This window comes from Actinocatenispora comari, from assembly GCF_017312725.1.
Taxonomy (GTDB): Bacteria; Actinomycetota; Actinomycetes; order Mycobacteriales; family Micromonosporaceae; genus Actinocatenispora; species Actinocatenispora comari.
The window spans coordinates 1-57365 of the sequence record NZ_BOPO01000019.1 but is presented as its reverse complement, the minus strand read 5'-3'; the positions used below and the strand labels follow the sequence as shown (position 1 = coordinate 57365).

Sequence of the window (57365 nt, the reverse complement as noted above, 5' to 3'; positions counted from 1 at the left end):
GCCACGCTAGCCGGCACTGCGGCCACCTTCCGGCCGCAATGCGATCGCACCGGCCGGCGACCGCCGTGGTGCGTCAGCTCTCCGGCTGCGCCGGCACTTCCCGGCGGCTGGAGCGGATCTCGTGGCCGACGCTGGTGATGCAGCGTCCGGACGCCAGGTCGAACTTCCAGCCGTGCATCTGGCAGGTCAGCACGCCGTCCTCGATCTTGCCGAACCGGGTCAGGTCGGCCTTGAGGTGCGGGCAGCGGCGCTGCACCACCCAGTCGCCCAGCACGATGTCCTCGGCGTCCGGCTTCTGCTCGGCGTACCAGCCCTCGGCGTAGTTGATCCGCTCCTCGGACAGGCACTTGAAGAACGCGTAGACGAACTCGTTGTACTGGCCGATCCGCGCCGCGGAGAACCGGCAGGACAGGAACAGGCTGTTCACCCAGTCGACCTCACCGGTGTACAGCAGGTGCTCGATCAGCCGGCGCTCGGTGCGGAAGCGGTACCGCACCTTCTCCCCCGCGTACGGCCGGACCTGGCGGTCCAGGAAGTCCACCACGATCGACTCGACCTGCTCGGCGTCGGTGTCGTCGTCGCCGTTCTTGCCGGTGACCAGGTCGAACCGGACCGGGCCGCCGATCCCCTTCGCCATCTGCTCGGCCTCGGAAAGGATCGGCTCGATCCGCTCCTTCATCGTCGCCAGCACGTCGATCTCCGGATGCGACCAGGACGCCTTCTCCGCCTCGATCACGATGCGCTGCCGCTCGCGATAGTCCCGGAGGTGCTGTTCCTTGTTGGCGAAGAACTCGGCGACGTCCGGCACCGGCTGCGTCACCTCGCAGCCGTCCGCGGTGATCTCGGCGACCGTGCCCGGCAGCGGGATCACCGCGTTGTCGTACCCCAGCTCGCGCAGATGGTCGACGAACACCTGCTGGTCGGGGAAGATGTTCCCCTCGTCCCCGAAGATGTCGTTGAACTGCCACAGCTCGTCGTCCAGGAAGCAGGGCGGGCCGGCGATCGGGAACACCCAGCTCGCGTTCAGATCGTCGATGTAGCGCACCGTCCGGTCGAACTGGCGGGCCCGCTTCTGCTTGCCGAACGCGGTCTTCGCCGCCTGCGGCAGCTCGTACACCATCGGGTACCAGATGGCGCCGGAGAACTGCAGCAGGTGCGCGTGCACGTGGCCCAGGTCGCGGAACACCGACAGGTCGGTCGGCCGCGCGTCGTTCTGGTTCAGCAGCCGGACCCCGTCGTACTCCACCCACAGCGACGAGTCGCCGATCGGGCCGTCGGTGGGCGAGGTCAGCGCCTGGATCATGACCTTCAGCCCGCCGTCGAGCTCGAGCACCTCGTCGCTGACGGTCTCGATGAAGTTGCGGAAGCCCAGCGCCTCCAGCTCGTCCCGCAGCTCGCTCGTCGGGTACGCCGGGAGCAGCACGGTGGTCTTCTTCGAGATGCGTTCCTTCAGGTTCTTCGCATCGAAGTGGTCCCGGTGCAGGTGCGAGACGTAGAGGTAGTCGGCCTGTCCCAACCGGTCCCAGTCGAGCCCGGAGTTGTCCGGGAACGGGAACCACGAGGCGAAGTAGGCCGGGTTGACCCACGGATCGGTCAGGATGCTGCCCGCGCCCGTCTCGATGAACATGCTGGCGTGACCGGTACCCGTCACTCGCACCGCTGCGGTCCTCCCCTTGCGTGCCTGCGTCCGCCCGCGACGGACCCCTCCCCCATCGGCGCCGCCACGGGTGCGGCACGACGAGTGCGGCACCCAGAGTAGTGCGCGCCGCCGCGTGCCGGGCGTGTGCCCACACCTCACTCGCTGCGGGGTCTGCCGGTTACCACACCGGCGGGCATGTCAAACTGACAGACGTTCATGCGCGTACAGGAGGCTGCCCCGTGTCCGGATCGTCCGAACAGATCACGTCGCCCGACCAGCGCAAGCCGCTCAACCGCAAGGCCGCCCGGGCCGGCGCGATCATTTGCGCGATCATCTGCCTGCTGATGACGATCGGCAACCACGAGGGCCACGTCGAGGACGTGTTCCTCGTCGTCACCGCCGCTCTGCTGGTGCTCGCCGTCGTGCTCGACTGGCTGCTGCGCAAGAACGGCCTGCGCCGCTGACCGCGACCTCGCCGAACCACACGAACGCCCGGGTGCCGCTCGCACCCGGGCGTTCGTCGTTTCGTACCGGCCGCGCGCGCCGCCCGCGACCCGACACCGCACGGCCCCGCACCGCACGACCCTGAACCGCACGGCCCCGCAGCGCGAACCCTCGCACCGCGTGGCCGGACACGGTGCGGTCCGGCATCGGGTGGCCCGACGCTTCCCCTCGCCGGGCCGGACCGACTCAGCGGGCGATGCCCCGCCGGGAGAACATGTCCCGCACGTCGCGCAGCGCGCCGTCGACCTCGGCCTCGAACAGCCCACCCTGCACCAGGCTGAACTGACCCGGATCCAGCTCGCTGTCCGAGACCTGCACGGTGGCCCGGCCCGACATCGTCGCCGCGATCGCGTCGAACAGCCGGTTCACCTGCTGTGGGTCGTAGCCGCTGCCGAACCGCCGCACCTGGAACGTGCGCCGGGCCTGCTCCAGCCGGTGCAGGTCGTCGGGGGTGAACGGCGAGTCCGCCGCCGGGATCTCGGTGGTCATGTCGACCTTGCCGTGCCGGCCCGGCTCGAAACCGGTCTCGAACCTGCCGGTCGGCGCCGGCTGCGGCGGCTGCTGCTCGTATCCGTGCCGGATCTCGCCGGTCGGCGGCTCGAACCGCGGCGGCTCCGGCTCGTATCCCCGCGGCTGGTCGAACGCGGGCGGCGGGTAGCCGGCCGGGTCGAACCCGCTGCCGGGCTGCGGTGGCGCCTCGTAGCCGCGATGGGTGTCGTAGCGCTGCTCGGGGGCGAACGACGGCGGCTCGGGCTCGAACCGCTCCGGCTCCGGCTCGTACCGGGACTCACGCCGACGGCCCTCCGCGGCCATCGGATAGTCGCCGGCCGGCTCGTAGTCCGAGCGCACCGGCGGCAGCTTCTGGGTGAAGTCCTCCGGCTGCGGCGCCGGCGGGCGCGGCATCGCCCGGCCGGCCGGGGCCGGCACCTCCGCCCGCCCGGCACCGGCCGGATCGGCGGGCGGCACCGAGGCGGCGGCGCGAGCCGGACGGACCATCGTCGGCTCGTCCTCGCGGACCGGGCGCGGCCGGTCGTCCCGGCCGCCGTACCCGTCCCGGCCGTACGGGTCGTGCTGCTGCGGGGCCGGGTCGTAGTCGCGCTGCGGCGGCGGCGCGTCGAAGTCCCGGCGCGGTGGCGGTGCGTCGTACCCGCCGTCGTAGCCGCCACCGTCGTAACCGCCACCGTCGTAGCCACCCGGGTCCTGCCGCGGTGCCGGCTCCCGGTAGGCGCCGAGGCTGTCGTCGCCCGGCGGCAGCGCGAACGCCGAGCCCGGACCGGCCAGCTGGGCCGGCTCCGCGGCCGGCATGCCGCCGCCCTCCTCCAGCGCGGTGAGCTGCCGCTCCACCCGGTCCAGGTGCATGTCGACCTGCCACTCGTCGTAGCCGCCGAACCGGACCCGGAACACGAAGTCGTGAACGTCGCGCGAGGTCACCGGCGACCCGAGGGGGCTGCCGGCCAGGGTGGCCTCAACGCGCTCGAGGAACTCGTCGACCTCGTCGACCTTGTATCCACGTCGCAACGCGCGCCGACGAAACCGTTGACCCTGTTGACTCACTCGCCCACCTCCGCAGCCGCAAGCTGTCCACACGCACCGTCGATCTCCCGCCCCCGGGTGTCACGCACCGTGGTCGGCACGCCGGCTGCCCGCAGCCGCCGGACGAACTCCCGCTCCACCGGCTTGGGACTGGCGTCCCATCGGCTTCCCGGGGTCGGGTTGAGCGGGATGAGGTTGACGTGCGCCAACCGATCCGACAGCAGCCGACCCAGCAGGTCGGCCCGCCACGGCTGATCGTTCACATCTCGAATCATTGCGTACTCGATCGACACCCGTCGTCCCGTTCGGGACGCATAGTCCCATGCCGAGTCCAGCACCTCGGCGACCTTCCAGCGGGTGTTGACCGGGACCAGCTCGTCACGCAGCTCATCGTCCGGGGCATGCAGCGACACCGCGAGCGTGACGTTCATCTCCTCCTCGATCAGCCGGCGGATCGCCGGCACCAACCCGACGGTCGACACCGTGACATGCCGCTGCGACAGGCCGAGCCCGGTGGGGGACGGCTCGGTGATCCGGCGCACCGCGGCGACCAACCGGGCGTAGTTCGCCAGGGGCTCGCCCATGCCCATGAACACGACCCGGGACAGCCGATGCGGCGCCCCGGTCAGCCCGCCGGCGGCGGCCAGCCGCGCGGCCGCGACGACCTGCTCGACGATCTCCCCGGTGGACAGGTTGCGGGTCAGCCCGCCCTGGCCGGTCGCACAGAACGGGCAGCCCATCCCGCAGCCGGCCTGCGAGGAGACGCACACCGTCACCCGATCCGGGTAGCCCATTGCGACGCTTTCCACCAGCGCGCCGTCGTGCAGCCGCCACAGCGTCTTGCGGGTGGCCCCGTCGTCCGCGGCCTGCTGCCGGACCGGTCGGGCCAGCACCGGCAGCAGCGCGGCGGCCAGCCGGTCACGGGAGGCGGCCGGGACGTCGGTCAGCGCCTCGGCGGCGTCGGCCGCCGCGGGGTCCAGCAGCCGGCCGAAATAGTGCTGGGACAGCTGGTTGGCGCGGAAGGCGGGCTCGCCAAGGGCGACCACGGCCTCCCGGCGGGCTGCCATGTCCAGGTCGGCCAGGTGCCTCGGGGTGGGGGGACGGCGTCGGGTCGTGGGCTCGGTGATCAACGGCAGAGCTGTCATGTCCTGGCCAGTGTCCCACGTCCACGCACGATTGCCCGCCCCGGCAGGTTGCACCCGATGCGCCCGTCACCCGGCCGGCGCGAGCACGCTCAGCAGCGCGAACGCCACGGGTACCGCGAACAGGATCGAATCGAGCCGATCCATCACGCCACCGTGCCCGGGCAGCAGGTTGCCCATGTCCTTGATGCCCAGGTCGCGCTTGATCATCGACTCGGTCAGGTCGCCGAGCACCGAGACCAAACTCACCGCGACGCCGAACACCGCACCGGCCCACAGCGGCTGGTGGAACACGAAGTACACCAGGATGGCGCCGGCGATCGCACATGTGAGCACGGAACCGGCGAAGCCCTCCCAGGACTTGCCGGGGCTGATCCGCGGTGCCATCTTGTGCCGGCCGAGCAGCACCCCGACCGCGTACCCGCCGGTGTCGCTGCAGACCACCATCGCCAGCGCCGCCACCACCCGCGCGGCGCCGTCCTCCGGTCGGGCCAGCAGCACCGCGAAGCCGGCCAGGAACGGCACGTACGCGGCGATCAGCGCACCGGCCGCCACGTCCCGGCGGTAGCCGGGCGGGCCGTCGGCGAGCCGCCAGATGAACACCGCCACCAGCGTGAAGACCAGGCCGATGGTCAGCGCCTCCAGGCCGCCGAACCAGGCCAGGCCCTGCATCGCCACCGCACCGGCGAGCAGCGGTACCAGCGGCGGGCGGGTGCGCTTGGCCGGCTCCGCGGCGCGACCGAACGCGCGCACCGTCTCCCAGGTACCGAGCACCACGCCGGCGGCCACGACGAGCAGGAACGCGGCCCGCTGCACGTACAGCGAGGCGAGCACGATCGCGCCGAGGCCGACGCCGACGCCGATCGCGGCGGGCAGGTTCCGGCCGGCCCGCGGCTTGTGCTCGTCGGCCGGAACGGGACCGCCGAACGGTGCCTCCGGGCCCGACCGGACGGGATCGGGCGGCACGTCGCGGTGCGTCGGATCGGCCGGCGTGACCGGCAGCTGACCGGTCGCCGCCCAGTCACCGTCCGCGGCGTCGGCGGCCCGGTCCGGCCGCGGACCCGCCTCGTACGCCGTCGCCGGGTCGACCGCGGGCCGCGCCGCGGTGACGTCCCAGCCGGGCTCGGCCGGGCCGTCCCAGCCCGGCGCGGCGGGTGCGGGCCGGTCGGCCGGGGTCGCCGGCGGCACCGATGCCGACCCGTCGGGGTCGTCGGCGTCCGCAGCGCGGTGCCGGCCGCGCGGCCGGGGCTGCTCGTACGAGGAGAACGGTCCGCTGCCTGCCATCAGACCTCGAGAAGCTCGTCTTCCTTGCGCTTCAGGATCTCGTCCACGCTCCCGGTGTACTTGTGCGTGACGTCGTCGAGGTCCTTCTCGGCGCGGCGGACCTCGTCCTCACCGGCCTCGCCGTCGCGCATGATGCGGTCCAGCTCCTCCTTGGCCTTGCGCCGGATGTTGCGCACGGCGACCTTCGCCTCCTCGCCCTTGCCGCGGGCGACCTTGACCATCTCCCGGCGCCGCTCCTCGGTCAGCGGAGGCAGGTTGATGCGCAGCTGGGTGCCCTCGTTGGCCGGGTTGACGCCCAGGTCCGAGTCGCGCACCGCGCGCTCCATCGCACCGATCTGGGACGCGTCGTACGGCTTGATGATCGCCATCCGCGCCTCCGGGACGGCGATGGAGGCGAGCTGCGGCAGCGGCGTCGGCGCGCCGTAGTAGTCCACCATGATCTTGGCGAACATCGCCGGGGTGGCCCGGCCGGTGCGCACCGTGGCGAAGTCTTCCTTGGCGTGCTCGATCGCCCGTTCCATCTTCTCCTCGGCTTCGAGGAGTGTGTCGTCGATCACCTTGTCGCCTCCTTAGGCGCGGTCTTGAAGGAGATTGTCGCCGACCGGCCGGGATGCGACACGGGCGGCCGACGGAGCGGTTCGGGTCACTTCGCCCGGGCGGGCGTGAGCAACGTACCGATCTTCTCGCCGAGAATCGCGTGCACCACGGTGTCCGCCCCCTCCGCGCCGAACACGAGCATGGTCAGGCCGTTCTGGTCGCACATCGCGAACGCGGCCGCGTCGGCGATGGTCAGGCCGCGCTGCAGCGCCTCGGCCAGGCTCATCGTGTCGACCTTGGTCGCGGTCGGATCCTTGCGCGGGTCGGCGGTGTAGACCCCGTCCACGCCGTTCTTGCTCATCAGCACGACGTCGGCCTTGATCTCCAGGGCGCGCTGCACGGCGACCGTGTCGGTGGTGAAGTACGGCATGCCGGCGCCGGCGCCGAAGATCACCACGCGGCCCTTCTCCAGGTGCCGGATGGCGCGCCGCGGGATGTAGGGCTCGGCGACCTGGCCCATCGTGATCGCGGTCTGCACCCGGGTCTCGACCCCGCGCTGCTCCAGGAAGTCCTGCAGCGCCAGGCAGTTCATCACGGTGCCCAGCATGCCCATGTAGTCGGCCCGGGCCCGGTCGATGCCGCGCTGGTTGAGCTCGGCACCGCGGAAGAAGTTGCCGCCGCCGACCACGACGGCCACCTGCACGCCCTGCTGCTGCACCGCGGCGATCTGGCGGGCCAGGTCGGCGACCACGTCCGGGTCGACGCCGACCTTGCCGCCGCCGAACACCTCGCCGGACAGCTTCAGCACGACCCGCCGGTACTTCCCGGACGGGGTCGGCGGAACCGCCGTGGCTTCCTCCGCGTCGCGTTGCGCCGCCGTGCTGCCTGCCGCCATGCTCTCGCCCTTCCCTGCCGCCCTCGATTGTCCGCGCTATGCACGGTACCGACCCGCCCGGTTTCCGCCGTGGTCGGCAGGCCGCCGGGCACGGCACCGAGCTCGGGCCGCCCGACCCGGTGCCGACCACACCACGCCGGACACGACCCGGCGCCCCCGCGGCGGTGTCCGCCGGATGGGGGCGCCGGTCGACGTACGCGCCTCGAGACCTGGGTCAGTCCTGGCCGACCTCGAACCGGGCGAACGCGGTCACCTGGACGCCGGCGGCCTCCAGGACCTGACGCACCGACTTCTTGTTCTCGGTCACCGACGCCTGCTCCAGCAGCACGTAGTCCTTGAAGTACGCGTTGACCCGGCCCTCGACGATCTTCGGCAGCGCCTGCTCCGGCTTGTTCTCCTCGCGGGCGGTCTGCTCGGCGACCCGACGCTCGTTCTCGACCACGTCGGCCGGCACCTCGTCGCGGGTCAGGTACTGCGGGCGCATCGCGGCGATCTGCATCGCGGCGCCGCGGACCGCGCCGGTGTCCTCGCCCGAGTACGAGACCATCACGCCGACGGCCGGCGGCAGGTCGGGGCTCTTGCGGTGCAGGTACACCGAGATCGGGTCGTCGAGCACGGCGAACCGCTTCACGACGAGCTTCTCGCCGATCTTCGCGGCCTCCTCGTCGACCGCCTTCGCGACGACGCGGCCGTCGGACAGCGTCGAGGCGAGCAGCGCGTCGAGGTCGGCCGGGCGGCTCGCGTCGACGTGCTCGACCAGCGACTGGGCGAACTCGATGAACGGGCCGGACTTGGCCACGAAGTCGGTCTCGCAGTTGAGCTCGAGCATCGCGTTGCCGGACTGGGCGACCAGGCCCTCGGCGGCGGTACGGCCGGCGCGCTTGCCGACGTCCTTGGCGCCCTTGATGCGCAGCAGCTCGGTGGCCTTCTCGAAGTCGCCCTCCGCCTCGGTGAGGGCCTTCTTGGAGTCCATCATGCCGGCGCCGGTGAGGTCGCGGAGCTTCTTGACGTCCGCGGCGGTGAAGTCAGCCATTGTTCTCTCTCTGGTTCAGCGGAAGTCCGAGTGGGAAAGTGCGGATGCCCGACGCGGGCCGGCGGCACGGTGACGCGCCGGCCGGCCACAACGTACGGGCACCGACACCGCGTTCGGTGCCGGTGCCCGGAAGTCGATCGTGCGCCACGTCGGGCGGCGGATCAGGAGTCGGCGCCGGCCTTGGCCTCGTCGCCGGGCTCGGCCGGCTTCTCGGCGGCGGGCTGCTCGGCGGCGGGCTGCTCAGCGGCGGCCTCGGTGGTCTGCCCGGCGGCCGGGTTCTCCAGCAGCTCGCGCTCCCACTCGGCCAGCGGCTCGGCGGAGGCGCCGGTCGCGGCCGGCTTCTCGGTGTCACCCAGGGCGGCACCGGCGCGGGCGATCTGGCCGTCGGCCGCCGCGGTGGCGATGACCTGGGTCAGCAGCGTGGCGGACCGGATCGCGTCGTCGTTGCCCGGAATCGGGTAGTCGACCTCGTCCGGGTCGCAGTTGGTGTCCAGGATCGCGATGACCGGGATGCCCAGCTTGCGGGCCTCGTCGACGGCGATGTGCTCCTTCTTGGTGTCCACCACCCAGATCGCCGACGGCACCTTCTGCATGTCGCGCAGACCGCCGAGGGTGCGCTCCAGCTTGGTCTTCTCCCGCTCGAGCGAGAGCCGCTCCTTCTTGGTCAGCCCCTGGTCGGCGCCGATCTGCTCGATCGACTCCAGCTCCTTCATCCGCTGCAGACGCTTGTGCACCGTGTTGAAGTTGGTGAGCATGCCGCCCAGCCAGCGGTGGTTGACGTACGGCATGCCGACGCGGGTCGCCTGCTCGGCGATCGCCTCCTGCGCCTGCTTCTTCGTCCCGACGAACAGCACGTTGCCCCCGTTGGCGACGGTGTTCTTGACGAACTCGTACGCCTTCTCGATGTAGTCGAGGGTCTGCCGCAGGTCGATGATGTAGATGCCGTTGCGGTCGGTGAAGATGTACCGCTTCATCTTCGGGTTCCACCGACGGGTCTGGTGCCCGAAGTGGACACCGCTCTCCAGGAGCTGTCGCATCGTGACGACGGCCACTGAGTTCTCCTCACATCGTGTGCGGGACGGGCCCGCACTCCCTGGTTGTCGCGGCGATCGGTGATCACCGCCCTGGTGCCCGATGTCCGCTCGGTACCCGTGGAAACGGGACCAGGGAGTCGGCGCCCACCGCGCATCGCTGCGACGGTGACGGGCACGCGAGGTCGACCGCGGCCGGCACCCGGGAGGATCACCCGGGCACGGCGATACGGTCGCCGAGGGTCAAGTGTACGCAGCTGGTCCGGCGCGCAGCGAGCGGCCGGACGGTCGGCCGTCCAGCCGGCGGTGGGCGGCCGGACCACCGGCCGCACAGCCGGCGGCGATCGGCCGGACCATCGGCCGCTCAGCCGGCCGCCATGGCACCGGCCAGTACCAGCACCACGCCGGCGAACAGCAGCGCGACGGGGCGGCGGGACAGCGCCGCGAGCCCCTCCCCCGGTCGTACCCCGAGGCGGCCGGAGAACAGCTGGTAGAACCCGGCGGCCAGCAGCGGCAGCCCGGGCAGCAGCAACAGCCCGGACACCACACCGCCGACGACCACGCCGTCGCTCATCAGCGAGCGCACCAGGACGACCGCGATCGGGATGTCGAACAGGATCGCCAGCGAACCGAACGCCCAGGCCAGCTGTGCGTGCGCCCGGTGCACGGTGCCCGCGCTCGTACCGCCGCCGGGGTAGACCGGCACCTGCTCGGTCAGCTGGGTCGGCTCGTGCAGCAGGTCCGACAGCGCCGCGTTCGGCTGCGGGACCGCCGCGGGCGGGGCGCTCTGCGGCTGGACGCCGGGCTGCGGTGGGACACCCGGCTGCTGGGGCGCGCCAGGCTGCTGGGGCACTCCGGACTGCTGGGGCGCGGCGGGCTGCTGCGGCGGTACCGGTGGGGCCGCCGGCGCCTGCTGGCCGAGCGCCTGTTGCTGGTGCGCGGACGACGGGCCCGCGGGGCCGGCCTGGTGCGCGGCCGGCTGATGCTGGGCCGGCTGGTGCTGGGAGGCGGGCTGCTGGCCGGCGGCCTGGCGGGGGGTCGTGGACGGCTGCTGCTGCGGCGCAGCCGGCGACACCGGCTGGTAGGCGGTCGTCGGCGACTCGACCGGCCGGGACGGCACCCCGTCCTCGTCGGTCAGGCGCAGGTCTTCCGGTCCGCCGGCGCGGCGGCCGGTCGGCTCCGCGCCGTCCGGTTGCGGGGTGTCCGGGTAGCGCGGGATCCGTTCGGCGTAGCGCCGTTCGCCGTCCCGGCCGGCCGAGTATCCCGGTGCGGCGCTCGGGTAGTCGACGTCGTGGTAGCCCTGGCCCGGGTAGCTCGAGGCACCCGCCTCGGCGGGGCCGCTGTCTCGGTGTGTAGCCACGACCGGGCACGCTAAGCCACCGACCCCCTGGGCCGAAAGACCGGTACACCACCGTGAGCGACCCCACAGAGTGGTTCGTTCCGACTTGTCACGATATCGACCCTCGTCTATTTGCTGGCAGGGTCGCGACGGCGAGGGCGGCGAGCTGGGCGAGCACCGCGAGTACCAGGGCGGGGCGGGCCGACGAGGTCGCGATCAGGCCTGCCGACGCGGCGCCCACGGCGTAGCCGGCCTGCTTGATGCTCACCCCGGCCGCGAAGACCTGGGTACGCAGTTCGGGCCCGGCGGCCCGGTGCCGGATCTCCAGCAGCGCGGACAGCTGCGGGCCGTCACCCACCCCGACCACCGCTGCACCGACCAGCGCGAACGGCCACGACGGCGCACACGCGAGGACCGCCAGGCCGGTACCCATCGTCGCGGTCGCCGCCACGACCTGGGCCGGCGCACCGATCCGTACCGGCCAGCGGGCCAGCGCGGCGGTCGACAGCAGCGCACCGCCCGCGGTCACCGACAGCAGCAGGGCGCCGGCGCCGGCCCGGCCGGTCAACGCCGCGCCGAGCACCGGCAACGCGACGGTCGCGGCCCCGATGCCCAGGTACGACAGGGCCGAGACCAGCGTCGCCGTACGCAGCGCCCGGTCGGCCAGCACCGCCCGGGCACCCCGCCGCAGCATCGTCCCGAGCGATGCACCCGGCGCCGCCCCGCGGACCGGCTCCGCCGTCACGGACCCGGCGTCCGGCGAAGCCGCCGTGGCGACAACGCCCTCCTGGGCCGGCACGGAGGCGGCACCCGGTTCGGCCCGCACCGGAGCCGCACCCGACCGGGCCGGCACCGACGCCGCGCCCGCAGCGAAGGCCGCAGCCGGCCCGACCGCCTCGGCCGCGGCCTTCGACTCAACCCCTGCGGAGGCGGCGCGCGACTCGGCCCCGGCGTAGCCGGCACCCGCGTCGGCCCGTGCGGAGGCGGAGGCGGGGTCCGGCCGGGCTGGCGAGGCACCGACGTCCGGCCTGGTCGGCGCGGTGGCCGTGTTCGGGTTGGCGCCCACAGTGGCCGTGTTCGGCCAGGCCGGCGCGGGCGTCGGTCCGGCGGGCGGCACGGTGGTCGGCCTCGGCGCGGCTGCCCGGTCGCTCGGCGCCGGCGGGCCCGACGGGAGGCCGAGGGCGAACGGGACCGCCGCGACCAGCAGCAGCGCGGCCGCCAGGACGGCGTGGGTCGGGTGCAGGGCGGCGGCCAGCACGCCGGCGAGGGCCGGACCCGCGAGCGCGGAGACCGCGAAGGACGCGGAGTCGGCGGCGTAGCCGCGCCGGATCGCGGCGGACGGGACGACCGTCGCCAGCCGCGAACTCCACCCCGCGCTGAGCGCCGGGCCGAACGCGCCGGCCGCGACGGCGACGAGTACCGCCGGCCACAGTGCCGCGCGGGCCAGCACGACGGTCAACAGTGCGAGTCCCAGGGCATAGCCGAGCAGGCAGCCGGCGAGGAAGCGGGGCGGGCGGCGGGCCCGGTCGAGCACCGCGCCGAGGACCGGGCCGCCGACCGCGGTGGCGGCGGTCAGCGCGCCGAGCACCAGCCCGGCGGACCGGGTGGAGCCGGTGGCGGCGAGACCGAGCAGGACCAGAGCGGGAGCGGACGCCTCGTCGCCGGCGCGGGCGGCGGTGGCGCCGGCGAGGTACCGGGCCAGCCCGTAACGGCTTCTCATTTGCAAGACGTTACACTGGCTGGCATGGACGGAGCTCAGTGGACCGCGGGGTCGGCACCGATCGAGGCGGCACAACGGGCGGTGGACCTCTTGATCGAGCTGCGGTCCACCGAGCCCGACCTCGCCGGCCGGCTCGCCGCGGTGCTCGCCGAGCACGGCGAGACGGGCATCGAGCTGCGCCCGGCCGAGCTCGACGCGCTGCGGGCCGCGGCCGAGCCGGTCGCCGCCGTGTTCGCCGCAGCCGACACGACCGCCGCGGCCGATGCGCTGAACGCCCTGTTCGCCCGGTACGCGAGGCCGCCCCGGCTGACCGCGCACGGCGGTACCGCCTGGCATCTGCACGTCGACGCGGACGACGACGGCCCCTGGGGCGAGTGGTTCGCCACCTCCTCCGGACTGGCCCTCGCGGTACTGCTCGCCGAGCGGCAGGCGCCGCCCGGCGGGGTGTGCGCGGCACCGGGCTGCGGCCGCCCGTTCGTCGCGCACGGCGCCGGCTCGCCCCGGCGGTACTGCTCCAGCAGGTGTGCCACCCGGGTCCGGGTCGCCCGGCACCGCTCCGGCGGCTGACGCACCACCCGCAGCGCCCGACATCGCCCCGCGGCTCACCCACCGAGGTCCGAGTCGCGCGACACGGCCGAGGCAGGCGCCGGACGACCATCGCCGGCCTCGTCGGCTGCGCACGGCAGCCGCGGAGCCGTCGGCCACGCTCTAGGGTGGCGCCATGACGAGCACAGGCACCGATCCGCTGGTGGCGCGGATGCACGAGTTCGGTACGACAGTCTTCGCCGAGATGTCGGCGCTCGCGGTACGCACCGGCGCGATCAACCTGGGGCAGGGGTTCCCGGACACCGACGGGCCGGCGGAGATGCTCGCGGCGGCGACCGCGGCGATCACCGGGGGGCACAACCAGTACCCGCCGGGGCCCGGGGTGCCGGAGTTGCGCGCCGCCGTCGCCGAGCAGCAGCAGCGGGACTGGCAGCTCGGGTACGACCCGGACGGCGAGATCGTGGTGACCGCCGGCGCCACCGAGGCGATCGCGGCGGCGATCCTCGGCCTGTGCGAGAACGGCGACGAGGTGGTCTGCTTCGAACCCTTCTACGACTCGTACGCGGCATCGATCGCGCTGGCGCACGCGGTCCGGCGGCCGGTCACGCTGCGGCCGGGACCGGCCGGCTACGCGTTCGACCCGGACGAGCTGCGCGCCGCGTTCGGCCCGCGCACCCGGCTGCTGCTGCTCAACTCGCCGCACAACCCGACGGGCAAGGTGTTCACCTCGGCCGAGCTTTCGCTGATCGCCCAGCTCTGCCAGGAACACGACGTGATCGCGGTGACCGACGAGGTGTACGAGCACCTGGTGTTCACCGACTCGGTCGCGCCGCACATCCCGCTCGCCGGGCTGCCCGGCATGCGGGAGCGCACCATCCGGATCTCGTCGGCCGGCAAGAGCTTCTCCTGCACCGGCTGGAAGGTCGGCTGGGCCAGCGGACCCGCCCGGCTGGTCTCGGCGGTACTGCGGGTCAAGCAGTTCCTGACGTTCGTCAACGCGGGGCCGCTGCAGCCGGCGGTCGCGGTCGCGCTGCGCCTGCCGGCCGAGTACCTGATCGGGGTGCGGGACCGGCTGCAGGCCGGGCGGGACCTGCTCGCCGCCGGCCTCGCCGAGGCGGGCTTCGGCGTGCACCCGTCGTCCGGAACGTACTTCCTGACCGCCGACATCGGCCCGCTGGGCGGCCGGGACGGGATCGAGTTCTGCCGGGCGCTGCCGGAACGGTGCGGCGTGGTGGCCGTACCGACCCAGGTGTTCTACGACAACCAGGAGGTCGGCCGCCAGGTCGTCCGGTTCGCCTGCTCCAAGCGCCCCGAGGTACTCGCCGAGGCGGCGAACCGGTTGCGCACCCTCGCCGGCTGAGGCGCCCTCCGGAACCGCGGCCGGCTCGTTCGACCGGCGCCGCTCCGATCGTGCCAGCCGGACCCGTCCGCCTGCCCGCAGGGCGGTGGAGCAGGTGCCCACGGGTCCTTCTCGGGCCACCGGCCGCGGGGTGAGCCTCTCCGCCCCCGACGAGCGGGAGAACCGAGGCCCGGCGTAGCCGCGTGGCTGGCCCGGCCGCCTGACGCAGGTCACCAGCCGAGCCGCTGCCTCAGACGGGTCACAGACGCAGCCGGATCGCCGGCCCAGCTGGGTCGCAGGCCCAGCTGGCACGCTGGCGCAGCCGGCACACTGGCGCAGCCAGGTCGCTGGCGCAGCCAGGTCGCTGGCGCAGCCGGCACGCTGGCGCAGCCAGGTGGCTGGCCGTGAAGGGCCTCCGGGACGCATTCGGGAAGCCGGTGCGCCGGCCCCCTGTCCGGGTCGTGAGGGTCTGTCCGGTGGTTGCGGGCCGACCTCGCGACCCGCGCCGCCTGTCCGGGGTCGTGAGGGTCTGTCCGGTGGTTGCGGCCGACCTCGCGACCCGCGCCGCACACGATGGCGCCGGCCGGCCCGGCACCAGAGCTGGCTCCGGCTTGCATGCGGACGAACGGGACTCGCTCGCCCGGCGGTGCGTCGATCACGGCGTAGCACACCGGCGCACGTTTTCCGGTCCGCTGTCCACAGGCGTCCTGGTTATCCACAGTTTGCGAGGTGGTGGTGGCAGCCGTTCCGTTTTGGGGCGACGCTGCCCGGGTGGGACGTATCAGCGGATCGACGCACCGAACCCGACACCCCAGCCTGCCGGCCGACGACCAGGATCCGGCCGGGCGCCCGACCACGCGGTCGCCGGCCGACCCGGGCGGCACCGGCGATCTCCGGTCGAGCGAGCCGCCCGACCGGACGCCACCGGACTGGGCGGATCTGGGCTGGGCCGCGGGCGACGACTGGATCGCCGCCCCGGACGCTCCACCCCGGCTGCAACTGGTCCCGGCGCCACCCGGCGAGCCGGCGGAAGCGATCCCGGTCCGGGTGGCCGGGGCGACCCGCGTCGGGAGGGTCCTGACCGTGCTGCGGGCGGCCTTCCCGCGTCGCCGCCGTACCTTGCCGGCGGACGGCCCAGGCGAGACCGGATCGACCACCGCGCGCTGGCTACACCTTGTGCCGTCCGGGACGTACCGACAACCGCATGATCCGGCGCCGGCGCGGCGGCCCGACGACGCCGGCGGCGTACGGGGCGGCGCTGAGACGGGGACGGGCAGCGTCGTGGTCCCCTTCGCCGCCCGGCGTCGTCGTCGGCGCGCGGTGTCCACAGCGGCGGCCGGCAGTATGCGGGTGGCCGGCGCAACGGAAACGACCGACGACCCACAGACGACGGGCACCGCGGAGGCAACAGGCGACCTGTGGCTGGCCGGTGACCTGCGTCCTGCTGGCTCCGAGCCGACGGCCGGCTCCGGACCGACAACTGGCGCTCCGCCGGTGCCTGATGCTCCGCCGGCGGCTGGCGCTCCGCCGGCGGCCGGTGATCCACGGACAACGGGCGCCTTGCCAGCGGTCGGTGAACTCCGGGCAGCCCGTGACCGGCGGGACGCCGGCGCTGCAGAGACGACCGGCGGTACGGGGACGGCTGGCGTCGACGAGTCGCCCGCGACGATGGTTCGGGTGCCGGCACGATCCGGACGGACCGGCGACGACGGGTACCAGGACGTGGGCGCCCGACCCGCACCGGTCGCGGGCGGGCCGGGTGGGCCGGTTCGTCCAGCCGCGGGCTTCGTCATCGACCTGCTGCGCCGGCGTGCTGGCCGATCGGGTCGGTCGAGCCGGGGCCGATGGATCGCCGCGGTGGTGGCGGTGGCAGCGCTGACGGTTTGCGGCGTGCTGGCAGCCCAGCAACCGGCCCGGGGCGGCCCCACCGGCCCGGCGCCGGCGCCCCGCGCCGGATACCAGTGGCCGCTGCCCGGCACCCCGGCGGTGGTGCGCGCGTTCGACCCGCCCCCGAAGCGCTGGCTGCCCGGCCACCGGGGTGTCGACCTGGCCGGCACCGCGGGGGTGCCGGTGCTCGCCGCCGGCCCGGGTGTCGTCGCGTTCGCCGGCCACGTCGCTGGTGTCGGCGTGATCAGCATCGACCACGCGGGCGGGCTCCGGACCACCTACCAGCCGGTGCGGCCGCTGGTACACGTCGGCGACCACGTCACCGCCGGCGAACGCATCGGCACCCTCGACGCCGGCCATCCGGGGTGCAGCCGGGCCGCGTGCCTGCACTGGGGGCTGCGCCGCGGCAAGCAGTACCTGGACCCGCTGGTCCTGCTCGGCTTCGGCCGGGTCCGGCTCCTGCCGCTGGCCACCGACCCCTCGACCTGAACCGCACCGGCGCCCCCAGCCACGCCGGCAACTCGGCGCCATCCCGGTTCGACCGGCCCGACTGGCCGTACCGGTCGGCGGCCTGCGGCCGGCAGTGGATCACCGACAGCGGCGACCGGCGAGCGCGGCACCGACGGTCGGTAGTCAGTAGCCGAGCGTCCCCGAAGGCCAGCGCACGGCGATCGACAGCCAGTGCCGTCGCGAGCCGTGTCGGTGCCGTCGGGGCCGCGATCGGGGTCGGGGGCCGGGCGTCGCGGGCGATCGGCGATCGATCACCGATGCTGTCGGAAGTCGACGGCGATGACGCCGAACGGCCGGCGGTTGGCGGGTTGGCTGGCAGCGCCGGCTGACGGGCGGTTGGCGGGTTGGCTGACGGCGTCGGCTGACGGGCGGCCGGTGGCCGTTACCGGGCTCGGAGCAGGGCGGGCAGGGTCCGTGCCAGCCCCTCGAAGTTGTCGGCGGTGTTGTAGACCTGGGCGCAGATCCGCAGCAGACCGATGCGACGCCACGCGCTGACCGCCACGTGGGTACGCAACCGTTCGGCGATCCCGTCGCGCAGCGCGCTCGCGGCCCCGGGTGTGGTGGCGACACCGGGTGGCAGCCGCACGACCCGCATGGCCAGTTCCGGCGCGGTGCGGACCGCCGGCGTTCCCAGGGCCTCGGTGAGCAGGCGCTGCCCGTACCGGGCGAGCCGGGCGTTGTGGTCTCGCACGACGTCCAGGCCCAGCGCGGTCATCGTGTGCAGGCCGGCCGGCGCGGCGAGCCATCCGGCGAGGTCCTGGGTGCCCTGGAACTCGACGTTGGCCGGGAAGCCGTTGTCGTACTCCCACGAGGCGGCGAGCGGCCGGATGCTGTCGCGGTGCGCCGGGGCGACGTACAACAGGCCGGTCCCGCGCGATGCGTACGCCCACTTGTGCAGGTTGCCGAACCAGGCGTCGACGCCCAGGGTCGACACGTCGACGTCGATCATTCCGGGTACGTGTGCCGCGTCGATAGCCACGAACACGCCGCGACGGTGCAGTTCCGCGGCGATCCTGCGCACCGGGAACAGCTTCGCGGTGGCGGAGCTGATCTGGTCGATGACGGCGACCCGGGTCCGGTCGGTGGTCGCCGCGAGGATCGCCGCGACCACCGCATCGTCGTCGTCCTCGAGCCCGACCCTGGCCTGCACGACGGCGGCGCCGGTCTCGGCGCACCGCCGGGCGGCCTCGATCCCGACCGCCCCGTACGCATGGTCGGTGAGCAGGATCTCGTCGCCCCGGCGCAGCGGTACCGAACCGAGCACGACGGCACAGGCCGCCGTCACGTTCGGCACCAGCGCGGTGCCGTCCGGATCGGCGCCGACGAACCGGGCGAGATGCCGGCGGGTGTGTTGGAGCCGTTGCACGATCCCGGGCGGTTTCAGGAACCGCATCGGGTCCGCTTCCTGTTCCTCCCGCAGCCGGGCCGCCGCCCGCTGGGTCGGGATCGGCGCCGCGCCGAACGAACCGTGGTTCAGATGGACGTACCCGGGGTCCAGGGTGAACAGCAGTCGAGCGCCCGGCAGGGGCTCGGGTGGCTTGTCGGTGGGCATGGCCACGGCAGTCGGCCTTTCACGCGCGGGGGTGTGCCTGTCGGTACGCGCGGCGGAGCCGTTCGACCGAGACATGGGTGTAGAGCTGTGTCGTCGCCAATGATGCATGACCCAGCAGCTCCTGCACCGAGCGAAGATCCGCTCCCCCGTCGAGCAGGTGGGTGGCGGCGGAGTGCCGCAGCGCGTGCGGCGCCACCGCCGGCACCCCTGCCTCGGCTGCGCGGGCGGCGACGATGCGGCGCACCGTACGGGGGTCGAGGCGGCCACCGCGCACCCCGAGCAGCAGGGCCGCGCCGCTGCGCGGTACGACCAGCCGCGGCCGGCCATGCCGCAGATACGCCCGGATCGCCTGCTCGGCGGGCACCCCGTACGGCACGGAACGCTGCTTGTCGCCCTTGCCGGTGACGCGGATCAACCGGCGCTCCTCGTCCACGTCGCCGAGGTCGAGGCCGCACAGCTCGGCGACCCGTACGGCCGTCGCGTACAGCAGCTCCAGCACCGCCGCGTCGCGCAGAGCCGCCGGATCAGGCGGTTGCGTACCGGCGGCCGGCGGTGCCGCATCGCCGTCCGAGGCACCGGTGACACTCGACACATCGGTGCCGCTGGCCGGCCGGCCGGCGCCGGGCGCCTCGACGAGGGCGGCGGCCTGATCGGCGGCGAGCACCGTGGGCAGCGTCCGCTCGGCCCGCGGCACTCCGAGCTGGCGCGCCTGATCGACCCGGACCAGGCCGGTCCGCTGCGCCCACCCGGAGAACGTCCGGGCGGCGGCGGCGCGGCGGGCCAGGGTGCTGCGGGCCGCGCCACTACCACGCTGGCGGGCAAGCCAGCTGCGCAGTACCGGCAGGGCCAGTGCGGCGTCGAGGGTGTCGGCGTGCATCCGCCCGGCATGGTCGAGCAGTTGGACGACATCGGCCAGGTACGCCCGGATCGTGTGCGTCGAGCGCGCCCGCTCATTCGACAGGTGTCGGGCGAACCCGTCGACCGCGTCGCGGAGGCCCTCCGGGAGCGCGTCGTAACGCGCCTCGGTGGAACTCCCGTTGCCGGCCATGCCTCGTACGGTGGGTGCGGCGGGAGCGACGGTCAAGCCGACGCGCCGCGGCCGTGCGCCGCACCCGGCCCGATCGGGCCTGCCGCACGCGGCCGGGTTGGTCAGCCCCGGATGCTCGGCCGCTCGCCGGGCGATCCGCTCGGCTTCTCCTCCGGCCGCAGGCGGTAGCCGCCGTCGGTCTCCTCGACGAAACCGAGCATCGACAGCAGCGGCACCGTCCGCCGGACCTGCTGCGCCGAGACGCCGGCGGCGACCGCGATCTCCTCCACGGTGGCGGCGCGGCGCAGCGGAACCGCGTCCAGCACGGTGGTGGAGACGGCGTCGAGGTCGTCACGGGCGGTACGCGCACCCTGCGGGATCGGCGCGAGGTCGTCGCCGATGCGGCCGACCTCCTCGATCACCTCCGCGGCCGTCGACACGAGCCTCGCCTCGTCCTGCCGGATCATCAGGTTGGTACCGACGCTCATCCCGGAGGTGATCGGACCGGGCACGGCCAGCACGATGCGCCCCAGTTCGCGGGCGCGGCGCGCGGTGTTCCGGGTGCCGCTGCGGGCGGAGGCCTCGACCACGACCGTCCCGCGGCAGAGGGCGGCGATCACCCGGTTGCGGATGAGGAACCTGTGACGCTGGGCGCCGGCACCCGGCGGCCACTCACTGAGCAGCAGGCCGTCCTGACCGATGCGTTCCAGCAGGCCGGCGTTGGCCATCGGGTAGCTGATGTCGAGCCCGCATGCCTGGACGGCGACGGTGAGCCCGCTCGCGGCGAGCGCGCCACGGTGAGCAGCCGCGTCCACGCCGTACGCCCCGCCGGAGACCACCGTCCAGCCGCGGTCGGCGAGCCCGAACGCGAGCTCCGCGGTGACGTGCGTGCCGTAGTCGGTGGCCGCACGGGCACCGACCACCGCGACCGCACGGTGTGCGGCCTCGTCGATGCGCCGCCCGCCACGCGCCCAGAACAGGATCGGCGGATCGGTGTGCGGGTCGGCCCGCGGATCGGCGTCGCGGCCGATCCGGACCAGATCCTCGACCTGCACCGGCCACTCGTCGTCCTCCGGAACGACCACCCGGCAGCCGAGTCGTTCGCCCTCGCGGGCCAGCTGCAGCGCGCGCTGCACCGGGTCACCGGCGGCAAGACGCGCGGCCGCGGCCGCACTGACCCGGCCCGGCACGGCGCCGGTGTAGAGCCGGCGCAGTACCTCGACCGGCCCGAGCTCGCGGACCAGAGCGCCGAGAGGCCGATGCCCCGGCTCGACCAACCAGCACAGGGCGACCCGGGCCAGGCGATGCTGTTGCCAGCCGATGGTCTCCGCGGCGCGGGCCAATCTGGCGCCTACCGGGTCGAGCCACGGCGTCCGCGTGCCGGTCGCCGGCAGGTGCAGCTGAACGGAGCGGTCCACCCCGCGAAAGCGGCCGGCGGCCAGCCCCGGCGCGACGTCCGGAGCACCGCCCCGCCCGGCAGCGCCATGCCCAGCGCCGCCGCCGCGAGCACTGTCGGCGCTGGCGCCGTCGCCGCGAGCACTGTCGGCGCTGGCGCCGTCGCACACGACCGGACCAGCTCCTGCCGGACCGATCCCGGTAAGAAGCGGGTCAGGGCCAAGCTGATCGGGGCCACGGGGGCCAGGGCCGGGAACCCGGCCGGGTGGCTGGTCGGAGCCCCGGTCGGAGGCCCGCTCGGGAGCCCGGTCGAAGGCCCGGTCGGGGGTCTGGTCGGCGGGCCGGTCGGATCGTTCGGTCATGTCCACCACCTCGGGTAGCCAGCTGGGTCTGGTCAGGGCGGACCGGCACCGCCGGCCTCGGGTGATCGCGTGCCGTCTCATGGCGTCGTCCTGGTGCGCAGCTCGATCGCCTCGGCCACGTCGCCGGCATCAGGGCGGGACCGGCCAGCCAGGTCGGCCACCGTCCACGCGATGCGCAGGACGCGGTCGTACCCGCGGGCCGACAGGGCGCCGCTGTCCACCAACCGTTCGGCGAGCGTGCTCACCGTGCGCGGCAGCCGCCACCGGCCGGAACGCAGCGTGCGGCCGGGAATGGTGGCGTTGAGCGGCCCGGCCGCGCCGGACCAGCGGGCCGCGGCGCTGTCTCGCGCCTGCCGGACGCGTGCCGCGACGGTGGCCGAGTCTTCCGGCACCTGACCCTCGATCAGCAGGTGCGCGGAGCGGACCGGGAGCAGATCGAGCTGCAGGTCGACGCGGTCCAGCAGGGGCCCGGACAGCCGGCCCAGGTAGCGGCGGCGCACCAACGGGCTGCACAGGCAGTCGCCGCCACGTTCGCCGCAGGGACAGGGGTTCGCGGCCAGTACGAGCTGGAACCGCGCCGGGAAGCAGGTGCTGCCGGCGGCGCGGGCGAGCCGGATCTCGCCGTTCTCCAGCGGCTCCCGCAGGGCGTTGAGCACCCCCGGCCGGTACTCCGGTGCCTCGTCGAGGAACAGCACGCCGTGATGCGCGAGGGAGATCGCGCCTGGTCGGGGCAGCCCGCTGCCACCGCCGACGATGGCGGCCGGCGTCGAGGTGTGGTGCGGAGCCTGGTACGGCGGTTGGCGCAGCAGCCCGGCGGCCCCGGCCAGCGCGCCGACCACCGAGTGCACCGCGGTGACCTCCAGCGCCTGCTCGTCGGACAGCGGCGGGAGCACACCCGGCAGCCGTTCGGCGAGCATCGTCTTGCCCGCACCGGGCGGCCCGAACAGCGCGACGTTGTGCCCGCCGGCCGCGGCGATCTCGATCGCGCGGCGGCCCCGTTCCTGGCCGACGACGTCGGCCAGGTCGGCGGTCGGGCTGCTCGGGACGGCGTCGTCGTCCGCCGCCGGGCCGGGCAGTTCCGCCTCCCCACGCAGGTGGGCGAGCAGCATCGAGAGCGTCTCGACGGTCTGCACGACGGTGTCCGGCACGAGCGCCGCCTCCCGGCCGTTGCCGGCCGGCACCAGCACCCGGTGCACCCCGGACCGTCCCGCGGCGAGCACCGCCGGCAGCACACCGCGCACCGGTCGCACCCGGCCGTCCAGGCCGAGCTCGCCGATCAGGGCGACGTCGTGGATGCGGTCGACCGGGACCGCCCCGGCAGCGCACAGCACCGCTGCGGCGACACCCAGATCGAACAGCGAGCCGTGCTTGGGCACCGACGCGGGCAGCAGGTTCACGGTGATGCGCCGGTTGGGCCACGGGAGCCCGGAGTTGATGACCGCCGCGCGGATGCGTTCCCGCGACTCGTTCACCGCGGCGTCCGGCAGGCCGGAGACGGTCATGCCGGGCAGCCCGGCGGACAGGTCGGCCTCGATCTCGATCAGCCGGCCGGCCAACCCGAGCAGGCCGACCGACAGCACTCGCGCGTATCCCATCGCCGGCGCCTCAGAACGCCGAGGTCAGGTGTTCGAGCCGGACGGCACCGCCGGGCGGGGCGAGCACGCTGATCACGTCGAAGCGCAGCGGGCCGCGGCGGGTGCCGGTGCTCTCCAGCCAGTCGAGCGCGAGGTGACGGATGCGACGTGCCTTCACCGCGCCCACCGCCGCCGCCGGCGGCCCGAACTGCTCCGATCGGCGCGTCTTCACCTCGCAGAACACCAGCGTCGCGGTGCGCGGGTCGAGGGCGACGAGGTCGAGCTCACCGCGGGCACAGCGCCAGTTGCGCGCCAGCACGGTCAGGCCGTGCGCGCCGAGGTGAGCGGCGGCCAGCCGTTCGCCGAACCGGCCGAGCGCCGTGCGCCGCTGGTACGGACTGGGCGGGTCGCCGAGCCGCCCCGAGCCTGCTGTGTTCATCGAGCACCTCCCGGATCACGGCAACCGTGCCGCGAACGGGACGCCCGATCGGGTACTCAGGGCAGATCTGTGGACACCGGGCACCCCTGTGGACAGAGGTGACGTCGGCCGGGAACCGTGCTATCCACCCGCACACACGAACGCACGGGCAGGCGTACGGGTGCTCAGGCGTCGGAGTCCGGGTCGGTACGTTCGTGCGGCGGCGCCGGCCGTCCGGGGCCGGGCGCCCCGCTGGCGTCGCCGCCGCGGGAGATGCGGCCACGGCCGGGCAGCGGCCGTTCGCCGGTGTCGATGTCGTCGCCGCCGGGACCGATGTCGGGGCGGTAGATGCCCTGGACCGGCCGCTGTCCCTCCGAGGTGCCGGGCATCGCCGGCGGGTTCGGTCCGGTGTCGGGAGGCATGTCCACCTCGCCCGGCGGGTCGCTGTCGTACGGCGTCTCGCGTGGTTCGTCCATGCCCTCGGGGTACCCGACGGCAGCCGGATCATCCCTGGCGACCGGGCCCGGTCCGAACGGCCGAAGCGGACCCGGCGCGAGGCGGGTCCGCTTCGGGGCGGCTCAGCCGGTGCGGGCGAGGGCGCCGATCAGGTGCCGAAGCTCGCGTCGTCCGGCAGCGAAATGTCCGGCTTATCGAGCTCTTCGATGTTGACGTCCTTGAACGTCATCACCCGCACGTGCTTGACGAACCGGGCCGGCCGGTACATGTCCCACACCCAGGCGTCGGTCATCTCCACCTCGAAGTAGACCTCGCCGTCGGTGTTGCGCACCGCCAGATCGACCGCATTGGCCAGGTAGAACCGGCGCTCGGTCTCCACGACATAGGAGAACTGGCGGACGATGTCGCGGTACTCGCGATAGAGCTGCAGCTCCATCTCCGTCTCGTACTTCTCGAGATCCTCGGCGCTCATCTCGTCGCGTCCTCCATGCCGATATTGTCGCCTACGCCGGCGAGCCGGTCGCCGCGGGGACGCGCCGACGCCCCGAGCAGATCATGCCTCGCCGGCATCTGCCAGCAAAAGCGTCGACGCCGGTAGGGCGGGTCGCAGCCGCCGGACCGCCGGGTCGGCCCGATCCGCCACGGCCGCGACGTTCACGTACGAGAAGCGGTGCTCGGGGCAGGGGCCGTGCTGTTCGAGGGCCGCCGAGTGCACCGGCGTGACGTAGCCCTTGTGCTCGGCGAAGCCGTACTGCGGCCACCGCTGCGCCAGCTCGGTCATCATCCGGTCCCTGGTCACCTTGGCCAGCACGCTGGCCGCCGCGACGCAGGCCGCGACCCGGTCGCCCTTCCAGACCGCGAGGCCGGGCACCCCGACCCCGTCGACCGGGAACCCGTCGGTGAGCACGTAGTCCGGCGCCGGCGCCAGCCGGGCGAACGCGCGCCGCATCCCGGCCACGTTGCACACGTGCAGGCCCCGGGTGTCCACCTCGGTCGGGCCGATCACCACGATCTCGTACGCGTCGGCCCGCGCCACGACCTCGTCGTAGACGCGTTCCCGGGCGGCGGCGGTGAGCAGCTTGGAGTCGGCGAGCCCCGGGATCTCGCCGCGCTTGCCGGCCGGCAGCACCGCCGCGGCGACCACCAGGGGACCGGCGCAGGCGCCCCGGCCCGCCTCGTCGGCGCCGGCGATGCGGGCGAAACCACGGCGGCGCAGCGCCTGTTCCAGCCCGTACATGCCGGATCCGCGACGGATCACGGTGCGCTGTGGCGCGAGCATCTGCCGGCAACCTCCGTGGAGCAGGGCGGACGAGCGCGCCACGCTACGCCACTCGTGGCCGTCGGCTCGTACCGGCCTCCCAGCCTACGGCGCGGCGCCGGCCGGGCGGCAGCGGCCACGGGTGCCTCGTCCTACGGCGCGGCGCGGCCCGGCGGATGGCCACGGAGGGTCCGTCACGGATCGGGCACCTTGTCGAAGGTGCGCGGTACGCCGAGGAAGCGCATCCGGCTGGGCGGCCAGTAGATCGCGAACGCGTCGCCGATCACCGAGCTGGCCGGGATGGTGGCCTCGACCGGGTCGCGGGTCCGCAGGTAGTGCTCCCGCGAGTCACCGGACTCCAGCCGGTGGTCGCCCATCACCCAGATCCGGCCGGTCGGTACCCGGACGTCGAACCTGCCGTCGGACGGCGGTTCCTGCGCACCGTTCGCGCCCCGGTACAGGTACGGGGTCTCGTCCAGGGCGTGCCCGTTGACGCTGATCCGACCGGCCCGGTCGCAGCAGGTGATGTGGTCTCCGCCGAGCGCGATGACCCGCTTGATGAAGTCCTTCTCGGCCGGGTCGGTGCGCCACGACACCGGCGAGCGGAAGACGATCACCTCACCGCGGTGCGGCGAGCGGAAGTCGTAGCTGATCTTGTTGACGAGCACCCGGTCGTTGATGTCGAGGGTGTGCTCCATCGACCCGGACGGGATCCAGAACGTCTGCAGGACGAACACCCGGATCGTGACCGCGACCAGCACCGCGATCACGATCAGCACCGGCAGCTCGCGCCAGAGCGAGCCGTGTTGCCGCGGCCGGGGCGCGTGCGCGGCCCGGTGCTGCTCGTGGGTTTCGGTCACTGCCGCAGCCTACGACGCCACGATCATCTTCGATGCCGAGACGGCGAGGAGGCGGGTACGACGACGCCGGGCGGCGGCCTGCTGGCTGCTGCCCGGCGTCCGAACGCGACGTCAGCTGGCGCTGGGCTCGCGCTTCTCCTTGATCTTCGCGGCCTTGCCGCGCAGGTTGCGCAGGTAGTAGAGCTTCGCGCGACGCACGGCGCCGCGGCTGACCAGCTCGATCCTGTCGATCACCGGGGTGTTCACCGGGAACGTGCGCTCGACCCCGACGCCGAAGCTGACCTTGCGGACGGTGAAGGTCTCACGCAGGCCGGCGCCCTGCCGGCGGATCACCACGCCCTGGAAGACCTGGACGCGGGACCGGGTGCCCTCAACGACCCGGACCGAGACCTTGACGGTGTCACCGGGGCGGAAGTCCGGAACGTCTACCCGCTGAGACTGGGCATCGAGAGTGTCCAGCGTGTTCATCGCGACTGCTTCCTCAAACTCAAGGGCGCGCGTGAGCGCCGGGTGGAAACTTCTTTGGGTTGCGGGCCGTACCAGAGTCGAAGAGGCGATCTGGCGCCTGCGGCAACCCCACTACTCTGCCACACTCTCCGACTCGGGTGGATATCCACCCTCGGCGAGCGCAAGCTGGTCCGTCGCGTCCAGCGTACCGGGTGGCAATGCGGCGAGCAGATCGGGGCGGCGCCTCGCGGTACGGACGAGGGCCTGATCACGCCGCCACCGGGCGATCCGGCCATGGTCACCGGAGCGCAGCACGTCCGGTACCGGCCGATCCCGCCAGACCGGCGGTTTGGTGTACATCGGTGCTTCCAGCAGGCCACCGGTGTGCGACTCCTCGGTCAACGACTCGGCGTTGCCGAGGACGCCGGGCAGCAGTCGGGTGACCGCCTCGACCACGGCGAGCACCGCGACCTCGCCGCCGAACAGCACCACGTCCCCGAGCGAGACCTCCGTCACCGGCATCCGGTCGGCGGCCTCGTCCAGCACCCGCTGGTCGATCCCCTCGTACCGGCCGCAGCCGAACAGCAGCCACGGCTCGGCGGCGAGGTCGGCGGCGAGCGCCTGGGTCAGCGGTACCCCGGCCGGGCTCGGCACCACCAGCCGCGGTGGCGTCGTGCCGACCGGTACCAGCTCGTCGAAGGCGAGGCCCCACGGCTCGGGCCGCATCACCATGCCCGGCCCGCCGCCGTACGGGGTGTCGTCGACGGTGCGGTGCACGTCGGCAGTCCACCGCCGCAGGTCGTGCACCGACACGTCGAGCAGCCCGCGCTCGCGGGCCCGGCCGATCAGCGACAGGGACAGCGGCGCGAGGTAGTCCGGGAAGATCGTCAGGACGTCGATACGCACGATTCAGCCTCATCCGACCGGGTGGTCGTCACAGGTCGAGCAGGCCTTCCGGCGGTGTCAGCACCACCTGGCGCTCGGCCAGCCGCACCTCGGGCACCAGCGCGGCCACGAACGGCACCAGCGCCTCGTGCCCGTCCGGCCGGCGCACCGCGAGCAGGTCGGAGGCGGGCAGGTGGTCGACGCGGACCACCTCGCCGAGCGTCTCCCCGTCGGTGTCGACGGCGGTCAGCCCGACCAACTGCTGGTCGTGGAACTCGTCCGGGTCCTCCGGGGCGACCAGCTCAGCGGCATCGACGGACAGCTCGGTGCCGCGCATGTCCTCGGCCTGGTTGCGGTCGGCGATCTCGGCGAACGCCACGATCAACCGGACCCGGCCGGCGGCCACCGTGCGGCCCCGGGCGTACTCCACGGTCAGCGGCCCGACGCCGACCGGCGCGGTGGACAGCACCGCGCCGGTGGCGAAACGGATCTCCGGGTCGTCGGTCCGCACGTCGACCAGGACCTCGCCCCGGACGCCGTGCGGACGGACGATGCGTCCGACGGTCAGCTGCACGTCAGTAACTGTCGATGATCTCGACTCGAATACCGCGTCCGCCCACCGACCCGACCACCTGGCGCAGTGCCTTGGCGGTACGGCCACCCCGGCCGATCACGGTGCCCAGGTCGTCCGGGTGGACCCGGACCTCGAGCCGCTTGCCGCGGCGCGAGTTGACCATGCGGACCCGCACGTCGTCGGGGTGTTCCACGATCCCGCGAACCAGATGGTCGAGGGCCGGGCGGAGCACCTCAGGATTCCGCGCCGGCATCGGCACCGGCCGCCTTCCCGTCGGTCGCCGCCGGCGCGCTGTCGGCCTTCTCGTCGGCCTTCTTGGCCGGCTCCTCGGCCTTCTTGGCCGGCTTCTTCTTCTCGGTCTTGGCCTCCGGCTTGCCCGGCGTGTCGACGCCGGCGGCCGCCTTGGCCTCCGCCTCGTACCGAGCCTGCCGGTCCTGCTTCGGGGCCGGCACCTTCAGCGGCTCCGGGGCCGGCTGGCCCTTGAACTTCTGCCAGTCACCGGTGCGGGACAGGATCGCCTGCACGGGCTCGCTCGGCTGCGCACCGACGGACAGCCAGTACTGCACCCGGTCGGAGTTGACCTCGATGTACGAGGGGTCCTCCTTCGGGTGGTACTTGCCGACCTCCTCGATGACGCGGCCGTCGCGCTTGGTGCGGGCGTCGGCCACCACGATGCGGTACTGCGGGTTGCGGATCTTCCCCAGCCGCTTGAGCCGGATGCGTACTGCCACGGTTGTGTTCGCTCCTGTGTCGGAAAGCCGCGCGGGTCACGAGGCGGCGACCACGTGGGGCATGGTCGACGACGACGGATCCGTGCTGGCATGTTGACTGGCGACGCACCGGGTAGAGGGCGCCGGACGCGCGCCGGTTCAGCGGTCCATTCTGCCAGACCCGTCCCGGCCTCGACGACACGCCCTCAATCGGGCACCGGCACCCCGTCCGGCCGCTCCCCCGGGCGCCCCGCGGCGCCGTCCGCGGGTGCCGGTACGGCACCGACGCGCAGGGCCGGCGGCCGTCGGGTCGTGGCGGGGTCCGGCCGCGCGGGCAGCGACCAGGACGGATCCGGACGAAAGTCGCACCAGGTACCGTCGAACGGGACGCCGGCCCGCTCGGCGACCGGCCGGACCCGCTCCCCCTCGGCCCGCACCAGCGCCGCCTCGGCCGCGTCGAAGAAGCCGGGGTCGCCGATCTTGGCGGCGAACGACTCCTCGTCCTTCCACTGCCAGGCGTGGTCCGGCGTCACCCAGCCGTCGAGCTCCTGGTCGACCACGTCGATACCGGCGCCGTCGGCCCACAGACGATGCCGCTCCAGGTTGACGTACCAGCCCTCGAAGCTGTCCGGCCCGCTCGGCCCGGCGTCGGCGAAGAACCACCACACCGAATGGTCGACGCCCGGCAGGTAGCGGCGGACGACCCCCGAACCGGTCCACTCCGCCGGCGTCAGTTCGCTCGGCCAGTCGGCCCGCGGCACGTCGCGCAGCGCCTGCCCGGACCGGCCGCGCCGGCGCAGCACCGGGGTGCCGCCGGCCACCCAGACGACCAGTTCGTCGGCGTCGTGCCGGAGCACCCGGGCCGGGATCACCTGGCACAGCGCGCCGCCGAAGTAGATCCGCTCGACCAGCACGTCGCCGGGATTCCGCATCTTCGTCATGCCGGCAGCCTGCCCGCCCGGCCGGGCCACGACCACCGCGGGATGGCGTCGCTCACATCCGACCCCGAGCGGCGAGCGCCGACCCACCCGCCGCACCGGGGGCGAGCGCCGACCCACCCGCCGCACCGGGACGGCCCCGCCCGCCGGTACCCCCGGACGGCCCGGCGCACCGGAACGGCCGGGTCACCGACCGGTGAGGGTCGGAGGGCGCCGCCAGCCCTCCGGTACCGGGCGGGCCGGTCGCGGCCACGACGGGTCCGGGACGAAGTCCCGCCAGCTGCCGTCGAACGGGCACGCGCCGGCCTCGACGAGCGCGCGGGCCGACTCCCCGGCCGCCCGGATCGCCGTCGCCTCGGCGGCCGACCAGTACCGCGGCTGGCCGGTCTTGGCGGCGAAGGAGTCCTCGTCCTTCCAGTGCCAGCGGCGATCGGGGTCGACCAGCCCGTCGAGTTCCTGGTCCAGCGAGTCGACGCCGGCGTGCTCACCGTCGTCCCACAGCGCGTGTCGTTCCAGGTTGACGTACCAGCCGGCGAAGCGGTCGGGGCGGATCGGGCCGCCGGCGCGCCACCGCCACCAGACTGCGTAGCCGGCATCCGGCGGCACCAGGATCAGCGTCGACTGCGGCAGGGGCAGCGGCACCGGGACCAGCGGCCAGCCGCCGGCGGGCCACTCGTCCGGCGGCACGTCGCGCGGGTGCCCGCGGTCCGGCAGCACCGCGAGCCAGCTCGGCGACCGGTACGCGAGCCAGAGCAGCACGCCGGCGTCGTCGTGCCGTACCACCTGCGCCGGTGCGACCTGCTGCAGCTCACCCCCGAAGTACGAGCGGTGGTACACGATCCGTCCCGCCGAGAACTCGTCTGCCACCCGGCCATCCTGCCAGCAGCGCGACGGGCGGGGGTCCCGGCCGGTTCAGCCCGCGGGGGTGGCGAGTGCCTGCTCGGCGTGGTGGCAGGCGACCCGGTGGCGTGCGAGGCCCGGGCCGGCGGCGTCCGAGCCGGCAGGGTCCGGGCCGCCAGGGTCGAAGCCCGCGGGCCGGTCCGAGCCGGTGCTCGGGGACGGGGGCGCCAGCTCGACCGGGACGGTACGCAGGTCGGGCCGGTCGGCGTCGCAGGGGCCGGCGGCGAGCGGGCAACGGGGGTGGAACCGGCAGCCGGGCGGGGGCGCGATCGGGCTCGGCGGTTCGCCCGCCGGCGGCCGGGCGGTACGGCGCCGCCCGATGACCGGCGCCGCCGCGAGCAACGCCTGGGTGTATGGGTGCGCCGGCGCGTCGTACACCGCGTCGGTGTCGCCGGACTCGGCGAGCCGCCCGAGGTACATCACCGCGACCCGGTCGCAGACGTGCCGGACCACCGACAGGTCGTGCGCGATGAACACCAGCGCGACCCCGGTGCGCTGCTGCAGGTCCCGCAGCAGGTTGACGACCTGCGCCTGGACGGACATGTCCAGCGCGGACACCGGCTCGTCGCAGACCAGTACCGAGGGTTCGAGGGCGAGCGCGCGGGCGATCCCGATGCGCTGCCGCTGGCCGCCGGAGAACTGGTGCGGGTAGCGGGACACCACGTCGGCCGGCAGCCCGACCAGCTCCAGCAGTTCGGCGACCCGGCCGGCACGGTCGGCCCGGCCGGTGGTGCGGTGCACGACGAGCGGTTCGGCCACGATGTCGCCGACGGTCAGCCGGGGGTCCAGCGACGTGTACGGGTCCTGGAACACCATCTGGATGCGCCGGCGCAGCTCCCGGCGTTGCCGGCCGCGCGCGGTGGCGAGGTTCCGGCCGGCCACGGTGATGCTGCCGGCGTCGGGTCGTTCCAGCCCGACGAGCATCCGGGCCAGCGTGGACTTGCCGCAGCCGGACTCGCCGACGATGCCGAGCGACTCGCCGGCGCCGACGGACAGGCTGACGCCGTCGACCGCGCTGACCCGGCCGCGGCCGAGCCCGGCGGAGAAGGTACGGCGCAGCTCGGTGGCCACGAGGATCCTGTCATCCGGCGGCATGCAGCACCTCCGTCGCGCGGTGGCAGGCGACCCGCCGACCGGCGTCCACAGTGGACAGTTCGGGTCGTTGGGTGGTACAGGCGTCGACGGCCCAGGAGCAGCGCGGATGGAACGAGCAGCCGGGCGGTCGCCGCGCCGGCCCCGGTGGCGTACCCGGGATGGCGTGGAGCCGGCCGCCGGCGGCGTCCGGCCGCGGTACCGAGCGCAGCAGCGCCTCGGTGTAGGGGTGCGCGGGGTGGCTGAGCAGTTCCTCGGTCGGGCCGGTCTCGACGATCCGGCCGGCGTACATCACCGCGATGTGGTCGGCGACCTCGCTGACCACGGCGAGGTCGTGGGTGATCAGCAGTACCGCCATGTCGCGCTCGGAGCGCAGCCGGTCGAGCAGGTCGAGGATCTGCGCCTGCACGGTGACGTCCAGCGCGGTGGTCGGTTCGTCGGCGATCAGCAGGTCGGGTTCCAGCGCGATCGCCATCGCGATCAGGATCCGCTGCCGCATCCCGCCGGAGAACTGGTGCGGGTAGGCACGAACGCGCTGCTCGGGCCCGGGGATCCCGACCGTACGCAGCAGCTCGACCGCCCTGCCCCGGGCGGCGCGGCGGGACAGGCCGCGATGCCGGCGGAACAGCTCGCCGAGCTGGTCACCGATGGTCAGCACCGGGTTGAGCGCGGACAGCGCGTCCTGGAACACCAGGCTGATCCGGCTGCCGCGCACGTCGCGGCGCTGCGCCTCGGTCAGCGCGGTGAGGTCGAGGTCGCCGAGCCGCAGCTCGCCGGCGCTGACCCGGGCGTCGGACAGGCCGAGGATCGCCCGGGCGGTGACCGACTTGCCCGAGCCGGACTCGCCGAGCAGCGCGACGAGCTGCCCGCGGTGCACGTCCAAATCGACGCCGCGGACGGCCGAGATCTCGCCGTCGGCGCCGAAGCTGACCGACAGGTCCTGGACCCGCAGGGTGGGTGCGGCCGCCACGGCCACCTCCGTTCGATCCGTCGGCGGGACTGCCGACACCGCCACGATGTGCCCGACAATGACTTCGAGCAATGATCTGTTGCCTGATTCTTGCCGACATCTTGACTTCTGCGCCGCAGATTGGCAACCCTTGAGTCGTCCGGACCGCTGACGGCACGCACGGCGGTACCGGCACGTACCGACCGCGAAGAAGGGAACGCCATGCTCGAACCGGCCGCCCGCTACACCGGCTACACCGCCTGGGACTACCTGGAGCCGGACGTCGACTACCGTGCGTTCCGGTACGCGAAGCAGATCGGCCGGGTGCCCGAGTACGCCGGGCTGTCGCTGTCCGACGACCAGGCGAAGCGGGCCGAACGACTGCTGCGCGACGAGATCGTCATCTCGCTGCACGACCACGTCCAGGTCTTCCCTGAGGACATGGGCGAGCTGCGCGAGCACATCCGCCAGGGCCGCGAACCCACCGGGTACGAGGGCCTCGCCCGCTCCGGCATGACCGCCGTGTTCGACAACGGCATGGACGGCACCTGCTGCATCTCCTCCGACGCCGGCTGGAAGTACCAGGACGTCCTGTTCGACCTCGGGGTACGGATGGCGGACCTGGCGCACCAGGACTTCGTGGTGAAGGCGGAGACCGTCGCCGACATCCGGAACGCGCACGCCACCGGCCGGGTGGCCCACGTGTTCGGGCTGGAGGCCGCCACCATGATCGAGAACGAGGTGGACCGGCTCGACGTGCTGTACGGCTTCGGCGTGCGCCAGATCGGCATCGCGTACTCGGAGGCCAACACGCTCGGGTCCGGCCTCAAGGAGCGCGGCGACGGCGGGCTGACGTTCTTCGGCGAGCGCGCGGTGAAGCGGATGAACAAGCTCGGCCTCGCGATCGACATCTCGCACTCCGGCGACCGGACCGCACTGGAGGTCATCCAGACCTCGACCAAGCCGGTGTTCATCACGCACTGCGGCTCGCGCGAGGTGTGGCCGACCAACCGGATGAAGCCGGACGCGCTGATCGCCGCCTGCGCCGAGCGCGGCGGGGTGCTCGGGCTGGAGGCCGCGCCGCACACCAGCCTGTCCGAGGCGCACCCGAAGCACTCGCTGGAGTCGGTGATGGACCACTTCACCCACCTGGTGGACGTGGTCGGCATCGACCACGTGGCGTTCGGGCCGGACACGCTGTTCGGCGACCACGTGGGGCTGCACGACGCGTTCGCGAAGAACCTGTCCATCGCGCAGGCGCACGGGCACGTCGACTACCCCAGGGTCGAGTACGTCGACGGGCTGGAGAACCCGGCCGAGTGCTTCACCAACATCATCGGCTGGCTGGTCGCGCACGACTACTCCGACGACGAGATCCGCAAGGTCGTCGGCGGCAACATCCTGCGCGTGCTCGACGAGGTCTGGGTCTGATGCGCCGCCGGTCGTTCGCGGCGCTCGCCGCCACCGCGGTCGGTGCGCCGGCGGTCGGTGGTGTGCTGGCCGGCTGCGCGCCGAGCCCGCGCCCGGGCTCGCGGGCGGCCGGCGCCACCCTGACCGTCGCGACCACCACCGACGTGGTCAACTTCAACCCGCTGGTCGGCAACAGCCGCACCGACTACTGGATCACCGACCTGATGTACCCGCGGTTGCTGACCATCGACGACGCCGGCAACAAGCAGCCGTGGCTCGCCGTGAAGTACGGCTACCACGACCCGAAGACCGGGTACTACCGGATCCGCGACGACGTGCGCTGGAGCGACGGGAAGCCGGTGACCGCCGCGGACGTGGCGTTCACCATCAACGCGATCAAGCGGGACAAGCCCGCCGGCAACACGACCTTCGGCCAGCTGACGAACGTGGCGAGGGCGAGCGCGGCCTCGGCCACCGAGGTCCTGCTGCACCTGTCCAAACCGGACCAGACCGTCCTGCGCGAGGTCGGGTTCTGGATGAACGTGGTACCGGCGCACGTGTTCGGCAAGGTCTCCAACGTGGCGACGTTCGCCAACACCGGCGACTGGGTCGGCTGCGGGCCGTACACGCTGGTGTCGGCGGCGAAGGGCCAGGCGTACACGCTGGAGCGCACCGAGCCGTACCCGTGGGCGCCGGGCGGGAAGCCGAGCCTGGCCCGGGTGGTGTTCCGGGTGTACCCGGACATCAACACCGAGATCCTGGCGCTGCGCAGCGGCGAGGTCGACCTGATCGCGAACACGCTGCCGCCGGCGCAGGTGGACGTGCTGCGGCACACCACCGGCATCACCGTGCGCAAGGTGCCGGGGCTGGGCTACGCGCACCTGGCGTACAACATGAAGCACAAGCCGCTGGACAAGCTCGCGGTACGGCAGGCGCTCGCGCACGCGGTCGACTACGCGGCGATCCGCCGGGTGGTGCTGCAGGGCCAGGCGGTGTCGACGCACTCCAGCCCGATCGCCCCGGTGCTGACCGCCTACGCGGACCCGAGCATGGCCGAGTACCGGCACGACCCGGCGCACGCGCGGCGGCTGCTGCGGCAGGCCGGGTACCGTCCGGACGCGCACGGGAGGTTCCCGCTGTCGCTGCGGATGATCTACTCGTTGCAGGACGCGGTCACCGCGCAGTGGGCCAGCATGGTCGCCTCCGACGCGGCGAAGGCCGGTATCACCATCACGTTGCAGGGCATGGACCGCAACACCTACCTGGCCAAGACCGACGCCGGCGACTACGACATCTACGCCGGCAACTTCGCCATCATGGACGACCCGGTCACCAACATGGCGCTGACCTACCTGCCCGGCGGCGCGATCAACTACAGCAAGGTCGACGACCCGGCGCTGTCGAAGCTGATCACCGACGCGCAGGTCGCCACCCCCGACGAACAGCGCGAGCTGGTCGCGAAGGCGGCGCACCTGGTCCGGGACAACGTGTACGACAACGTCGTCTACATGCAGAACTTCTACGTCGCGCACCGCACCGAGTGGACCGGGTTCGTCGCGAAGCCCAGCGAGCTGCTCACCGTGGTCGACCCGGCGTCGCTCGCCCGGGTCCGGACCCGCAGTTGATGAGGACGTGGCCATGACCACCGCACTGCGATTCGCCGGCCGCCGCGTGGCGCGCGGCCTGCTCACCCTCTGGTTCGCCGTCACCGCGACGTTCCTGCTGCTGCGGCTGCTGCCCGGCAACCCCGCGCTGGCGGTGGCGAACCCGAACATGACCAAGCACGATCAGGCGCTCCTGCTGCACCAGTACGGGCTGGACCAGCCGCTGATCGTGCAGTACGGCAAGTACCTGTGGCAGCTGCTGCACGGCAACCTGGGCATCTCGTTCACCCAACAGGTACCGGTGTCGTCGGTGTTGCTCGCCCGGCTGCCGTGGACGTTGCTGCTGACCGGCTCGGCCCTGCTGGTGACGATCGCGATCGGGGTACCGCTGGGCGTGCTCGCCGCGACCCGCCGCGGCACCGTGGTGGACCGGCTGGTGCAGCTGGGCGGGGTCGTCGGCCAGTCGCTGTTCGTCCCCAGCGTGGGCATCTTCCTGCTGTTCTTCTTCGGGCTGTGGCTGCGCTGGCTGCCGATCGGCGGCGCGTACTCGCCCGACGCGGCCGGCGCCGGCTGGTACGGCAACGTGCTCGCGCATCTGGTGCTGCCGTGCCTGTCGCTGATGCTGCTGCAGATCGGCTCGTACGTGCTGACGCTGCGGGCCAGCCTGATCGACGCGCTCGGCGAGGACTACTGCGAGCTGGCCCGCGCCAAGGGGCTGCCGAACCGCGCGGTGGTGTGGAAGCACGCGCTGCGCAACGCGCTGCTGCCGACGACCACGCTGGTCGGGCTGCAGCTCGGGTTCCTGGTCGGCGGCGCGGTGCTGACCGAGACGATCTTCGCCTACCCGGGCATCGGCCGCGGCATCTACGAGGCCGTCACCCAGCTCGACTACCCGGTGCTGCAGGGCGCGTTCGTACTGCTCGCCGCGACCGTGGTGGTGGCGAGCATGCTCACCGACCTGCTGTACGGGGTGCTGGATCCGAGAGTGAGGACCCGATGACTGCACAGGCGCGTACCGACGCCCCCGCGGTGCTGGAGCCGGTGGCGGTCGCGGAGAGTTCGGCCCGGCGCACCTGGCGGGCGTTTCGCCGCAACCCGCTCGGGCTGCCCGCGGTGGTCGTCGTCGCGGTACTGATCCTGGTCGGGCTCTGCGCCCCGCTGATCGCCGCCGAACCCACCGGGTACGGGCCGGACGTGTTGCAGGCGCCGTCCGCGGCGCACTGGTTCGGCACCGACAACCTGGGCCGGGACATCTTCGCCGAGGTGGTCTGGGGTACCCGGGCGAGCATGCTGGTGGCGGTCTGCTCGTCGGCGCTGGCGATCGCGCTCGGCGTGCTGGTCGCCGTGGTCGGGGCGTACTTCCGGCGGCTGGACACCGCGGTCGGCACGCTGGTCGACCTGATGCTGTCGCTGCCGGTACTGCCGCTGATGATCCTGATCGCGGCGCTGGCCGGGCCGAGCCTGCCGGTGACCGTCGCGGTGATCGCCGCGTTCAGCTGGCCGGAGGTGACCCGGGTGGTGCGCTCGGCAGCGCTGTCGGTGGTGGGCCTGCCGTACATGGACGCGGCGCGGGTGATCGGCGGCAGCCACCGCTGGATCATCCGCAAGCACCTGCTGCCGGCGACCGCGCCGGTGATCGTGGTGTCGGTGGTGCTGACGGCCTCGCGCGCGGTGCTGTCCGCCGCCGGGCTGGCGTTCCTCGGGCTGTCCGACGCGCAGTCCTGGTCCTGGGGCCGGATCCTGTACGAGGCGCAGCAGTCCGGCGCGATGTCCAGCGCCTGGTGGACCACGCTGTTCCCGTCGCTCGCGATCCTCGCCCTGGTGGTGTCCGCGACGCTGATGTCGATCGCCTACAACGACGCCCGCAACCCGCGCAACCAGGGCCGCTGAATGTCCACTGTGGAGGAATCTGGGATGGCTTCGCTGAGCCAACGGCTGCCGGCCGAGCACTACCGCACCGTGCAGTCCGCGGTACGCGACCGGCTGGCCGGCGCCGGCCTCGACGCGCTGTGCACCGAAAACCCGGACGACGTCGCCTACCTGACCGGGTTCTTCCACCACCCGGGCGAGCGGCCGGTCGCGGTGCTGCTGGACGCCGACCGCACCGTACTGGTGCTGCCGGAGCTGGAACGCGAGCACGCGCAGGCCCAGCGGGCGGTGGCGGAGCTCGTCGCGTTCCCCGAGTACCCGGGGCTGCGACCGCCGCTGTCGTACCTGCCGGGCACCGACCGGCGCGACCGCGTCGGCGTGCCGGGCAGCATGACGCTGGCCCGCCGGGACGCGCTGGCCGCCGCGTTGCCCGCGGCGAGACTGTCGGTGACGCCGCTGGTCGAGACGATGCGGCAGGTCAAGTACCCGGCCGAGATCGCGCTGCACGCCGAGGCGGCCCGGATCACCGACCGGATGCTCGCCGCCGGCCGCGAGCTGATCGAGCAGGCCGTCGCCGCCGGCGGGACACTGCCCAGCGAAGCCGAACTCGCCGCGCACGTCGGCGCGGTCGGCACCGGCATCATGTACGCCGAGCACACCGACGTGGTGGTGGTCGGGATGCTCGCCGGCGGCCTGGTGTACGCCGGCGCCAACTCCGCCCACCCGCACGGCCTGCCGTCCGGGTACCGGCTGCGCGACGGCGACACGTTCATGCTGTCGCTCGGCTGCGCCGTCGGCGGCCGGTACGTGGAGGGCGAGCGCACGTTCGTGCTCGGTGCGCCGACGGCCGACCAGCGCCGCTACCACGACGCGGTACGCGAGGCGCAGCAGGTCGGCGCCGACGCGATCCGGGCCGGCGCGGTGTGCAGCGAGGTCAACCGGCGGTGCCTGCAGGTGATCGTGGACGCCGGCCTCGGTGGGTACCTGCGGCACCGGCAGGGACACGGGATCGGCCTGGGCATGCACGAACCACCGTGGCTCGCCGACGGCGACGACACGGTGCTGGCCGCGAACATGATCGTGTCCAACGAGCCGGGCCTCTACGTGCCGGGCCACGCCGGGTACCGGATCTCCGACTCGATGCTCGTCACCGAGACCGGCGCGCGCCGGCTGACGAGTTACCCGCGCGACCTCGACGACCTCGTCATCTCCCTGTAGCGCAACGGAAAGGCAGCACCCATGCGGTTGACGATCAACGACAACGAGCTCGCCGTCGAGGTGTTCGGCGCCGACAACGCCCCGGTACTGATCGCCCACCACGGCGCGCCGGGGCTGGGGTCGCGGGCCGAACCGCGGGCCACGTTCGGGCCGTTCGCCGACACGTTCCGGGTGATCGTGTTCGACGCCCGCGGATCCGGCGAGTCCGGCGGCAACGAGCCGTACACGCACGAGCAGTGGGCGGCCGACGTCGAGGGGCTGCGGCAGTGGGCCGGCGTGGACCGGTTCGTGATGGCCGGCGGCTCCTACGGCGGGTTCATCTCGATGGAGTACGCGATCCGGCATCCCGACCGGGTGTCCGCGCTGGTGCTGCGCGACACCTCGCCCGACCACTCCAACGACGACGCGGCACGGCGCAACGCCGCCGCGTCCACCCGGGTGACCATCGACATGGCGAAGCTGGACCGGATCAACACCGGCCAGGTGCGCGACGACGACGACCTGCGCGACTGCTGGCGCGAGATCCTCCCGCTGTACGACCACGTGTACGACCCGGCCGCGGTCGAGGCGAAGGTGGCGGCGACGCCCTACCGGTACGCCACGCACAACTACGCCTTCGCGCACAACCAGCCGCACTACGACATCAAGGCGCAGTTGCCGAGCATCAGCTGCCCGACCCTGGTCACGGTGGGGCGGGACGACTGGATCACCCCGGTCGCGTGCAGTGAGACGATAGTGTCGCTGATTCCGGACTCCCGGCTCGTGGTGTTCGAGAAGTCCGGTCATTCACCGCAGATCGAGGAGGCCGACGAGTGGCGGCGGGTGGTGCGTGAGTTCCTGCACGAGGTCGGCGCCGATGCCCGCTGACCGGTCCCGGCACCATCGGCCGACGCGGCACCGGGTCGAGCCGGGCCCCCGCCGATGAACGCGCCGGCGCTGGACGAGCTGAGCCGGCAGATCGTCGTCGCGCTCCAGGACGACGGCCGGGCCAGCTGGACCGACATCGCCACCGCCTGCGGCAGCTCGCTGTCCGCGGTGTCCCGGCGCGGCCAGCAGCTGCTGCGCGACGGCATCGTCCGGGTCGCCGCCGTCCCGGACACCCAGCACGCCGGGCCGGCCGACCTGTTCGTCCTGCGCATCACCTGCTCCCCCGGCCGGCAGGCGCGGGTCTGCGCCGAGCTCGCCGGGCGCGCCGACGTGCGGTTCCTCGCCCTGGTCAGCGGCGCGTACGACATCATCGCCGAGATCAACGTGCCGCGCGCCGACTCGCTCGCCGCCCGGGTGGTCGAGGAGATCCAGACCATCGACGGCATCGCCCGGTGCGAGACCGACCTGCGGCTGCACACCTACAAGGTGGCGCACGACTGGTACCGCGGCGGCGACGTCGACGCCCGCCCGGAGCCGCACGAGTGCGCGCCGGAGCACTTCGACGCCACCGACCGCGCCATCATCGCCGAGCTGCGCGCGCATGCCCGGGACAGCTTCCGGACCGTCGCCGGGCGGTTGTCGATCAACGAGTCCACCGTGCGCCGGCGGTTCGAGGCGATGCGAGACCGGGGCTGCCTGACCGTCACCACGCTGGTGCCGTCGGCCGCGCTCGGCTTCGAGTCCGAGGTGCTGCTGGACGTCACGGTCGCGCCGGCCCGGCTGGACGAGGTGGCCCGCGAGCTCGCCACCCACCGCGGGGTGCGCTACGTGGCGGCGATGCTGTCGGCGAACTGCCTGATGTGCGAGCTGATCCTGCCCACCGAGCGCGACCTGTTCCGGTTCACCACCGACACGCTCGGCGCACTGTCCGGGGTGGAGGGTTGGCGGGCCAGCATGGAGCTGCTCACCATCCGCCGCGGCTTCGTGGAAACGCCGTGGTGGCGCGCCCAACTCCCCTGCCACCCGGAGGCCTGACCGCACCGGTCGGCCCCAGCGCCCGGCCCGCGCAGCGCTCGCGCGACGCCGGTCGTCGACGCGGCGTCGCGCGGGCGCCGGTCAGTACGAGCGGGCCACGTACGCGGTGAGGTCGGGCTCGTCCTCGCTGTCGGGCACCGAGCCGTCGGCCCGGACCAGGCAGCGCACCGTGACCGCCTGCTTGTTCAGCTCCGCCTCACCGGCGGTGCCCAGCGTCGACCACGGGATCCGGGCGAAGCCGGTCGCCGCCGCCTCCACCGCGTCGGCGGCGGTGGTCACGTCGACGGTACGCGCCTCCCGGAACGCGAGCGCCTGGTCGTACAGCGCCTGCTGGTCGGCGGCCAGCGCGGTCTGGATCTCGTCCACCGCCTTGTCCACCGGTACCGGCGTCTTGCCCCCGGTGGAGCGGCGGGCCAGCACCACGTTGCCGGCGGCGAGGTCGCGCGGGCCGACCTCGACCCGGATCGGGTACCCCTTCAGCTCGGCGTCGACGGCGCGCCGGCCGAACGGTGTGTCGGTACGGTCGTCGAAGCCGACCCGCACCCCAGCGTCGCGCAGCGCGTCGCGCAGCTTCGCCGCCGTCTCCGGCACCGCATCCCCGGACTTGACCACCATCACGTGCGCCTGGATCGGCGCCAGTCGCGGCGGCACCCGCAGCCCGCTGTCGTCACCGTGGCACATGATCAGCCCACCGACCATCCGGGTCGAGGTGCCCCAGGAGGTCGTCCAGGCGTGCTCGCGGGACCCGCTGTCGCCGGTGAACTCGATCCCGAACGCCTTGGCGAAGTTCTGCCCGAGCTCGTGCGAGGTACCCATCTGCAGGGCCTTGCCGTCCCGCATCATCGCTTCCAGCGTGTACGTCCCGGTCGCACCGGCGAACCGCTCCGCGGCGGTCTTGCGGCCCACGATCACCGGCATCGCCAGCACGTTGACCATCAGGTCCTGGTACGCCTCGTGCAGGATGCGCCGCGCGTACGCCCGGGCGTCGGCCTCACTGGCGTGCGCGGTGTGCCCCTCCTGCCACAGGAACTCGCTGGTGCGCAGGAACACCCGCGGGCGCAGCTCCCAGCGCACCACGTTCGCCCACTGGTTGAGCAGCAGCGGCAGGTCGCGGTAGGACTGCACCCACTTGGCCATGAACTCGCCGATGACCGTCTCGGACGTCGGCCGCACCACGATCGGCTCGTCCAGGTCCTTGCCGCCGGCGTGGGTGACCACCGCGAGCTCCGGCGAGAACCCCTCCACGTGCTGCGCCTCGCGCTTGAGGTAGCTCTCCGGAATGAACAGCGGGAAGTACGCGTTCTGAGCGCCGGCCAGCTTGATCCGGTCGTCCATCTCGGACTGCATCCGCTCCCAGATGGCGTACCCGGTCGGCCGGATCACCATGGTGCCGCGCACCGGGCCGTTGTCGGCCAGCTCGGCCTTGTTGATCACGTCCTGGTACCAGCGGGGAAAGTCCTCCGCCTGCGGGGTCAGCACTCGCGCCATGGTCCGACATCCTATTCGCCCAGCAAGCCCCACCCATCGGCGGAGTCCCACGCCAGCCGAGGCATGCCTCGGGCGAACGCCGCCGTACCCGACCGAACAGGCGACTCCGAACGAGTGGCACCGACCCCGGCCACGACCAGCGGCTCGGACTTCTCCGCGGGCGATGTCGGATCGGGGGCGGGTCGTTCGTGGAGTATGTGGACGCGGGCGCCGGGTCCGCTCCGGAGAGGGAATCGACATGCCGATGTACTGCATCTACTTCAACCAGCAGTGGGTGGGTGACCACCCCGAGGAGTGGTTCGAGGAGCGTGGGCCGCTCGCGAAGGCGGTGGTGGACGAGATCAAGGCCGCCGGTGTGTACGTGTTCGCCGGCGGGCTGGAGGAGGACCACGGCCAGGCGTTCAGCGCGGACGCGACCAGCGGCACGCTGACGTTCACCGACGGCCCGTACGTCGAGACCAAGGAGTTCCTCGGCGGGTTCACCGTGGTGGACGTGGCCGACGAGGAGGCCGCGAGACTGTGGGCCGGCAAGATCGCGGTGGCCTGCGGCTGGCCCCAGGAGGTCCGCCGGGTCGGTTGAACCGTGCGGTGCCGCCGCCTCATTGCTGCCGGGCGGCGGTCACCACGTACCGGTCTTGACGCTGCGGACGAAGGACTGCCAGGCGGCGCGATCGACCGCCAGGCGGCCACCCCTGGCGTCCTTGCTGTCCCGCACGTACCAGGTGTCACCGCTGGTAGCGATCTCGACGCACTGGCCGCCTTGATTGCCGCTGCGGCTGCTCTTCCACCAACGCAGGTGACAGATGTCGTTCACAGCTCTCCCAACCTTGCTGCGACTGCCGCACTCGACTCTTCGGGCGACAAGGCCAAACCGCGCAGCGCGTCGAATCTCAGCCGCAATTGTGTCACCAATTCGGGGGTGATCACGAGTCGCCCACCACCTGGACCCTCGACGTAAACGACGTGCTCCCTGTTGGGCAGGTCGATAACGGTGTATGAGCCGTCCATGGCGGCATGAACGCCAGCGGTGAAGGGCATGATCTGGAGGCGGATGTGTTGGCGTTGGGCCATTTTCAGCAAGTGTTGGAGCTGGGCGCGCATCACGTCGGGGGTGCCGACCGGGCGGCGGAGTACCCCCTCGTCCAGGACGGCCCAGAGCAGGGGCGGGGACGGGCGGTCCAGGATCTCCTGGCGTTCCAGCCGGGCGGCGAGCTGGCGGTCGGTCTCGTCGGGGCTGTTGGGCGGCCAGCTCGCGCCGATCACGGTACGGGCGTAGTCGGCCGTCTGCAGCAGCCCCGGCACCGCCTGCACCTCGAACTCGTGGATCGCGGTCGCGGTCGCCTCCATCTGCACGAACGGCCGAAACCACGACGGGTACGCCTCGCGGGTGAGCAGCGGCCACAGCCGCATCAGCGCACCACCGGTACCCAACACCTCGTCGCACCGTTTGGTGAAGTCCTTGTTGGGTGAGCGGCGGCCGGTCTCGATCATGCTGACCAGGCCGGACGAGCAGTACACCCGCTGCGCCAGCTCGTCCTGGGTCAGGCGCGCCTCGATCCGGTAGCGGCGCAGTTCGGCGGCGAACAGCGCCGGCACGGACGGGGCGTCCGGGCCGGTCAACAGCTCGCGCACGCCGGGCGGCACGTCCGTACCGGGGTCGTGCGGATGCTTACCGGGTTCGTTTCGGGCCGCATTCGGTTCGTGGGGATCCGCACTGGGTTCACCAGGAACCTGCCCGTTCGTACCGTTCACGGGTTGAGCCTAGATGCCTACCGTCCGTACCGAAAGACCGGCAGGGTCCTGGACATGACCACCACACCTCGCGGCGCCGACGCCGCCCTCCGCGACCGACTGACCGCTCTCGTGCCCGGACTGGACCTCACCGCGACGCCGCGGCGGTTCCTGCTGGTCGACTACACCGACGACAGCGACACCGGCTCGCCCGAGATCGCCGGGTGGGGACTGCGGGTCGCCGACTCGGCGCTGGTGGTCCACCGCGACCACACGGTCAGCCAGTTCCGGCCCGCCCGGCGCGCCTTCGAGCGGCTGGTCGACTGCCACGACGAACTCCTCTGGCTGGACGAGCCGGTCGACGGCGGCACGGTACCGAGCGCCGACGGCTCCTCCGCCGAACCGGAGGGGAAGGACGGCCGGGCCCCGGATCCGGACTGAGACCGGCACGAGTCACGCCGCCGTCGGCACGTCGCCGCCTCGTCTCGGCCGACCATGACCCCGATCACGACCCGCTTGCGTTAGTCGTACTAACGATATAGCTTCACTCCCGTCGGAAACGTTAGTCAAACGAACGTTAGAAGGCCGTACGGATTGGGAGGTCACGATGACGACCGCGAGCCACACCTTCGGTACCGCGTTGATCGGCCAGACCGAGAAGGCGCTCAACGCGATCCTGGACCGGCAGCTTGCCGGTACCGGTGTCAGCGAGCCGCAGTGGGTGACGCTGACGCTGGCCGTCGTCGGCGGCGGGGACCTCGACCGGGACGACCTCGTCGGCCGGGTCGGCGCCGCCACCCGGTTCAGCCGGGCGGCGGTACACCAGCGGATCGGCGAGCTGAGTGCCGGGGGCCTGCTGCGCGACGGCGGCGACGGTCGCATCCAGGTCACCGACGAGGGGCGGGCCCGCTGGACGCAGGTTCGCGCCGCGATCGGCCCGATCACCGAGCGGCTCTGGGGCGACCTGCCGGCCGAGGACCTGGCCGCCGCCGGGCGCGTCCTGGCCGTCGTGCTGGACCGCGCGCACGGCGAGCTGGCCGACGCCTGAGTCGCCCGCCAGGGCCGGCTGCCGGGCTTCCACGGGCCCGGCAGCCCCGGTCACTGCGGCAGGGCGCGGCCGCGACGCTCGTACAGCGCCAGGACCTGCTCGCGCGGGAGCACGCCGCAGCGGTCCGCCCAGCGCTGGTAGTCCGCCGCGAGGTCGGCGACCACGTCGGGGTGCTCGGCGGCGCGGTCGTGCAGCTCGGTGCGGTCGGCGTCGATGTCGTACAGCTCCCACTCCCCCGGGTACTTGCGCACCAGCTTCCAGCGGCCCCGGCGCACCGCCGCGTTGCCCTCGTGCTCCCAGTACAGCGTCCGCTCCGGCGGCTGCTCGCCCCGCCAGGTCGGCGCCATGCTGACGCCCTCCGGCGGCAGCACGTCGCGCCCGTCGTACTCGGCCGGGTAGCTCGCGCCGGTCAGCTCCAGCACCGTGGCCAGCACGTCCGGCAGCTGGTGCGGCGCGTGCACGATGCGCGGCTGCGTACCGAGCCCGGCCGGCCAGTGCGCGATCAGCGGGGTCGAGATGCCACCCTCGTGCACCCAGTGCTTGTACTCGCGGAACGGCGTGTTGGACAGGTTGGCCCACTCCCGGCCGTAGGTGGCGTAGGTGTCCTCGCCGCCGGGCGTGATCGCCGGCGTGTTGCCCGGCCGCACCGGCTCCCCGGCGCGGGTCGTCTCGTCGTACGCGACGAAGCCGGTGATGAACTCGCGGACCGTCTCGACCGGCATCTCCTCGGCGCAGCCGCCGTTGTCGGACAGGAACACGAACAGCGTGTCGTCCAGCCGGCCGGTCTGCTCCAGCGCGTCGAGGACCCGCCCGATGCCCTGGTCCATCCGGTCGATCTGCGCCGCGTACACCGCCATCCGGGCCGCCTGCCAGTCGTGGTCGGCGGTGTCGTCCCATGCCGGTACCGCCGGGTCCCGATCGCTGAGCGCCCAGCCGCGGTCGAGGATGCCGGACTCGGTGAGCCGCCGCATCCGCTTACCGCGCAGCACGTCCCAGCCCTCGTCGAACCGGCCCGCATAGCGCGCCACGTCCTCCGGGCGGGCGTGCAGCGGCCAGTGCGGCGCGGCGTAGGCGAGGTAGAGGAACAGCGGGTCGTCGGCCCGCTCGGCGTGGTGCCCCCGGACGAACCGCACGGCGTTGTCGCTGATCGCGTCGGTGTAGTAGAAGTCCGGATCGGCGGTCTCGGCCTCGATGCCGGTCTCGTTGCGGGTCAGCGTCCGGGTCGAGTAGTAGCTGCCGGCGCCCTCCAGCGTCCCGTAGAACTCGTCGAACCCGCGCCGGGTCGGCCACGCGTCGTTCGGCGTGTGCAGGTCCGAGGACAGGTGCCACTTGCCGCTCAGGTACGTACCGTAGCCGGCGGCCCGCAGCACCTCGGCGATCGTGACGCACCGGTCGTTCAACGTCCCCGGGTAGCCGTCGGGGGCGTCGTCGTAGTTGAGGATGCCGATGCCGGTCTGGTGCGGGTGCAGCCCGGTCACCAGCGACGCCCGGGACGGGCTGCACCGCGCCGTGTTGTAGAACTGCGACATCCGCACCCCGTGGGCGGCCAGCCGGTCCAGGTTCGGGGTGGCTACTTCGCCGCCGTAGCAACCGATGTCGGAGAATCCCATGTCGTCGGCGAGCACCAGGACAACGTCGGGTCGTGCGGGCATGTGAGGCCTTTCCTCGTACTCGTGGGGCGGTGCCGGGTGCGCTGGGCCGGCCCGGCGACGGGACCGGGTCGGCTCAGGACGCCGGGGTGACGTCCGGAACGGGCGCCGCGGACGGTTCGGCGTGCAGGTCGCGCCGGTGCGTCTCCGGGAGGAAGACCAGGGACACCACGCTGATCACCCCGACGACCAAGACGTAGGTCGCGACCGGCCAGGACTGGTGGCTGTAGTGCGCGACCAGCGCGGTGGCGACCGCCGGCGCGATCGCACCGGACGGCAGGACGCCGAGCTGGTAGACGATGGAGATGCCGCTGTAGCGAACCCGGGTCGGGTACAGCTCGGCGAACAGGGCACCCTCCGCGCCGAACATCGTGCACGCGGCGATGCCCCAGCCGATGACGAGCGCGAGCCAGATCAGTCCGGTACGACCGGTGTCGATCAGGCCGAACAGCGGGAACGCGGTCGCCGCGGCGATCGCCGCGCCGGCGATGAACACCGGCCGCCGGCCGATCCGGTCCGACAGCCGGCCGGCGACGAGGATCGCGAAGAACCCGACCACCGCGGCGATCAGCAACCCGTCCAGCGCCACCGACTTGTCCAGCTTCAGCACCACGGTGAGGTAGGTGATGATGAACGCGTTGTAGATGTTGAACGTCAGGCTCTCCGAGAAGCGGGCGCCGACCGCGAGCAGCGTCGTCTTCGGGTGCCGGCGGAACACGTCGGCCAGCGGCAACCGCACCTGCCGCTTGGCCCGGACGATCTCCGCGAACGCGGGCGGCTCGCTGACCCGCAGCCGGATGAACATCCCGATGCCCACCAGCAGCGCGCTGAGCAGGAACCCGATCCGCCAGCCCCAGGAGGCGAACGCGGCGGAGCCGAACCGGCCCAGCACGTTGACCACCAGCGTCGAGGCGAGCAGCCCGATCGGGACGCCGAGCTGCGGCCAGCTGGTGTACCAGCCGCGCCGGCCCGTCGGGGAGTGCTCGGCGGTCATCAGCATCGCGCCGCCCCACTCGCCGCCCAGGCCGATGCCCTGCAGCATCCGCAGCACCAGCAACAGGATCGGGGCCGCGACGCCGATCTGCCCGTACGTGGGGAGCAGGCCCATCAGGAAGGTCGCACCGCCCATGATCATCATCGTGATCACGAGCATCTGCTTGCGGCCGAGCCGGTCGCCGAAGTGACCGAAGACCAGCCCGCCGATCGGCCGGGTGACGAACCCGGCGGCGAACGTGGTGAAGGCGATCAGGGTGCTCAGCAGCTCGTTGCCGGTCGGGAAGAAAGCCTTGTTGAACACCAGCGTGGCCATCGTCGCGTACAGGAAGAAGTCGTACCACTCGACGACGGTGCCGATCAGGCTCGCCACGGCGATCTGCCGGATCGAGGTGGCGCCCGCCTCGTCTGCGCGTCCACGCATCGGTGGCTCTCCCTTCCGGGTGCGGCACCGGGCTGGCGCCAGGATGATCGGATGCGGTACTGTCCCGCTGAGCGGGACATCGAATCGTAGAACGGGACAACGTTCGGCACAGACTCGCGCGCGTGCCGACCCCACGTCAACCCCCTCGCCATGCCCGGCGCGGACGGAACCCACACGAAGGACGCCACGTGAGCGAGTCGCTACGCCGAGGCATCGAGCTGTTGGAGGCGCTGCGCACGGCGGAGACCGGCCTGGGGGTCCGGGAGCTCGCGGCCCGGGTCGAGCTGCCGAAGAGCACCGTCGCCCGGCTGCTGCGAACCCTCGACGAGTGCCGCCTGGCCAGCCAGGACCCGGTCACCCGCCGCTACCGGCTCGGTCCGCGCACCCTCGCGCTCGGCGCCGCGTACCAGGCCCGGCTCGACCTGCGGCTGATCGCGGTGGGGCCGATGCGACGGCTGCGCGACCTGACCGGCGAGTCGGTCGGGCTGAGCGTGGCACTCGGCGCCGAGCGGATGTTCATCGAGGAGGTGCAGAGCGTCTCCGAGCTGCGCACCACCTCCGAGCTGGGCCACCCGTACCCGATCTGGGCCGGCGCGCCGGGCCGGGTGCTCATCGCCGGGATGACCGCCGAGCGGCGCGACGCGGTACTCGCGGACGCCGGTGCGGATGCCTGGCGGGTCGCCACCCCGGCGGGCCGCGACGGGCTGCTCGCGCTGCTCGACGAGATCCGCACCGCCGGGTACGCCTCCGCGAGCAACGAGTCGGTTCCGGGCGTCAGCGCGGTCGCCGCCCCCGTACACGACCACGCCGGCGCCGTCGTCGCGGCGCTGTCGATCTCCGGCCCGAGCGGCCGGTTCACCGACGCCGCCCGGCACGAGGCGCTCACCGAACTGTTCGGCACCGCTCGTGCCATCACCGCCGCGCTCGGCGGCCCCCATCCCTGACCCGGTCGCCACCCGCCGACCGGTCCGCGCCCCGCCGGCTCGTTTACCCGCTGCCGCCCTGCCGGATCCAGGCGACGACGGGGCGAAGATCGACGGCACCGGTGGTGTCCACCCGCAGGACCGGGCCGAGGGCGAGCGGCCGCGCGGTACGCGCCCAGTACGCCCAGCGCTCGTCGCCGTGCGGCTCGCCGACGTGCACCGGGTGCCGCGGCGACCGGTCGAGCGCCCGGCGCCGGGCCAGCTCGACCGGGACGTCGCACCAGATCTCCAGCGGGCGGGTCACGCCGGCGCGGGACAGGCCGGCGGCGGCCAGGTCTCGTACGCCCAGCCAGGTGCTCTCCAGCACCGCACCGCCGTACGCGTCCGCGAGCAGCGCCCACATCGCCTCGGACGCGGCCGCGCCGAGCCGGCGCGCGGCCGGGCCGTCGGTGAGGTACGCCGGGTCGTCGAGGTGGTCGGCGAGCGTCTCCTTCAGCACGTCCTTGCCGTACAGCGGGAGCCGCAGCGCCTCGGCCAGCCGGCGGGCCAGGGTGGACTTGCCCGCCCCGGACAGCCCGTTGACCAGGATCACCGTGCGCTCCGGCATGCCTGCCACCCCCGTACGAGTGAGCGCGCTCCGCGCCGCGAGGGACGCCCGACCCGGCCGCCGCTGCGACGGTGTTGCCATGCATCGATCAGCCGGACCCGACGACGGCGGGCCCTCCGACACGATACCGACGGTCCCGCTCGATCCCCCGCACCCCAACGGATACCGGGCGAGCTGGCCGCGGCGGGCGGTGCTCGGCTGGGCGATCCTGTCCGGCGGGCTGGGCGTGGCCGGGCTGGTGACCGGCACCGCGCTGTTCGCCCGGGCCGCCGATCCGCTGCCGGTCGCCCTGAACTGGTACCCGATCGCGGTCGCCGCGGCGGCGGCGCTGACCGCGCTGACCGACCGCGGCGCGGCCACCGGACGTGCCGTCCGCCGGTGCTACGCGGTGTGCTGCGGGCTGTCCGTGGTCACCGCCTTCGGGCTGCTGATGGACGTGATCACGCTCGCGGTGGCGCAACGGGTGGACAGCGCACCCGCCGCGGTGGCGCACGCGGTCGGCATGGTCGGCGTGGCGGTGCTCGGCGCCGCCGCCCGTTCCGGCGCGCGGGTCGGGCCGGTCGGCGCGGAGCCCCCGCTGCCGGTCCGACTCGCCGCGTACGCCGGCGCCGCGGCCTTCCTGCCGTACGCGGTGATGAAGACGGTGTGGGCGCTCGGCGGGACGTTCGCCGGGATCAGCGGCGCGCGGATGCTCGCGATCGCTTCCCGCAACGGTGCGTCCGGCCTGTGGCTCACCCTGGAGTCGTACGGGCTGGACGCCACCGCACTGCTCGCCGCGCTCGGCGTACTGTTGCTGTTCGCGCTGGTCCGGCCGTGGGGCCGGGTGTTCCCCCGCTGGGTACCGCTGCTGCGCGGCCGGCGGGTGCCCCGACTCGTGCTGCTGGTGCCGGCGTTGCTCGGCACGGCCACCCTCGCACCGTACGGGGTGGTCGGGGTGGCCGACCTGACCCTCGCCACCGCGGGCGTCGTCCCGGTCGCCCGCGGTGAGCTGCCGACCGCCGCGGACGCGCTGCTGGTCAGCTGGATCGGCCTCGGCGCCTTCGCCGCCTACGGCGTGAGCCTCGCCGTCGCCGCCCGCTGGTACTGGCGTCGCACCCGCTGACCTCCCGGGCGTCGGCGCGGCCGGCGCCACGCTCGCCGCCCACCGGCCCGCGACGCAGTGCCGCACCGGCGGGCACCGCCCCGGAAACGGGCGGCGGTCAGGTCGCGGGTTCCAGCCGGACCACGATCGCCTTGGAGGTGGGCGTGTTCGAGCCCTTCGCGGTGGAGTCCAGCGGCACCAGCACGTTGGTCTCCGGGAAGTACGCGGCCGCGCAGCCGCGCGCGGTCGGGTACGCCACCACCCGGAAGCCCGGCGCCCGCCGGTCCACCCCGTCGGTCCACTCGCTGACGAGGTCCACCGTGGACGCGTCCGCGACGCCCAGCTCGGCCAGGTCGTCCGGGTGCACGAACACCACCCGGCGCCCGTCGTGGATGCCGCGGTAACGGTCGTCCCGCCCGTAGATCGTGGTGTTGTACTGGTCGTGGCTGCGCACCGTCTGCAGCAGCAACCGGCCCGCCGGTACCGTCGGGAAGCTGATCTCGTTGACGGTGAACCGGGCCTTCCCGCTCGGGGTGCCGAACGTGCGCGAGTCGCGCGGCGGGTGCGGCAGCACGAACCCGCCCGGCGCATCCAGCCGCGCCTCGTAGTCCTCGAAGCCCGGCACGATCGCCGCGATCGCCGCCCGGACGATCCGGTAGTCGTCGGTGAAGTCGCGCCACGGCAGCTCGTCGCCGAGCACCGCGCGGGCCAGCTGGCAGACGATCGCGACCTCGCTGCGCAGCTCGTCGGACGCCGGGGCCAGCCGTCCGGTCGAGGCGTGCACGCAGCTCATCGAGTCCTCCACGCTGACCCGCTGCCGGCCACCGATCTGGATGTCGCTGTCGGTGCGGCCCAGCGTCGGCAGGATCAGCGAGGTGGCGCCGGGCACCAGGTGCGAGCGGTTCAGCTTGGTCGACACGTGCACCGTCAGCGCGCAGTTGCGCAGCGCCTGCTCGGTCACCGCGGTGTCCGGGGTGGCCGCGGCGAAGTTGCCGCCCAGCGCCATGAACACGCTCGCCCTGCCGTCCCGCATCGCGCGGATCGCCTCGACCGTGTCGTACCCGACCCGCTGCGGCACCTCGATGCCGAACCGCTCCGTCAGCTTCGGCGCCCAGGGCGGCAGCTTCTCCCAGATGCCCATGGTGCGGTCACCCTGGACGTTGGAGTGGCCGCGCACCGGGCACAACCCGGCCCCCGGCTTGCCGATCATGCCGCGCAGCAGCTGCACGTTCACGATCTCGCGGATGGTGGCGACCGCCTCGGTGTGCTGGGTGATGCCCATCGCCCAGCACACGATGCTGCGCTCGGCGCTCGCCAGCGCGTCCGCGGCGCGCTCGATCTCGTCCCTGGTCAGCCCGGTCGCCTCGGTCACCGTGGCCCAGTCGACCTCGCGCCGGGCCGTCCGGTACTCCTCGAACCCCTCGGTGTACCGGTCGACGAAGTCGCGGTCCAGCACCTCGGCGCGGCCCGCGAGCAGGGACCCGAACGCGGCGAACAGCGCCAGGTCACCCCCCAGCTTGACCTGCAGGAACTGGTCGGCCAGCGGGGTACCGGAGCCGACGATGCCGCTGGGCCGCTGCGGATTGCGGAAGGTGATCAGGCCCGCCTCGGGCAGCGGGTTGATCGCGATGATCCGCGCGCCGTTGTGCTTCGCGTGCTCCAGCGCGGTCAGCATCCGCGGATGGTTGGTACCCGGGTTCTGGCCCACGATCACCAGCAGGTCGGCGTGCTCGACGTCGTCGATGCTCACCGACCCCTTGCCCACCCCGATCGTCTCGGTCAGCGCGGTACCGGAGGACTCGTGGCACATGTTCGAGCAGTCCGGCATGTTGTTGGTGCCGAACGCGCGGGCGAACAGCTGGTAGCAGAACGCCGCCTCGTTGCTGGTGCGCCCGGACGTGTAGAAGATCGCCTCGTCCGGGCTGGCGAGGTCGCGCAGGTGGTCGGCGATCAGCGCGTAGGCCGCGTCCCAGTCGATCGGCTCGTACGAGTCGGAGCCGGGCCGGCGCACCATCGGATGCGTGAGCCGGCCCTGCTGGCCGAGCCAGTGGTCGGAACGGGTGGCGAGCTGCGAGATCGGGTGCGCGGCGAAGAACTCCGGCCCCACCCGGCGCAGTGTCGCCTCCTCGGCGACCGCCTTCGCGCCGTTCTCGCAGAACTCGGCGGTGTGCTTGTGCCCCGGCTCGGGCCAGGCGCAACCCGGGCAGTCGAACCCGCCGTCCTGGTTGATCGCGAGCAGCGTGCGGGTGCTGCGGGCCACGCCCATCTGGCGCAGCGCCGCGGACAGCCCGTGCGCGATGCCGCCGACCCCGGCGGCGGCCCGCTTCGGCGGCGAGACGGCCAGGTGCTCGTCGCCGCGATCGGACCGTGGCGCCCTGCTCGCCATCGCAACCGCCTCCCTGCCGAACGTGTCCCCGTCCGTGCCACCGACCCTAGTCCTGGGATCGGCTGCCGTCAGGTAGGCGGTGCGTCAGCGGAGGATGCGGCCGCGCAGGACGATCCGGGACGGCTCGCGGACCACGGTCAGATCGGTGCGCGGATCCCGGTCGTACACCACGACGTCGGCGAGGCCGCCCTCGACCAGGCCGGGCACGCCGAGCCACTCCCGGGCCCGCCAGGAGGCGGCGGCCAGCACGTCGATCGGCGCCATCCCGGCCTGCTCGTGCAGCAGCAGCATCTCCTCGGCGGCGAGACCGTGGTCGATGCCGCCGCCGGCGTCGGTACCGACGTAGACCGGGACGCCGGCGTCCACCGCGGCGCCGACCAGCCGCGGGAAGTTCTGCTTGAGCCGCCGCATGTGGTCGGCGTAGCTGGGAAACTTCGGCTCGGCCTGCGCCGCGATGTCGTCGAACGTGGCGACGTTGATCATCGTGGGCACCAGCGCGGTGCCGCGCCGGGCCATCTCGTCCAGCAACCCCTCGGACAGCCCGGTACCGTGCTCGACCGAGTCGACGCCGCAGCGCACCAGGAACTCGACCGCCTGCTCGCTGAAGGTGTGCACCGCGACCCGGGCGCCGGCCGCGTGCGCCGCGTCGACCGCCGCCGCCACGCTCGCCTCATCGAAGGTCGGCCCGAGATCGCCCGCGCCGCGGTCGATCCAGTCGCCGACCAGCTTGATCCAGCCGCCGCCGAGCCGGGCCTGCTCGGCCGCCGCCGCGGGCAGCTCGGCCGCGGAGACCTCCTGCGCGACGCCCCGCAGGTACCGCTTCGGCGGCGCGAGGTGCCGGCCGGCCCGCACCAGCCGGGGCAGGTCGGGCTCGTCCTCCAGCTGCGGGTAGTGCAGCGGCGAGCCGGCGTCGCGCATCGCGAGCACTCCGGCGTCCCGGTCGATGCGGGCCAGCGCGCGGGCGGTGTCCAGGTCGGTCACCGGGATCGCGCCGCGGGCGATGCCCAGGTGGCAGTGCGCGTCCACCAGCCCCGGTATCAGGTAGCCGCCGGCCACCACCGTCTGCGCGTCTCGTACCGGTTGGAAGGTGACCCGGTCACCGACCAGCCACACGTCGCGGACCTGGTCGTCGGGCAGCAGCACACCCCGCAGATGAAGCGCCATGATCGAACCGTAGCGGCCCGCCCGGGCGGCGCCGAACCGGACCCGGCACCGTCACCCGCCCCGGCCGCGCTTCCGGCGCGACCCGCGGCTCGTACCGGCCCGGCGACCGGCACGGGCCGGCTACTTCTTGCCGAACTTGGACAGGTCGATCTTGGGCATCTGGAAGCCGGGCGGCAGGCCGTTGTCCTTGCCGTCGCCCGAACCGCCGGCGCCGGCACCGGGCAGGCCGCCGAGCCCGGGCGGCAGCGCCGGCATGCCACCCGACCGCGGCTGCCGGTTCTGCTGCTTGCCCTTCTTGCCCTTGCGCTTGTTCTTCGGCGACTTCGTCGCCTTGCGCCGGCCGGGCAGCCCCATCATGCCGCCCATCTGCTTCATCATCTTCTGCGCCTCGGTGAACCGCTCCAGCAGCTGGTTCACGTCGGTGACGGTGGTGCCGGAGCCGTTCGCGATGCGCACCCGGCGCGACCCGTTGATGATCTTCGGGGTACCGCGCTCGGCCGGCGTCATCGACCGGATGATCGCGGTGACCCGGTCGAGGTGCTTGTCGTCGATGTCGGCGATCTGGTCCTTGAGCTGACCGGCGCCGGGCATCATCGACAGCAGGTTGCCGATCGGGCCCATCCGGCGGATGGCGATCAGCTGCTCCAGGAAGTCGTCCAGGGTGAACTGCTCGCCGCCGACCAGCTTCGCGGTCATCCGCTCCTGCTGGTCGGCCTCGAAGACCTTCTCCGCCTGCTCGATCAGGGTGAGCACGTCGCCCATGCCGAGGATGCGGGAGGCCATCCGCTCCGGGTAGAAGACGTCGAAGTCTTCCAGCTTCTCGCCGGTGGAGGCGAACATGATCGGCTGGCCGGTGACCTGCCGGACCGACAGCGCCGCGCCACCGCGGGCATCACCGTCCAGCTTGGACAGTACGACGCCGGTGATGCCGACGCCGTCACGGAACGCCTCGGCGGTGGCCACCGCGTCCTGACCGATCATCGCGTCGATGACGAACAGGACCTCGTCCGGGTCGGTCACGTCGCGGATCGAGGCGGCCTGCGCCATCATCTCGGCGTCCACGCCGAGCCGGCCGGCGGTGTCGATGACGACCACGTCGCGCTGCACCCGCTTGGCGTGCTCGATCGAGTCCCGGGCGACCTGGATCGGGTCGCCGACGCCATTGCCGGGCTGCGGCGCGTACACCTCGACACCGGCGCGCTCGCCGACGATCTGCAGCTGGTTGACCGCGTTCGGCCGCTGCAGGTCGGCCGCGACCAGCAGCGGGGTGTGCCCCTGCTCGCGCAGCCAGCGGCCGAGCTTGCCGGCGAGCGTGGTCTTACCGGCGCCCTGCAGGCCGGCGAGCATGATCACCGTCGGCGGCTGCTTGGCGAAGTTGAGCCGCCGCTCCTCGCCGCCGAGGACGCCGACCAGCTCCTCGTGCACGATCTTGATGACCTGCTGGGCCGGGTTGAGCGCCTGGGACACCTCGGCGCCGCGGGCCCGCTCCTTGACCCGGGCGATGAACTCCTTGACGACCGGCAGCGCGACGTCGGCCTCCAGCAGCGCCAGCCGGATCTCGCGTGCGGTGGCGTCGATGTCGGCCTCGGACAGCCGGCCCTTGCCGCGCAACTGGGTGAAGATGCCGGAGAGTCGCTCGGTCAGCGAATCGAACACGTCGAAGGTCCTCTAACTGTGGTCGGCGGGCAGGTCCACCGGCAGGCGGGCCACGAGCATCGGTCTTCGAGCGTACCGGGCGGACCGGGCGAGCCGCTGGCGTGTGGTCGGCGCACCGGACCAGGTACCACAATCGGTGCGTTACGCCCGCTCGACGACGCCCTGGCGGCGCGGCCCCCCGCTTCGTTCAGGTGGGCCCACCGCTTCGCTCAGGTGGTCGCCGCGGCGGTCACGGCGGCGCCGATCCGTGCCCGGTCCACCGTGCCGACCAGGTAGAAGGTGTCCACCGCGACCGCACCGAGGGTACCGATCCGGGCGGCGCGGACCCGGCCGCCGGCCGCGGCGATGGCCCGCGCCAGCCGGTACAGCAGGCCGATCCGGTCGGCGGCCCGTACCTCCAGCACCACCGCGTCGGAGGCGGCGCCGTCGTGCCACAGCACCGCGGGCGTCACCGCCGGGCCGCCCCGGTCGTACCCGCGTTCTCGCGCGGCGAGCCGTTCGGCCACCGGCAGGTCGCCGCGCAGCGCCCGACGCAGTTCGGCGGCGAGCCGGCCCGGCTCGGGCGCGGCGCCGAAATCCGGATTTACCCGGCATTCCACCGCAACGGCCGCGGGGACGGCATCGACGGACGGGTCCGCGGGACGCAGCGCAGCGGGGCCGGTGCGGAGGTCCGCCGGTGGGAGCGCGGTGACGTCGGCGGACAGGACGGTGAGCCGGTGCGCGGCGAGACAGCCGGCGACCGCGGCGAGCAGGTCCGTTCCGGCCGGGGCGACCACCGACACCCGGTCCGGGTCGACCTCGACGGCCGGCAGCGGGCCGGCGGCCAGCTCGCGCACCCGGGACGACGGCTGACCCGGGGTCGGCAGCGCACCGGTGGCGAGCGCCGCCCGTACCCGCCGGACCAGCGTGTCGACCAGCCCGAGCCGCCAAGCCGACGCGGCGACCGGGCCGGCCGCGGTGGCGTCGGCGACGGTGAGCGCGGCGAGCAGGTCCAGGTGCGCCACCTCCCCGACCGTGTCCGCCACCGCCGCGATCGTCACCGGGTCGGACAGGTCGCGCCGGGTCGCCACCTCGGGCAGCAGCAGGTGCCACCGGACCAGCCGTACCAGCGTCGCCACGTCGCCGGGCGGCCAGCCCATCCGGGCGGCGATCCGTTCGGCGCGGGCGGCGCCGGCCACCGCGTGGTCGGTACTGCTGCCCTTGCCGACGTCGTGCAGCAGCGCGGCGGTCAGCAGCAGGTCGGGCCGGGCCACCGTGTGCGCCGCGGCCGTCGCGCACACCACGGTCTGCACCAGGTGCCGGTCGACGGTGTGCCGGTGCACCGGCGCCGGCTGCGGCAGGCTGCGCACCGCCGACCACTCCGGGATCCACCGGGCGACGAGCCCGTACCGGTCGGCCGCCTCCCAGGCCGGCACCAGCCCGGGGCCGGCGCCGAGCAGCCGCAGGAACGCCCGCCGCACCGGTTCCGGCCAGGGTTGCGGCGGCGCCGGGCAGGCGGTGGCGAGCCATTCCAGCGTCGCGGCGGCGACCGGCAGTCCGGCCCGCGCCGCCGCGCCGACCGCGCGCAACGGCAGCGCCGGATCCGGCCGGCCGGGCGCCAGCGCCGTCCGGGCCAGCACCACTTCGCCGTCCTGCTCGACCACCCCGTCGTCCAGCGGGCGACGACCGGGCCCGCCCACTCCCCCGGCACGGCGCCGACCGGCGTACGGGCGGGGCCGGGACCGGCGCACCGACCGCCAGGCGTCGTCCAGCGCGTACGCGATGGTCCGCGCGTCGTCCGCCACCCGCACCGCGAGCGCCGTGCCGTCCGCTGCCGCCGGTTCGGCACCGTCGGCCCCGCCCGGCAACCCGCGCCCGGGCGGCGCCGGGCCCGTGA

Annotated in this window: 54 protein-coding genes; 16 read left to right on the top strand and 38 right to left on the bottom strand. The window is 73.4% G+C overall.

The genetic code is table 11. The features are described from left to right. Nucleotides 1-73: 73 nt before the first annotated feature. Nucleotides 74-1657 (bottom strand): Rieske 2Fe-2S domain-containing protein, encoded by a 1584-nt coding sequence (locus NUM_RS06970; RefSeq protein ID WP_207123782.1) that lies wholly within the window; start codon nucleotides 1655-1657, stop codon nucleotides 74-76. A 221-nt stretch (nucleotides 1658-1878) separates the two neighbouring features. On the opposite strand from NUM_RS06970, the gene NUM_RS06965 reads away from it, so the two are divergent. After that, entirely contained in the window at nucleotides 1879-2103 is a 225-nt protein-coding gene (locus tag NUM_RS06965) for a DUF2631 domain-containing protein (protein WP_030446449.1), read from the top strand. A gap of 226 nt (nucleotides 2104-2329) precedes the next feature. On the opposite strand, the gene NUM_RS06960 is transcribed toward NUM_RS06965, so the two are convergent. The 9 genes from NUM_RS06960 to NUM_RS06920 all read right to left on the bottom strand — a co-directional run bounded on the left by NUM_RS06960 (nucleotide 2330) and on the right by NUM_RS06920 (nucleotide 12657). Then, nucleotides 2330-3697, bottom strand: coding sequence for a DivIVA domain-containing protein (locus NUM_RS06960; protein ID WP_207123779.1), 1368 nt, complete (start codon nucleotides 3695-3697; stop codon nucleotides 2330-2332). Further along, complete coding sequence (gene rlmN, locus NUM_RS06955) at nucleotides 3694-4821, bottom strand: dual-specificity RNA methyltransferase RlmN (RefSeq protein WP_207123777.1); 1128 nt, start codon at nucleotides 4819-4821, stop codon at nucleotides 3694-3696. The genes NUM_RS06960 and rlmN overlap by 4 nt, the downstream gene beginning before the upstream one ends. Nucleotides 4822-4887: 66 nt before the next feature. Next, nucleotides 4888-6102, bottom strand: a complete 1215-nt coding sequence (locus NUM_RS06950) for a phosphatidate cytidylyltransferase (RefSeq protein WP_207123774.1) — start codon at nucleotides 6100-6102, stop codon at nucleotides 4888-4890. Then, complete coding sequence (gene frr, locus NUM_RS06945) at nucleotides 6102-6659, bottom strand: ribosome recycling factor (protein ID WP_030446453.1); 558 nt, start codon at nucleotides 6657-6659, stop codon at nucleotides 6102-6104. Before frr ends, NUM_RS06950 begins: the two co-directional genes overlap by 1 nt. 86 nt (nucleotides 6660-6745) lie before the next feature. After that, nucleotides 6746-7534 (bottom strand): UMP kinase, encoded by a 789-nt coding sequence (pyrH, locus tag NUM_RS06940; RefSeq protein ID WP_207123772.1) that lies wholly within the window; start codon nucleotides 7532-7534, stop codon nucleotides 6746-6748. 214 nt (nucleotides 7535-7748) lie between these two features. Further along, complete coding sequence (tsf, locus tag NUM_RS06935; RefSeq protein WP_207123771.1) at nucleotides 7749-8567, bottom strand: translation elongation factor Ts; 819 nt, start codon at nucleotides 8565-8567, stop codon at nucleotides 7749-7751. Between the two features lie 161 nt (nucleotides 8568-8728). Then, nucleotides 8729-9619, bottom strand: a complete 891-nt coding sequence (gene rpsB, locus NUM_RS06930) for a 30S ribosomal protein S2 (RefSeq protein ID WP_207123770.1) — start codon at nucleotides 9617-9619, stop codon at nucleotides 8729-8731. A 343-nt stretch (nucleotides 9620-9962) separates the two neighbouring features. Beyond that, the gene (locus NUM_RS06925) at nucleotides 9963-10958 is read right to left on the bottom strand and encodes a hypothetical protein (protein WP_207123766.1); all 996 of its coding nucleotides are present in this window, start codon (nucleotides 10956-10958) and stop codon (nucleotides 9963-9965) included. 88 nt (nucleotides 10959-11046) lie between these two features. Next, entirely contained in the window at nucleotides 11047-12657 is a 1611-nt protein-coding gene (locus tag NUM_RS06920) for an MFS transporter (RefSeq protein WP_207123764.1), read from the bottom strand. Nucleotides 12658-12681: 24 nt separating this feature from the next. Here NUM_RS06920 and NUM_RS06915 point away from each other — a divergent pair, with 24 nt between their 5' ends. From NUM_RS06915 to NUM_RS06905, 3 genes are all read left to right on the top strand, one after another. Then, nucleotides 12682-13224 carry a CGNR zinc finger domain-containing protein gene (locus NUM_RS06915; RefSeq protein ID WP_207123761.1) on the top strand — a complete coding sequence of 181 codons (543 nt, stop codon included), beginning with the start codon at nucleotides 12682-12684 and terminating at the stop codon, nucleotides 13222-13224. Nucleotides 13225-13378: 154 nt separating this feature from the next. Further along, a complete protein-coding gene (locus NUM_RS06910; protein ID WP_207123759.1) occupies nucleotides 13379-14563 on the top strand; it encodes a pyridoxal phosphate-dependent aminotransferase in 1185 nt (394 codons plus the stop codon). Between the two features lie 1770 nt (nucleotides 14564-16333). Further along, a complete protein-coding gene (locus NUM_RS06905) occupies nucleotides 16334-16918 on the top strand; it encodes a murein hydrolase activator EnvC family protein (protein ID WP_370466937.1) in 585 nt (194 codons plus the stop codon). 403 nt (nucleotides 16919-17321) lie between these two features. Here the strand turns inward: NUM_RS06905 and NUM_RS06900 are convergent, their stop codons facing one another. The 18 genes from NUM_RS06900 to NUM_RS06815 all read right to left on the bottom strand — a co-directional run bounded on the left by NUM_RS06900 (nucleotide 17322) and on the right by NUM_RS06815 (nucleotide 32357). Beyond that, nucleotides 17322-18491 (bottom strand): aminotransferase class V-fold PLP-dependent enzyme, encoded by a 1170-nt coding sequence (locus NUM_RS06900; RefSeq protein WP_207123755.1) that lies wholly within the window; start codon nucleotides 18489-18491, stop codon nucleotides 17322-17324. A gap of 19 nt (nucleotides 18492-18510) precedes the next feature. Beyond that, nucleotides 18511-19539, bottom strand: a complete 1029-nt coding sequence (locus tag NUM_RS06895; protein ID WP_207123753.1) for a tyrosine recombinase XerC — start codon at nucleotides 19537-19539, stop codon at nucleotides 18511-18513. A 101-nt stretch (nucleotides 19540-19640) separates the two neighbouring features. Then, nucleotides 19641-20936, bottom strand: a complete 1296-nt coding sequence (gene dprA / locus NUM_RS06890; RefSeq protein ID WP_225918381.1) for a DNA-processing protein DprA — start codon at nucleotides 20934-20936, stop codon at nucleotides 19641-19643. Between the two features lie 416 nt (nucleotides 20937-21352). Beyond that, nucleotides 21353-22870, bottom strand: a complete 1518-nt coding sequence (locus NUM_RS06885) for a YifB family Mg chelatase-like AAA ATPase (RefSeq protein ID WP_207123749.1) — start codon at nucleotides 22868-22870, stop codon at nucleotides 21353-21355. Between the two features lie 10 nt (nucleotides 22871-22880). Then, on the bottom strand, nucleotides 22881-23288 hold the full coding sequence (locus NUM_RS06880) for a YraN family protein (protein WP_207123748.1): 408 nt from the start codon (nucleotides 23286-23288) through the stop codon (nucleotides 22881-22883). Between the two features lie 164 nt (nucleotides 23289-23452). Beyond that, nucleotides 23453-23743, bottom strand: coding sequence for a hypothetical protein (locus NUM_RS06875; protein WP_207123746.1), 291 nt, complete (start codon nucleotides 23741-23743; stop codon nucleotides 23453-23455). A 128-nt stretch (nucleotides 23744-23871) separates the two neighbouring features. Next, the gene (locus NUM_RS06870; RefSeq protein WP_030446468.1) at nucleotides 23872-24195 is read right to left on the bottom strand and encodes a DUF2469 domain-containing protein; all 324 of its coding nucleotides are present in this window, start codon (nucleotides 24193-24195) and stop codon (nucleotides 23872-23874) included. An 81-nt stretch (nucleotides 24196-24276) separates the two neighbouring features. After that, the gene (locus tag NUM_RS06865) at nucleotides 24277-25002 is read right to left on the bottom strand and encodes a ribonuclease HII (protein ID WP_207123744.1); all 726 of its coding nucleotides are present in this window, start codon (nucleotides 25000-25002) and stop codon (nucleotides 24277-24279) included. 173 nt (nucleotides 25003-25175) lie between these two features. Continuing rightward, nucleotides 25176-25841, bottom strand: coding sequence for a signal peptidase I (gene lepB / locus NUM_RS06860; RefSeq protein ID WP_207123742.1), 666 nt, complete (start codon nucleotides 25839-25841; stop codon nucleotides 25176-25178). Between the two features lie 111 nt (nucleotides 25842-25952). Beyond that, on the bottom strand, nucleotides 25953-26309 hold the full coding sequence (gene rplS / locus NUM_RS06855) for a 50S ribosomal protein L19 (RefSeq protein WP_207123740.1): 357 nt from the start codon (nucleotides 26307-26309) through the stop codon (nucleotides 25953-25955). Nucleotides 26310-26420: 111 nt separating this feature from the next. Then, complete coding sequence (gene trmD, locus NUM_RS06850) at nucleotides 26421-27194, bottom strand: tRNA (guanosine(37)-N1)-methyltransferase TrmD (RefSeq protein WP_207123738.1); 774 nt, start codon at nucleotides 27192-27194, stop codon at nucleotides 26421-26423. Nucleotides 27195-27222: 28 nt separating this feature from the next. After that, complete coding sequence (rimM, locus tag NUM_RS06845; protein ID WP_207123736.1) at nucleotides 27223-27747, bottom strand: ribosome maturation factor RimM; 525 nt, start codon at nucleotides 27745-27747, stop codon at nucleotides 27223-27225. Nucleotide 27748: 1 nt separating this feature from the next. After that, nucleotides 27749-28000 (bottom strand): RNA-binding protein, encoded by a 252-nt coding sequence (locus NUM_RS06840; protein WP_030446474.1) that lies wholly within the window; start codon nucleotides 27998-28000, stop codon nucleotides 27749-27751. After that, nucleotides 27981-28478 (bottom strand): 30S ribosomal protein S16, encoded by a 498-nt coding sequence (rpsP, locus tag NUM_RS06835; RefSeq protein ID WP_203961469.1) that lies wholly within the window; start codon nucleotides 28476-28478, stop codon nucleotides 27981-27983. Before rpsP ends, NUM_RS06840 begins: the two co-directional genes overlap by 20 nt. A gap of 185 nt (nucleotides 28479-28663) precedes the next feature. Continuing rightward, nucleotides 28664-29398 carry a ribonuclease FAU-1 family protein gene (locus NUM_RS06830; RefSeq protein ID WP_225918380.1) on the bottom strand — a complete coding sequence of 245 codons (735 nt, stop codon included), beginning with the start codon at nucleotides 29396-29398 and terminating at the stop codon, nucleotides 28664-28666. Between the two features lie 183 nt (nucleotides 29399-29581). Next, entirely contained in the window at nucleotides 29582-30262 is a 681-nt protein-coding gene (locus tag NUM_RS06825; protein ID WP_207123734.1) for a ribonuclease FAU-1 family protein, read from the bottom strand. Between the two features lie 45 nt (nucleotides 30263-30307). Continuing rightward, on the bottom strand, nucleotides 30308-31390 hold the full coding sequence (locus NUM_RS06820; protein WP_207123732.1) for an ABC transporter ATP-binding protein: 1083 nt from the start codon (nucleotides 31388-31390) through the stop codon (nucleotides 30308-30310). Next, nucleotides 31377-32357 carry an ABC transporter ATP-binding protein gene (locus NUM_RS06815; RefSeq protein ID WP_308440550.1) on the bottom strand — a complete coding sequence of 327 codons (981 nt, stop codon included), beginning with the start codon at nucleotides 32355-32357 and terminating at the stop codon, nucleotides 31377-31379. Before NUM_RS06815 ends, NUM_RS06820 begins: the two co-directional genes overlap by 14 nt. A gap of 201 nt (nucleotides 32358-32558) precedes the next feature. Between NUM_RS06815 and NUM_RS06810 the strand changes: the two genes are divergently transcribed. The 7 genes from NUM_RS06810 to NUM_RS06780 are packed head-to-tail and all read left to right on the top strand — an operon-like array spanning nucleotide 32559 to nucleotide 40339. Beyond that, nucleotides 32559-33767 carry a dipeptidase gene (locus NUM_RS06810; protein WP_207123730.1) on the top strand — a complete coding sequence of 403 codons (1209 nt, stop codon included), beginning with the start codon at nucleotides 32559-32561 and terminating at the stop codon, nucleotides 33765-33767. After that, a complete protein-coding gene (locus NUM_RS06805; RefSeq protein ID WP_207123729.1) occupies nucleotides 33767-35371 on the top strand; it encodes an ABC transporter substrate-binding protein in 1605 nt (534 codons plus the stop codon). Before NUM_RS06810 ends, NUM_RS06805 begins: the two co-directional genes overlap by 1 nt. Before the next feature lie 13 nt (nucleotides 35372-35384). Then, a complete protein-coding gene (locus tag NUM_RS06800) occupies nucleotides 35385-36350 on the top strand; it encodes an ABC transporter permease (protein WP_207123728.1) in 966 nt (321 codons plus the stop codon). After that, a complete protein-coding gene (locus NUM_RS06795) occupies nucleotides 36347-37240 on the top strand; it encodes an ABC transporter permease (protein ID WP_207123727.1) in 894 nt (297 codons plus the stop codon). Before NUM_RS06800 ends, NUM_RS06795 begins: the two co-directional genes overlap by 4 nt. A 24-nt stretch (nucleotides 37241-37264) precedes the next feature. Then, complete coding sequence (locus NUM_RS06790) at nucleotides 37265-38437, top strand: M24 family metallopeptidase (protein WP_207123726.1); 1173 nt, start codon at nucleotides 37265-37267, stop codon at nucleotides 38435-38437. 21 nt (nucleotides 38438-38458) lie between these two features. Beyond that, nucleotides 38459-39304: an alpha/beta fold hydrolase gene (locus NUM_RS06785; RefSeq protein ID WP_225918379.1), complete on the top strand. Its 846-nt coding sequence runs from the start codon at nucleotides 38459-38461 to the stop codon at nucleotides 39302-39304. A gap of 54 nt (nucleotides 39305-39358) precedes the next feature. After that, complete coding sequence (locus NUM_RS06780; protein WP_207123725.1) at nucleotides 39359-40339, top strand: Lrp/AsnC family transcriptional regulator; 981 nt, start codon at nucleotides 39359-39361, stop codon at nucleotides 40337-40339. Between the two features lie 81 nt (nucleotides 40340-40420). Here the strand turns inward: NUM_RS06780 and proS are convergent, their stop codons facing one another. After that, nucleotides 40421-41827, bottom strand: a complete 1407-nt coding sequence (gene proS, locus NUM_RS06775) for a proline--tRNA ligase (RefSeq protein WP_207123724.1) — start codon at nucleotides 41825-41827, stop codon at nucleotides 40421-40423. 238 nt (nucleotides 41828-42065) lie between these two features. Between proS and NUM_RS06770 the strand changes: the two genes are divergently transcribed. Beyond that, nucleotides 42066-42407 (top strand): YciI family protein, encoded by a 342-nt coding sequence (locus tag NUM_RS06770; RefSeq protein ID WP_207123723.1) that lies wholly within the window; start codon nucleotides 42066-42068, stop codon nucleotides 42405-42407. A gap of 39 nt (nucleotides 42408-42446) precedes the next feature. Here the strand turns inward: NUM_RS06770 and NUM_RS06765 are convergent, their stop codons facing one another. Then, the gene (locus NUM_RS06765) at nucleotides 42447-42641 is read right to left on the bottom strand and encodes a DUF397 domain-containing protein (RefSeq protein WP_225918378.1); all 195 of its coding nucleotides are present in this window, start codon (nucleotides 42639-42641) and stop codon (nucleotides 42447-42449) included. Further along, nucleotides 42638-43579, bottom strand: a complete 942-nt coding sequence (locus NUM_RS06760) for a helix-turn-helix domain-containing protein (RefSeq protein ID WP_207123722.1) — start codon at nucleotides 43577-43579, stop codon at nucleotides 42638-42640. Before NUM_RS06760 ends, NUM_RS06765 begins: the two co-directional genes overlap by 4 nt. 54 nt (nucleotides 43580-43633) lie before the next feature. Between NUM_RS06760 and NUM_RS06755 the strand changes: the two genes are divergently transcribed. Beyond that, on the top strand, nucleotides 43634-43999 hold the full coding sequence (locus NUM_RS06755) for a hypothetical protein (protein ID WP_207123720.1): 366 nt from the start codon (nucleotides 43634-43636) through the stop codon (nucleotides 43997-43999). 166 nt (nucleotides 44000-44165) lie between these two features. Then, on the top strand, nucleotides 44166-44606 hold the full coding sequence (locus tag NUM_RS06750; RefSeq protein WP_207123718.1) for a winged helix DNA-binding protein: 441 nt from the start codon (nucleotides 44166-44168) through the stop codon (nucleotides 44604-44606). Between the two features lie 50 nt (nucleotides 44607-44656). Here NUM_RS06750 and NUM_RS06745 read toward each other — a convergent pair whose 3' ends face one another. Next, nucleotides 44657-46258, bottom strand: a complete 1602-nt coding sequence (locus tag NUM_RS06745) for an arylsulfatase (RefSeq protein WP_207123716.1) — start codon at nucleotides 46256-46258, stop codon at nucleotides 44657-44659. A gap of 73 nt (nucleotides 46259-46331) precedes the next feature. Next, the gene (locus NUM_RS06740; protein WP_207123714.1) at nucleotides 46332-47672 is read right to left on the bottom strand and encodes an MFS transporter; all 1341 of its coding nucleotides are present in this window, start codon (nucleotides 47670-47672) and stop codon (nucleotides 46332-46334) included. Between the two features lie 188 nt (nucleotides 47673-47860). Here NUM_RS06740 and NUM_RS06735 point away from each other — a divergent pair, with 188 nt between their 5' ends. Further along, on the top strand, nucleotides 47861-48616 hold the full coding sequence (locus NUM_RS06735) for an IclR family transcriptional regulator (protein WP_207123713.1): 756 nt from the start codon (nucleotides 47861-47863) through the stop codon (nucleotides 48614-48616). Between the two features lie 43 nt (nucleotides 48617-48659). On the opposite strand, the gene NUM_RS06730 is transcribed toward NUM_RS06735, so the two are convergent. After that, nucleotides 48660-49202, bottom strand: coding sequence for an AAA family ATPase (locus tag NUM_RS06730; protein ID WP_207123711.1), 543 nt, complete (start codon nucleotides 49200-49202; stop codon nucleotides 48660-48662). Nucleotides 49203-49281: 79 nt separating this feature from the next. Between NUM_RS06730 and NUM_RS06725 the strand changes: the two genes are divergently transcribed. Further along, a complete protein-coding gene (locus tag NUM_RS06725; RefSeq protein WP_207123709.1) occupies nucleotides 49282-50304 on the top strand; it encodes a hypothetical protein in 1023 nt (340 codons plus the stop codon). Between the two features lie 97 nt (nucleotides 50305-50401). Here the strand turns inward: NUM_RS06725 and NUM_RS06720 are convergent, their stop codons facing one another. From NUM_RS06720 to NUM_RS06705, 4 genes are all read right to left on the bottom strand, one after another. Beyond that, nucleotides 50402-52669 carry an FdhF/YdeP family oxidoreductase gene (locus NUM_RS06720; RefSeq protein WP_207123708.1) on the bottom strand — a complete coding sequence of 756 codons (2268 nt, stop codon included), beginning with the start codon at nucleotides 52667-52669 and terminating at the stop codon, nucleotides 50402-50404. An 84-nt stretch (nucleotides 52670-52753) separates the two neighbouring features. After that, complete coding sequence (locus tag NUM_RS06715; RefSeq protein WP_207123707.1) at nucleotides 52754-53833, bottom strand: amidohydrolase family protein; 1080 nt, start codon at nucleotides 53831-53833, stop codon at nucleotides 52754-52756. A 120-nt stretch (nucleotides 53834-53953) separates the two neighbouring features. Beyond that, a complete protein-coding gene (ffh, locus tag NUM_RS06710; protein ID WP_207123706.1) occupies nucleotides 53954-55489 on the bottom strand; it encodes a signal recognition particle protein in 1536 nt (511 codons plus the stop codon). A 209-nt stretch (nucleotides 55490-55698) separates the two neighbouring features. After that, nucleotides 55699-57365: HD domain-containing protein (locus NUM_RS06705; RefSeq protein ID WP_207123705.1), on the bottom strand; the 1667-nt coding region annotated here is incomplete at its 5' end.

Coding starts and splice junctions, on each gene's coding strand:
- rlmN (WP_207123777.1), bottom strand. CDS start 4,821: ATGACAGCTCTGCCGTTGATCACCGAGCCCACGACCCGACGCCGTCCC.
- NUM_RS06950 (WP_207123774.1), bottom strand. CDS start 6,102: ATGGCAGGCAGCGGACCGTTCTCCTCGTACGAGCAGCCCCGGCCGCGC.
- pyrH (WP_207123772.1), bottom strand. CDS start 7,534: ATGGCGGCAGGCAGCACGGCGGCGCAACGCGACGCGGAGGAAGCCACG.
- tsf (WP_207123771.1), bottom strand. CDS start 8,567: ATGGCTGACTTCACCGCCGCGGACGTCAAGAAGCTCCGCGACCTCACC.
- NUM_RS06920 (WP_207123764.1), bottom strand. CDS start 12,657: ATGAGAAGCCGTTACGGGCTGGCCCGGTACCTCGCCGGCGCCACCGCC.
- NUM_RS06915 (WP_207123761.1), top strand. CDS start 12,682: ATGGACGGAGCTCAGTGGACCGCGGGGTCGGCACCGATCGAGGCGGCA.
- NUM_RS06910 (WP_207123759.1), top strand. CDS start 13,379: ATGACGAGCACAGGCACCGATCCGCTGGTGGCGCGGATGCACGAGTTC.
- NUM_RS06900 (WP_207123755.1), bottom strand. CDS start 18,491: ATGCCCACCGACAAGCCACCCGAGCCCCTGCCGGGCGCTCGACTGCTG.
- NUM_RS06895 (WP_207123753.1), bottom strand. CDS start 19,539: ATGGCCGGCAACGGGAGTTCCACCGAGGCGCGTTACGACGCGCTCCCG.
- NUM_RS06885 (WP_207123749.1), bottom strand. CDS start 22,870: ATGGGATACGCGCGAGTGCTGTCGGTCGGCCTGCTCGGGTTGGCCGGC.
- NUM_RS06880 (WP_207123748.1), bottom strand. CDS start 23,288: ATGAACACAGCAGGCTCGGGGCGGCTCGGCGACCCGCCCAGTCCGTAC.
- NUM_RS06875 (WP_207123746.1), bottom strand. CDS start 23,743: ATGGACGAACCACGCGAGACGCCGTACGACAGCGACCCGCCGGGCGAG.
- NUM_RS06870 (WP_030446468.1), bottom strand. CDS start 24,195: ATGAGCGCCGAGGATCTCGAGAAGTACGAGACGGAGATGGAGCTGCAG.
- NUM_RS06865 (WP_207123744.1), bottom strand. CDS start 25,002: ATGCTCGCGCCACAGCGCACCGTGATCCGTCGCGGATCCGGCATGTAC.
- rplS (WP_207123740.1), bottom strand. CDS start 26,309: ATGAACACGCTGGACACTCTCGATGCCCAGTCTCAGCGGGTAGACGTT.
- NUM_RS06840 (WP_030446474.1), bottom strand. CDS start 28,000: ATGCCGGCGCGGAATCCTGAGGTGCTCCGCCCGGCCCTCGACCATCTG.
- NUM_RS06830 (WP_225918380.1), bottom strand. CDS start 29,398: ATGACGAAGATGCGGAATCCCGGCGACGTGCTGGTCGAGCGGATCTAC.
- NUM_RS06820 (WP_207123732.1), bottom strand. CDS start 31,390: ATGCCGCCGGATGACAGGATCCTCGTGGCCACCGAGCTGCGCCGTACC.
- NUM_RS06810 (WP_207123730.1), top strand. CDS start 32,559: ATGCTCGAACCGGCCGCCCGCTACACCGGCTACACCGCCTGGGACTAC.
- NUM_RS06805 (WP_207123729.1), top strand. CDS start 33,767: ATGCGCCGCCGGTCGTTCGCGGCGCTCGCCGCCACCGCGGTCGGTGCG.
- NUM_RS06800 (WP_207123728.1), top strand. CDS start 35,385: ATGACCACCGCACTGCGATTCGCCGGCCGCCGCGTGGCGCGCGGCCTG.
- NUM_RS06795 (WP_207123727.1), top strand. CDS start 36,347: ATGACTGCACAGGCGCGTACCGACGCCCCCGCGGTGCTGGAGCCGGTG.
- NUM_RS06790 (WP_207123726.1), top strand. CDS start 37,265: ATGGCTTCGCTGAGCCAACGGCTGCCGGCCGAGCACTACCGCACCGTG.
- NUM_RS06785 (WP_225918379.1), top strand. CDS start 38,459: ATGCGGTTGACGATCAACGACAACGAGCTCGCCGTCGAGGTGTTCGGC.
- NUM_RS06780 (WP_207123725.1), top strand. CDS start 39,359: ATGAACGCGCCGGCGCTGGACGAGCTGAGCCGGCAGATCGTCGTCGCG.
- proS (WP_207123724.1), bottom strand. CDS start 41,827: ATGGCGCGAGTGCTGACCCCGCAGGCGGAGGACTTTCCCCGCTGGTAC.
- NUM_RS06770 (WP_207123723.1), top strand. CDS start 42,066: ATGCCGATGTACTGCATCTACTTCAACCAGCAGTGGGTGGGTGACCAC.
- NUM_RS06755 (WP_207123720.1), top strand. CDS start 43,634: ATGACCACCACACCTCGCGGCGCCGACGCCGCCCTCCGCGACCGACTG.
- NUM_RS06750 (WP_207123718.1), top strand. CDS start 44,166: ATGACGACCGCGAGCCACACCTTCGGTACCGCGTTGATCGGCCAGACC.
- NUM_RS06745 (WP_207123716.1), bottom strand. CDS start 46,258: ATGCCCGCACGACCCGACGTTGTCCTGGTGCTCGCCGACGACATGGGA.
- NUM_RS06740 (WP_207123714.1), bottom strand. CDS start 47,672: ATGCGTGGACGCGCAGACGAGGCGGGCGCCACCTCGATCCGGCAGATC.
- NUM_RS06730 (WP_207123711.1), bottom strand. CDS start 49,202: ATGCCGGAGCGCACGGTGATCCTGGTCAACGGGCTGTCCGGGGCGGGC.
- NUM_RS06725 (WP_207123709.1), top strand. CDS start 49,282: ATGCATCGATCAGCCGGACCCGACGACGGCGGGCCCTCCGACACGATA.
- NUM_RS06720 (WP_207123708.1), bottom strand. CDS start 52,669: ATGGCGAGCAGGGCGCCACGGTCCGATCGCGGCGACGAGCACCTGGCC.
- NUM_RS06715 (WP_207123707.1), bottom strand. CDS start 53,833: ATGGCGCTTCATCTGCGGGGTGTGCTGCTGCCCGACGACCAGGTCCGC.